The 57201-nt window shown below is 53.4% G+C and carries 52 protein-coding genes (1 of these 52 only partly in view); 22 read left to right on the plus strand and 30 right to left on the minus strand.

What is annotated here, in order from left to right; all coding sequences use genetic code 11:
• Positions 1-235: 235 nt before the first annotated feature.
• From ACR0EO_RS14280 to ACR0EO_RS14290, 3 genes are all read right to left on the minus strand, one after another.
• Complete coding sequence (locus ACR0EO_RS14280; protein WP_480691031.1) at positions 236-1045, minus strand: crotonase/enoyl-CoA hydratase family protein; 810 nt, start codon at positions 1043-1045, stop codon at positions 236-238.
• A gap of 110 nt (positions 1046-1155) precedes the next feature.
• A complete protein-coding gene (locus ACR0EO_RS14285; RefSeq protein ID WP_480691033.1) occupies positions 1156-2811 on the minus strand; it encodes a BCCT family transporter in 1656 nt (551 codons plus the stop codon).
• A 748-nt stretch (positions 2812-3559) separates the two neighbouring features.
• Complete coding sequence (locus ACR0EO_RS14290) at positions 3560-4636, minus strand: LacI family DNA-binding transcriptional regulator (RefSeq protein WP_480691035.1); 1077 nt, start codon at positions 4634-4636, stop codon at positions 3560-3562.
• A 43-nt stretch (positions 4637-4679) separates the two neighbouring features.
• Here ACR0EO_RS14290 and ACR0EO_RS14295 point away from each other — a divergent pair, with 43 nt between their 5' ends.
• The 4 genes from ACR0EO_RS14295 (at position 4680) to ACR0EO_RS14310 (ending at position 10647) form a co-directional block, all read left to right on the plus strand.
• Positions 4680-7001: a DUF1989 domain-containing protein gene (locus tag ACR0EO_RS14295; RefSeq protein ID WP_480691037.1), complete on the plus strand. Its 2322-nt coding sequence runs from the start codon at positions 4680-4682 to the stop codon at positions 6999-7001.
• A gap of 35 nt (positions 7002-7036) precedes the next feature.
• Positions 7037-8005 (plus strand): ABC transporter substrate-binding protein, encoded by a 969-nt coding sequence (locus ACR0EO_RS14300; protein ID WP_480691039.1) that lies wholly within the window; start codon positions 7037-7039, stop codon positions 8003-8005.
• A gap of 64 nt (positions 8006-8069) precedes the next feature.
• Positions 8070-9119 (plus strand): quaternary amine ABC transporter ATP-binding protein, encoded by a 1050-nt coding sequence (locus ACR0EO_RS14305; RefSeq protein WP_480691041.1) that lies wholly within the window; start codon positions 8070-8072, stop codon positions 9117-9119.
• Between the two features lie 10 nt (positions 9120-9129).
• Entirely contained in the window at positions 9130-10647 is a 1518-nt protein-coding gene (locus ACR0EO_RS14310) for an ABC transporter permease (protein WP_480691043.1), read from the plus strand.
• 66 nt (positions 10648-10713) lie between these two features.
• On the opposite strand, the gene ACR0EO_RS14315 is transcribed toward ACR0EO_RS14310, so the two are convergent.
• The 8 genes from ACR0EO_RS14315 to ACR0EO_RS14350 all read right to left on the minus strand — a co-directional run bounded on the left by ACR0EO_RS14315 (position 10714) and on the right by ACR0EO_RS14350 (position 20246).
• Positions 10714-12207 (minus strand): mannitol dehydrogenase family protein, encoded by a 1494-nt coding sequence (locus tag ACR0EO_RS14315; protein ID WP_480691045.1) that lies wholly within the window; start codon positions 12205-12207, stop codon positions 10714-10716.
• Positions 12207-12980, minus strand: a complete 774-nt coding sequence (locus tag ACR0EO_RS14320) for an L-iditol 2-dehydrogenase (RefSeq protein WP_480691047.1) — start codon at positions 12978-12980, stop codon at positions 12207-12209. The genes ACR0EO_RS14315 and ACR0EO_RS14320 overlap by 1 nt, the downstream gene beginning before the upstream one ends.
• Positions 12977-13981: an ABC transporter ATP-binding protein gene (locus ACR0EO_RS14325; RefSeq protein WP_480691049.1), complete on the minus strand. Its 1005-nt coding sequence runs from the start codon at positions 13979-13981 to the stop codon at positions 12977-12979. The genes ACR0EO_RS14320 and ACR0EO_RS14325 overlap by 4 nt, the downstream gene beginning before the upstream one ends.
• Positions 13982-13993: 12 nt before the next feature.
• The gene (locus tag ACR0EO_RS14330; RefSeq protein WP_480691051.1) at positions 13994-14824 is read right to left on the minus strand and encodes a carbohydrate ABC transporter permease; all 831 of its coding nucleotides are present in this window, start codon (positions 14822-14824) and stop codon (positions 13994-13996) included.
• 12 nt (positions 14825-14836) lie between these two features.
• Complete coding sequence (locus ACR0EO_RS14335) at positions 14837-15703, minus strand: carbohydrate ABC transporter permease (RefSeq protein ID WP_480691053.1); 867 nt, start codon at positions 15701-15703, stop codon at positions 14837-14839.
• A 107-nt stretch (positions 15704-15810) separates the two neighbouring features.
• Positions 15811-17115: an ABC transporter substrate-binding protein gene (locus ACR0EO_RS14340; RefSeq protein ID WP_480691055.1), complete on the minus strand. Its 1305-nt coding sequence runs from the start codon at positions 17113-17115 to the stop codon at positions 15811-15813.
• Positions 17116-17210: 95 nt separating this feature from the next.
• Positions 17211-18236, minus strand: coding sequence for a LacI family DNA-binding transcriptional regulator (locus tag ACR0EO_RS14345; RefSeq protein ID WP_480691057.1), 1026 nt, complete (start codon positions 18234-18236; stop codon positions 17211-17213).
• A gap of 414 nt (positions 18237-18650) precedes the next feature.
• Positions 18651-20246: a GMC family oxidoreductase gene (locus ACR0EO_RS14350; RefSeq protein ID WP_480691059.1), complete on the minus strand. Its 1596-nt coding sequence runs from the start codon at positions 20244-20246 to the stop codon at positions 18651-18653.
• A gap of 109 nt (positions 20247-20355) precedes the next feature.
• Between ACR0EO_RS14350 and ACR0EO_RS14355 the strand changes: the two genes are divergently transcribed.
• The 4 genes from ACR0EO_RS14355 (at position 20356) to ACR0EO_RS14370 (ending at position 24475) form a co-directional block, all read left to right on the plus strand.
• Complete coding sequence (locus ACR0EO_RS14355) at positions 20356-21594, plus strand: TRAP transporter substrate-binding protein (RefSeq protein WP_170429646.1); 1239 nt, start codon at positions 20356-20358, stop codon at positions 21592-21594.
• A 66-nt stretch (positions 21595-21660) separates the two neighbouring features.
• Positions 21661-22326: a TRAP transporter small permease gene (locus tag ACR0EO_RS14360; protein ID WP_480691061.1), complete on the plus strand. Its 666-nt coding sequence runs from the start codon at positions 21661-21663 to the stop codon at positions 22324-22326.
• Complete coding sequence (locus ACR0EO_RS14365; protein WP_480691063.1) at positions 22326-23684, plus strand: TRAP transporter large permease; 1359 nt, start codon at positions 22326-22328, stop codon at positions 23682-23684. Before ACR0EO_RS14360 ends, ACR0EO_RS14365 begins: the two co-directional genes overlap by 1 nt.
• 11 nt (positions 23685-23695) lie before the next feature.
• Positions 23696-24475: an IclR family transcriptional regulator gene (locus ACR0EO_RS14370; RefSeq protein WP_480691065.1), complete on the plus strand. Its 780-nt coding sequence runs from the start codon at positions 23696-23698 to the stop codon at positions 24473-24475.
• 186 nt (positions 24476-24661) lie between these two features.
• On the opposite strand, the gene ACR0EO_RS14375 is transcribed toward ACR0EO_RS14370, so the two are convergent.
• Positions 24662-25819, minus strand: a complete 1158-nt coding sequence (locus ACR0EO_RS14375) for a Hint domain-containing protein (RefSeq protein WP_480691067.1) — start codon at positions 25817-25819, stop codon at positions 24662-24664.
• A gap of 148 nt (positions 25820-25967) precedes the next feature.
• Here ACR0EO_RS14375 and ACR0EO_RS14380 point away from each other — a divergent pair, with 148 nt between their 5' ends.
• A complete protein-coding gene (locus ACR0EO_RS14380) occupies positions 25968-26261 on the plus strand; it encodes a hypothetical protein (RefSeq protein WP_480691069.1) in 294 nt (97 codons plus the stop codon).
• Positions 26262-26372: 111 nt separating this feature from the next.
• On the opposite strand, the gene ACR0EO_RS14385 is transcribed toward ACR0EO_RS14380, so the two are convergent.
• Positions 26373-26921, minus strand: a complete 549-nt coding sequence (locus tag ACR0EO_RS14385; protein ID WP_480691071.1) for a helix-turn-helix domain-containing protein — start codon at positions 26919-26921, stop codon at positions 26373-26375.
• A gap of 86 nt (positions 26922-27007) precedes the next feature.
• On the opposite strand from ACR0EO_RS14385, the gene ACR0EO_RS14390 reads away from it, so the two are divergent.
• Both ACR0EO_RS14390 and ACR0EO_RS14395 read left to right on the plus strand, forming a co-directional pair.
• Complete coding sequence (locus tag ACR0EO_RS14390) at positions 27008-27709, plus strand: AzlC family ABC transporter permease (RefSeq protein ID WP_480691073.1); 702 nt, start codon at positions 27008-27010, stop codon at positions 27707-27709.
• Positions 27699-27998: an AzlD family protein gene (locus ACR0EO_RS14395; protein ID WP_480691075.1), complete on the plus strand. Its 300-nt coding sequence runs from the start codon at positions 27699-27701 to the stop codon at positions 27996-27998. The genes ACR0EO_RS14390 and ACR0EO_RS14395 overlap by 11 nt, the downstream gene beginning before the upstream one ends.
• Positions 27999-28233: 235 nt before the next feature.
• Here the strand turns inward: ACR0EO_RS14395 and bfr are convergent, their stop codons facing one another.
• The 7 genes from bfr to ACR0EO_RS14430 all read right to left on the minus strand — a co-directional run bounded on the left by bfr (position 28234) and on the right by ACR0EO_RS14430 (position 36421).
• Positions 28234-28719, minus strand: a complete 486-nt coding sequence (gene bfr, locus ACR0EO_RS14400; protein WP_480691077.1) for a bacterioferritin — start codon at positions 28717-28719, stop codon at positions 28234-28236.
• Positions 28720-29063: 344 nt separating this feature from the next.
• Positions 29064-31244 (minus strand): TonB-dependent receptor, encoded by a 2181-nt coding sequence (locus ACR0EO_RS14405; RefSeq protein WP_480691079.1) that lies wholly within the window; start codon positions 31242-31244, stop codon positions 29064-29066.
• Positions 31245-31272: 28 nt separating this feature from the next.
• Complete coding sequence (locus tag ACR0EO_RS14410) at positions 31273-32565, minus strand: MFS transporter (RefSeq protein WP_480691081.1); 1293 nt, start codon at positions 32563-32565, stop codon at positions 31273-31275.
• Positions 32566-32687: 122 nt separating this feature from the next.
• Positions 32688-33338 carry a TetR/AcrR family transcriptional regulator gene (locus ACR0EO_RS14415; protein ID WP_480691083.1) on the minus strand — a complete coding sequence of 217 codons (651 nt, stop codon included), beginning with the start codon at positions 33336-33338 and terminating at the stop codon, positions 32688-32690.
• Positions 33339-33506: 168 nt separating this feature from the next.
• Complete coding sequence (locus tag ACR0EO_RS14420) at positions 33507-34184, minus strand: hypothetical protein (protein WP_480691085.1); 678 nt, start codon at positions 34182-34184, stop codon at positions 33507-33509.
• A gap of 7 nt (positions 34185-34191) precedes the next feature.
• Positions 34192-35592, minus strand: a complete 1401-nt coding sequence (locus tag ACR0EO_RS14425; protein ID WP_480691087.1) for a selenium-binding protein SBP56-related protein — start codon at positions 35590-35592, stop codon at positions 34192-34194.
• Between the two features lie 70 nt (positions 35593-35662).
• Positions 35663-36421, minus strand: a complete 759-nt coding sequence (locus ACR0EO_RS14430) for an IclR family transcriptional regulator (RefSeq protein ID WP_480691089.1) — start codon at positions 36419-36421, stop codon at positions 35663-35665.
• A 367-nt stretch (positions 36422-36788) separates the two neighbouring features.
• Between ACR0EO_RS14430 and ACR0EO_RS14435 the strand changes: the two genes are divergently transcribed.
• Positions 36789-38234 carry a coniferyl aldehyde dehydrogenase gene (locus tag ACR0EO_RS14435; RefSeq protein WP_480691091.1) on the plus strand — a complete coding sequence of 482 codons (1446 nt, stop codon included), beginning with the start codon at positions 36789-36791 and terminating at the stop codon, positions 38232-38234.
• Positions 38235-38302: 68 nt separating this feature from the next.
• Here ACR0EO_RS14435 and ACR0EO_RS14440 read toward each other — a convergent pair whose 3' ends face one another.
• The 5 genes from ACR0EO_RS14440 to ACR0EO_RS14460 are packed head-to-tail and all read right to left on the minus strand — an operon-like array spanning position 38303 to position 41877.
• Positions 38303-39361 carry a 2Fe-2S iron-sulfur cluster-binding protein gene (locus ACR0EO_RS14440; RefSeq protein ID WP_480691093.1) on the minus strand — a complete coding sequence of 353 codons (1059 nt, stop codon included), beginning with the start codon at positions 39359-39361 and terminating at the stop codon, positions 38303-38305.
• A gap of 11 nt (positions 39362-39372) precedes the next feature.
• Entirely contained in the window at positions 39373-39846 is a 474-nt protein-coding gene (locus ACR0EO_RS14445; RefSeq protein WP_480691095.1) for a hypothetical protein, read from the minus strand.
• Between the two features lie 19 nt (positions 39847-39865).
• Entirely contained in the window at positions 39866-41017 is a 1152-nt protein-coding gene (locus ACR0EO_RS14450) for an aromatic ring-hydroxylating oxygenase subunit alpha (RefSeq protein ID WP_480691097.1), read from the minus strand.
• Positions 41018-41026: 9 nt separating this feature from the next.
• Positions 41027-41290 (minus strand): hypothetical protein, encoded by a 264-nt coding sequence (locus tag ACR0EO_RS14455; protein WP_480691099.1) that lies wholly within the window; start codon positions 41288-41290, stop codon positions 41027-41029.
• Positions 41287-41877 (minus strand): TetR/AcrR family transcriptional regulator, encoded by a 591-nt coding sequence (locus ACR0EO_RS14460; protein WP_480691101.1) that lies wholly within the window; start codon positions 41875-41877, stop codon positions 41287-41289. Before ACR0EO_RS14460 ends, ACR0EO_RS14455 begins: the two co-directional genes overlap by 4 nt.
• Positions 41878-42294: 417 nt before the next feature.
• On the opposite strand from ACR0EO_RS14460, the gene ACR0EO_RS14465 reads away from it, so the two are divergent.
• From ACR0EO_RS14465 to ACR0EO_RS14475, 3 genes are read left to right on the plus strand one after another with little or no spacing between them, the layout of a single operon-like run.
• A complete protein-coding gene (locus ACR0EO_RS14465; protein WP_480691103.1) occupies positions 42295-43470 on the plus strand; it encodes an ATP-binding protein in 1176 nt (391 codons plus the stop codon).
• 3 nt (positions 43471-43473) lie between these two features.
• Positions 43474-44430, plus strand: a complete 957-nt coding sequence (locus tag ACR0EO_RS14470; RefSeq protein ID WP_480691105.1) for a tetratricopeptide repeat protein — start codon at positions 43474-43476, stop codon at positions 44428-44430.
• 10 nt (positions 44431-44440) lie between these two features.
• Positions 44441-45022: a hypothetical protein gene (locus ACR0EO_RS14475; protein ID WP_480691107.1), complete on the plus strand. Its 582-nt coding sequence runs from the start codon at positions 44441-44443 to the stop codon at positions 45020-45022.
• A 1104-nt stretch (positions 45023-46126) separates the two neighbouring features.
• On the opposite strand, the gene ACR0EO_RS14480 is transcribed toward ACR0EO_RS14475, so the two are convergent.
• Positions 46127-47239 (minus strand): zinc ABC transporter substrate-binding protein, encoded by a 1113-nt coding sequence (locus ACR0EO_RS14480; RefSeq protein WP_480691109.1) that lies wholly within the window; start codon positions 47237-47239, stop codon positions 46127-46129.
• A gap of 56 nt (positions 47240-47295) precedes the next feature.
• Here ACR0EO_RS14480 and ACR0EO_RS14485 point away from each other — a divergent pair, with 56 nt between their 5' ends.
• Genes ACR0EO_RS14485 through ACR0EO_RS14495 form a run of 3 tightly spaced genes read left to right on the plus strand, consistent with a single transcriptional unit; the run spans position 47296 to position 49348 of the window.
• Entirely contained in the window at positions 47296-47808 is a 513-nt protein-coding gene (locus tag ACR0EO_RS14485) for a transcriptional repressor (protein ID WP_480691419.1), read from the plus strand.
• 2 nt (positions 47809-47810) lie between these two features.
• Complete coding sequence (locus ACR0EO_RS14490) at positions 47811-48551, plus strand: ATP-binding cassette domain-containing protein (RefSeq protein WP_480691111.1); 741 nt, start codon at positions 47811-47813, stop codon at positions 48549-48551.
• Positions 48551-49348: an iron chelate uptake ABC transporter family permease subunit gene (locus tag ACR0EO_RS14495; RefSeq protein ID WP_480691113.1), complete on the plus strand. Its 798-nt coding sequence runs from the start codon at positions 48551-48553 to the stop codon at positions 49346-49348. Before ACR0EO_RS14490 ends, ACR0EO_RS14495 begins: the two co-directional genes overlap by 1 nt.
• Positions 49349-49493: 145 nt before the next feature.
• On the opposite strand, the gene ACR0EO_RS14500 is transcribed toward ACR0EO_RS14495, so the two are convergent.
• Complete coding sequence (locus tag ACR0EO_RS14500; RefSeq protein WP_480691115.1) at positions 49494-49937, minus strand: Lrp/AsnC family transcriptional regulator; 444 nt, start codon at positions 49935-49937, stop codon at positions 49494-49496.
• A 129-nt stretch (positions 49938-50066) separates the two neighbouring features.
• Between ACR0EO_RS14500 and ACR0EO_RS14505 the strand changes: the two genes are divergently transcribed.
• From ACR0EO_RS14505 to ACR0EO_RS14520, 4 genes are all read left to right on the plus strand, one after another.
• Positions 50067-50699 (plus strand): LysE family translocator, encoded by a 633-nt coding sequence (locus ACR0EO_RS14505; RefSeq protein WP_480691117.1) that lies wholly within the window; start codon positions 50067-50069, stop codon positions 50697-50699.
• Between the two features lie 180 nt (positions 50700-50879).
• A complete protein-coding gene (locus tag ACR0EO_RS14510) occupies positions 50880-51215 on the plus strand; it encodes a hypothetical protein (protein WP_480691119.1) in 336 nt (111 codons plus the stop codon).
• 266 nt (positions 51216-51481) lie between these two features.
• Positions 51482-52318, plus strand: coding sequence for an amino acid ABC transporter substrate-binding protein (locus ACR0EO_RS14515; protein WP_480691121.1), 837 nt, complete (start codon positions 51482-51484; stop codon positions 52316-52318).
• A gap of 1142 nt (positions 52319-53460) precedes the next feature.
• On the plus strand, positions 53461-53997 hold the full coding sequence (locus ACR0EO_RS14520) for a LytTR family DNA-binding domain-containing protein (RefSeq protein WP_480691123.1): 537 nt from the start codon (positions 53461-53463) through the stop codon (positions 53995-53997).
• A 93-nt stretch (positions 53998-54090) separates the two neighbouring features.
• Here ACR0EO_RS14520 and rfbA read toward each other — a convergent pair whose 3' ends face one another.
• The 3 genes from rfbA to ACR0EO_RS14535 form a co-directional block, all read right to left on the minus strand.
• Positions 54091-54969, minus strand: coding sequence for a glucose-1-phosphate thymidylyltransferase RfbA (gene rfbA, locus ACR0EO_RS14525; protein WP_480691125.1), 879 nt, complete (start codon positions 54967-54969; stop codon positions 54091-54093).
• Between the two features lie 203 nt (positions 54970-55172).
• Positions 55173-56213 carry a dTDP-glucose 4,6-dehydratase gene (gene rfbB / locus ACR0EO_RS14530; RefSeq protein WP_480691127.1) on the minus strand — a complete coding sequence of 347 codons (1041 nt, stop codon included), beginning with the start codon at positions 56211-56213 and terminating at the stop codon, positions 55173-55175.
• 615 nt (positions 56214-56828) lie between these two features.
• Positions 56829-57201 carry the 3' portion of a M10 family metallopeptidase C-terminal domain-containing protein gene (locus ACR0EO_RS14535; protein WP_480691129.1) on the minus strand. The gene runs 1061 nt beyond the window's last position, so 373 of the gene's 1434 nt are visible here — the last part of the coding sequence; its start codon lies off the right edge, out of view — the gene reads right to left on this strand; the stop codon is at positions 56829-56831.

Here is a 57201-nt window from a genome sequence, read left to right on the forward strand (position 1 = left end):
TCAAAGCAGTTTCCTCGAACCACCACCCAGAAATCCAATGACTAATGAAACCAACTGTTATAAACAAAATTAATATGAAACCCATCTCTGATGCCAAGCGTACAATTTTCTTTTAAAAACAGAAGTTTTTAGTGGTTTAAGAGCAATCAAAAAGTGGGGATGTGGCCGGACGAGGCCCGCTTTGCCCAAGCACCAAGTATCTTATTTGTCCGGCCAAGTTACCCTAGAGCAGAATTTACTCCGAGTTAGGGCGAATTCGCGCTGCAGTTTTGTTCCCAAATGCCTCAAGCCGTGCTCGTGCATCCGGTTGTGTGTTTACGACACCGGCAACAACTGATTCTGCGTAGGCCGCGTCCAGCGGTGACATGTTCTGCATGTGGCTGATGGCAGAGCAGATCGCGAAATTGGTTAGTGGAAGGTTCTCAGCCGCACGTCGCGCCAGCTCCAGTGCTTTGTCGAAACTGGAACCTTCGACTTTGTATTGTGCAAGACCGATATCGATCGCCTCCTGCCCTTGATAGACGCGGCCAGTCAGCATCATGTCGATCATTAGCGCCTTGCCAATCAAATCCGCCACTCGAATGGTTGCACCACCTCCGGTAAATAGCCCACGCTGGCCTTCAGGCAGCGCGAAATAAGTCGAAGCGTCCGCAACACGGATATGGGCCGCACTGGCCAGTTCAAGCCCGCCACCCACAACGGCTCCGGTAAGGGCGGCGATGATCGGTACACCGCCATATTCCATCTTGTTGAACGCTTCGTGCCACCGCAGGCATACATGCATGAAGTCCGCAGGGCTGCGGTCTTCATTATGGTGTTCAACCAGATCTAGGCCGGCGCAGAAATGGTTTCCTTCGCCGGTCAGGACAATAGCAGAAGCTCCAAGGCGCGGCGCGCTGGTGAATAGCTCCACCAGTTCATCAATCGTGGCAAGATCCAGTGCATTTCGCTTTTGTGGTCGGTTCAGCCGGACGACCCAGACCCCGTCGTCATGGCATTCGACACTCAGGTTTTTCAGAGTTTGTAGTTGGTCTCGTGTCAGCATTGAGGCCTCAAGTCAGAAGATTGTTGGGCCGTGTCGAAAATTGTTTTCGATTTGACGGCCAGAGACAATGATGGCGGACATTGCCCATGCCCGCCATCGTTTTTCTTAGTTTATTCTGCAGGTTCGGCAGTGTGAACGCTGGTGACGCCCATTTTCTCACGTTGCCCGTCGCGTATGATGCCCTTGATCAGCGCAATGCCCATCAACGCCATCACAACGCTGAACGGTAGTGCACCGATTACCATCGCTGTCTGGATTGCACCCAATCCGCCGATGATCAGCAATGCGCCTACCACCAGAGCCAGTGCTGCGCCCCAGAACAGGATGTGTGGGCGACCTTTAGGGCCTTCGTCACCACCTGAGTTGATGGTGTTGACGATAAGAACTGCACTGTCAGCTGTCGTGACTAGGTATGTCAGCAGTAGCACAACTACGATTACGGCCATGATCCATGCAAACCCGCTGGACAGAATGACGTCCAACATGGCGAAAAGCTGCGCTTGCTGGCCCGCACCAGTGATTGCATCACCAGCAGTTCCATCCAGTGTCAGATCGATCGCGGTACCACCGACCAGCGTAAACCAGATAAAGCACATCATTGACGGAACAATGATCGCGCCCAGAACGTACTCCCGTACGGTGCGGCCGCGCGAAACACGGGCAAGAAACACGCCGACGAACGGTGCAAAGGCGATCCACCAAGCCCAGTAGAATACCGACCAACCGCCTTGCCAGCTTGCCAATGCGTCACCTGTTTCGGTGCCGTCAGCACGCCAAACATTGAACAGCATACCTGGAAGCGCGACGATGTAGTCATAAAGGCCAATAAACAACGCCTGAATGCCAAAGACTGCAGAGCCGAAGATCAGGAAGAACGCCAGCAGGAAGAAGCTGAGGCCCATATTGATGTTCGACAGCCATTTAATGCCTTTGCCAACACCGGACAGAGCCGACAGGGTCGATGCGCCCATAATAACCATCAGAGCAACAACAATAGCCGCTGTGGTGGCTTTGCCGTCCTCGTTCAGAAGCCAATCGCCCACGCCAATCCGGTGAATCCCGGCTACAAACTGTTCGACTCCAAATCCAAGCGTTTGTGCGACACCGAGAACAGTCGCCACAACGGCTACGATGTCCACGGCATGACCGAGGCCACCCGAAAGGCGATTGCCGAACAGAGGCGTCAGGCCCGAACGGATCGTCAGCGGCAGGTTGCGGCGGTAGGAAAAATAACCAAGTGACAAGCCCACCAGAGCATAGCAAGCCCAAGCCGAGAAACCCCAGTGCAGGAAAGACCACTTGTAGGCAAAGCGTACGTTTCCAGCGGTTGAGCCTTCGACGATGCCCTGAATGGTCTCGGGGTTTTTGGCAAAGTGGTACATCGGTTCAGCGGTTGCAAAGGTCAGCATGCCGATGCCGATCCCTGCTCCAAACATCATCGAGAACCAGGAAAAGCTGGAGAACTCGGGCTTGTCATCTGGTAAGCCTAACTTCAATCGACCGGTGGAAGGGATCAACGCCAGAACCACACAGACAATTATGAAAAAGGCCACGACCCAAGTGTACCAGGATGCGAAATTCGCCAGCAGGAAGCTGTTCATCGCGCCCAGTACTGTTGAGGCGTTTTCAGGAAACGCGATGGCCCAGAATATCAGTGCGCCAACAAGGATCTTCGAAGCGATCGTGACGTCTTTGCTAAAGCCGTCATAAAATCCGCCTTCCGAAACCTTGATGGGAAGATCCATCATTGGGGGTTCCTTAGACATTTGTTTCTCCTCCAGTCTAAACATGTGTGCTCAGCATTTTGCGCTGAGGTGATAGGGTGCCATCTCAGCGCAGCGCGCCGCGTTTGGTTGTTTGGGGTGTTCTTGAGAAGGTTCCGGCCCTAGGGACGTTGAGTGTTTTTTGCTGAGGGGGCCCGGAGTTCCTTTTGTCGCGGTTTTTCCTCTCCAAGGACGCGTTTCAGTTGCTCTAGGGCCTTTGCTTGTTTTCCAGTCGTCACCGGAAGTCGTGACGCGATGCCTTCGAGAAGTCAGCTGACTACCCGATCCTTCGCGAAGCCATTGGGGCTTCGAAAGGGGAGCTCTTGATCGGCTCCAAGTATTGGTTCTCGGGGAATCCTCAGTAACGTGAAGCGTTCGCAACACATTCAAAAATTTTACAACCTTCGTAGACAAGCAGTTCCTCCCAAACTCCGGTGTCTGGGTTTTGCGTAATAAACGAGTTTTTTGCTATTCAGTATGCGGAAAATTCTGAGATTAGGATTGAAAAATTTTATGCAAATAATCAGCGAATTCGGCTAATTTCAGCAAGCTGGCGCATCAACAGATCTGTTTTGAAACGGGTTCTTGGAAAGGTCGCAATAAGGAAAAACCCGGGAATTTTTTACCCGTTGAAACGGCCTTGCCTTCTAACTTGCCTGAGTGATTTCTTTGGCCAATTCTCGTCACTTCGATCTCCTTATGATCCGAAAATTGAAGCCTAATAGATGCAACACCGCTGACGCAGTTTTGCCTATAGTTTTTTAGTGGAGCTTCTAACGACGAGGTTTGCGTTGAGTTTCTCCGCTGTTGGCACTTTCTGATTTGTCACCCAATCGGCCAGTGCGATTGCTGCACGTTCGCCCATCTGAGTAACTGGCAGATGCACGCTTGTCAGGGGGGGGACTGCGACTGCCGAGCTGGGCAAATCATCTATCCCTATCATCGAAATCTGATCAGGAACGGCGATCTTTTGCGCCTGAAGGCCAAATAGAACTCCTAGGGCAACGACATCAGATAGACAAAGAACAGCGTCCGGCAGTCGGGCTTGGCTGCAAACCTTTCTTGCAGCGTCTGCGCCGCCTCGGTGACTGATTTCCGTTTCGAAGGTGGATAGCTCTCCGTCGAAGGGCGCCGCCTTTAGGCCAGCAAGGCGCGCGCGTGTACGGTCATTGTCTCGGACTGGACCGTGGACGACTGCAATGCGCTGATGGCCCAATTCTATAAGATGTTGCAGGGCCAACTGTGCGGCCGCCGCATTGTCATATCCAATAGTAGGAAGCGGGTTTGCAGGGTCATAAAATGAGGTGATGATCGTAGGTAGCATGGTTCGATCAATCAAATCGTGAAGCGCCGGATTGTGATCTGCGCCAGTAATGATCAGTCCTTCGGCGCCGATATCCACCAAGCTTTTTGCTTTTTCAGCCTCAATACCCGGATCTGATTCAGTTGTAGCCACGATCAGGGATAACTGTTGCTCGGACAGCTTCCGCTCTAATGCGGCAAGGAAACGGGCGAAGATTGCGTTATCCAGAGTTGGGATCAGAGCGCCTACAAATCGAGTGCGCCCGGAATTAATTGCGCGCGCTGCGGCACTAGGGACGAATTTTAGCTCCGCAATTGCGGCCTGAACTTTATCCAACGTGTCCTTTTTCACAACGCCGGGCTCATTCAAAACCCGCGAGACCGTCGCGACTGAGACCCCCGCGGCCTTCGCTACATCTCTGAGATTTGCACGTTTTTTAGGCTCAGGGGCTTTTTGTGTCACCGGCTTTAGCGTCCGTTTTTGCTGTTCTGTTACGAAAGAGTTGACATATGTAACTAGTTTCATCAACCTCTGTAACTAGTTACATTAGAGAGAATCTGACGTCGCCATGCATGGATCATCGGTTTTACATGCGTTCACCAACACCGGGTTTGATAGCCCAGGACGCCGATTTCCGGGCTTCCCAAAGAATACCGGCGTACAAACGCATATACTGTCCGCACGCCAGGCGGCTCAGTTGACCATGTTGCCGGGGGACCTGTTGTCTCTGGAAGGTGCCGCCCTAGGGCAAACAGTGGATTTGGTGGTGTTCAGCGATGATGGGCATGCCGATCCCAAAGCCTTGGGCTTGTCTGCTAACGGGCAGGTCGATTGTGCTGGCTTTGACAGTGGCCGTTTTGAGGGGTGGATCGAAGCTCAGGGCGGAAGCACACCAGTTCCGTGCCATAGGATTGATCGGGTCACTGATCCATTGATTCTGTCTGCTGATCGTAAAGTCACCGTTTGGGCTATTCGACCAGTGGCCATTGAGGGTTTGATCTCGGGTGCGAACAACGCAGATGTAACAGTCCGCCACAAACCAGCTGATTTGGGTAACGTGCATCTGCCCCCTTTATTGGGCGATACGCGGGACGAATTTACCGTGCCGCGGGGCAGCGCAATTGCGTATGAACTTAAGGCAGGGGAATTTGTTCAGATCATTGATGTCGAAGGGCAGCAATGTTCCGATTTCATGGCGCTACGGGCTGATGGGTTGGCCCGTGGGGACGAGTGGATGATTGACTCGACCGCAACCCGGTCAATGGTGCGGCGCGCTTATCCCGGACCCGGATTACTGGACAAATTTTTCGACCGTGAGATGCGGCCACTGCTGAATGTCGTGCAGGACACATGTGGACGGCATGATACGTTTGGGCTGGCCTGCACGGCGCGCGGGTATGAGGACCGGGGCTTTCCAGGTCATCTGAATTGCTCCGACAATATGTCTAACGCTTTGGCTCCTTACGGCGTGGCGCGACGAGCGGCATGGCCTGCAATAAATTTCTTTTGGAATACATGGATCGACCCAGCGACCCATCACATCCTGACCGAAGAATCCCATTCGCGCCCCAGCGACTATGTTGCCATGCGCGCGCTTGAAGACCTGGTCTGCGTTTCGACCGCCTGCCCGGACGACATCGACCCCATAAATGGCTGGAACCCGACAGATGTGCATGTGCGCATCTACCGCCCCGAAACGCCAATCCGCCGCGCGGTTGCCTATCGTGAAAAGGAAGATGCCCCGATGTCTATCAGTCAGGAATCTGCGTTTCATGATCGTATTGCCCCGCTGACCCAGCATTTTGCCCCGGCGAGGGATTTGTGGGCGCCGGTCAGCTATCCGGCGCATGGTACCTTGGGGGAATACTGGGCGTGCAGGCAGGCAGTGACAGTCCAAGACATGAGCGGGCTGCGCAAATTCGATGTCGTTGGTCCGGACGCCGAGGCGTTGCTGCAACTTGCCACCACGCGCAATGTTGCGAAATTACCTGTTTGGCGCGGGTCTTACACTCTCATGTGTGACGAGAGTGGTTCTGTTATTGATGACGGTACTTTGTTCCGATTGGCGCCAGAGATTTTTCGCTGGTGCTGTGGGTCTGAAGAAAGTGGCCGCGTGTTGCAGACTCTGGCTGACGAACGTGGCCTGCAAGTCCGAGTGCATGCTTTGCGTGACGCGATGCCGAACTTGGCCATTCAGGGGCCAAAGTCTCGTGATCTGTTGCGCAAGATTGCTTTTACGCAACCTCATGTGCCTGCACTGGACCACATGAAATGGTTTGGCGTCACCGTTGCGCGGCTTCGCGACCGGGAAGGCACCCCCTTTATGCTGTCGCGTTCAGGGTACACAGGTGAGTTGGGATACGAAGTATTCTGCTCCAAGTCAGATGCCGTCGCGATTTGGGATGCGGTCATGGAGGCGGGCGAAGAGTTCGGGATCACTCCAATGGGCTCGGCGGCACTGGATATTATTAGGATCGAAGCAGGTTTGGCAGCCGCCAACGCCGAATTCGCGCCCGGCGTCGACGCCCTTGAGGCCGGACTTGGCTTTGCCGTTGATCTGACCAAGCCTGATTTCTCGGGAAAGGCGGCCCTTGAGCGTAACGCGCGCGATCCTCGCAGAGTGCTCAAAGGGTTACTCATCGGTTGTGATGACGTGCCAGCCCATGGTGCCCCCGTTTTTTCAGGTGAACGGCAAGTGGGCGTTGTCACCTCTGCCACTCGCTCACCCGTGCTGGAACACGCAGTCGCCATGACGCGTCTGTCTGTCGAAAATGCTGAAAACGGAACGCGGCTGGAGGTCGGTCAACTTGACGGACGGATGAAACGACTGGGGGCCACCGTCTCGGACATTCCATTCATAGACCCGCAACGCAAGCGGGCCCGCGCGTGATCGCGCATGTAACTCAACGCAACGGGAGAATAATAATGAAGAAATTGAGTCTAACAGTAACACTGTCCCTGGCTTTGACTGCAACAACAGCGATGGCGCAGGAAAAGGTCATGGTCGGCGAACCCAGTTGGCCAGGCGCCAAGATCATGAGCCGAGTTATCGGTCAAGTTATCGAAACGCGTTTGGGTGGCGAGGTTGGCTATGCCCCTGGTGCCAACGCAGTCATCTTTGCCGCCATGGATGGCGGACGCGGAGATATCGATGTGCACCCGGATGTCTGGTTGCCGAACCAGTCCTCATTTACCGATGAATATGTGGATCAAAAGGCAACTGTGGCGTTGTCATCCGGGAGCTACGAAGGCCGCGCCGGGATTTGCGTGCCGAACTACATGGTCGAAGATCACAATATCCGTTCCATTTACGACTTGGCCACACCAATGGCGCAGGAACTGTTCGATTCAGACGGCGACGGGATGGGCGAAGTCTGGGTCGGTGCGTCTGGCTGGGCCTCGACCAACACTTTTAAAGTACGGGTGCGTGACTACGGGATTGAAACATTCCTAACTCCGACGACCGAAGATGAGACCGTGTTCTATTCACGCCTAAAGGATCAGATTGATCAAAAGAAAGGGGCGGCTTTCTACTGCTATGCGCCGCACTACGTGCATGCGCTCTATGACGTGACCATTCTGGAAGAGCCTGAGCACGATGCGGCGACGTATAAGATGGTGCAGCCCGATCAGGATGCCGATTGGTTCAACAAGTCCCATGTCAGCACAGGTGAGCCGGTGAAAACTGTCACCGTGGCGCACTCAAAGTCGTTGGAGCAGCGCAACCCTGCGGCAGCATCGTTCCTTGCTAACATCAATATGGACGCAGGTCAGCTGAGCGGCCTGACCTACGAAGTCGTCGTCAAAGGGCGCGATACGGATGAGGTCGTGGCGGAATGGATCGCAGCCAATGGTGAGACGGTCGATGGCTGGCTGGGTCTGACCACCAACTGAAACGGATGCGCCTCCGTAAGTTTCGGGGGCGCTACATAACACGATCAACAGCGGTGGGGCCAGTATGACAGCAGATATCGCAATTGATGCAAAAGGCGTATGGAAAGTGTTCGGCGCGCGCTCGCAGGAAGCGCTCAATGCGATACACAATGAAGGTCTGAGCAAGGCCGAAGTGTTGGACCGGTTCAACTGTGTCGTTGGGGTGGCTGATGCCAGTTTTGAAATCGAGCGGGGTGAATTGTTCTGCGTGATGGGTCTGTCAGGTTCCGGAAAATCGACGCTTGTCCGCCATGTGAACAGACTGCTCGAACCGACCGACGGCCATATCTACTTGGATGGCGATGACGTTATGGGCCTGAACGATGAAGGGCTGCGTGATCTGCGTAACCGCAGGGTCGCGATGGTGTTTCAGAATTTTGGCCTGATGCCGCACAGAACCGTGCGCGACAACGTCGCGATGCCTTTGGAAATCCGTGGAACCGGCAAGGCGCGCCGCTGGGAAGAGGCAGACCGGGTTCTCGAACTGGTTGAACTGAGCGGTTGGGAAGACAAATACGCGCATGAGCTTTCGGGCGGGATGCAACAGCGCGTTGGACTAGCGCGAGCAATCGCTGCCGACCCGGAAATCCTGTTGATGGACGAGCCGTTCTCGGCGTTGGACCCATTGATCCGCAAGCAATTGCAGGATCAGTTTATGGATCTCAGTCACAAGCTGAACAAGACTACGATGTTCATCACGCACGATCTTGATGAAGCCATTCGCATTGGTCACCGGATCGCGATCATGAAAGACGGGCGTATCGTTCAGATTGGCACCCCAGAAGAAATCATCCTGAACCCGGCAGATGACTATGTTGCTGACTTCGTCGCCGGGATTTCCAAGCTCAATATGATCTTTGCACACGCAGTCATGAAACCGGTGGAAGAGTTCGAAGCGCGCCACGGTGAAGTGCCCGAGGATGCAAAGGAAGCGCACCCTGACATGGACCTGTCTGACCTGATGAACCTGTGCGTGGACGGTCACGGGGTCGTTGCCGTTACGCAGGACGGCAAGACAGTTGGGGTGATCAACCGTGCGGGGTTGATCCGCGCCATTCAGGACAGTCAGGCTTAAGGGGGCGGATATGAAACATGTAGACGTTAATCAAATCAAACCCGAAACAGCCGACCGTTTGAATGGTTTGATCGGGGAATTTGTGGGGCAAGGTCAGGACTACTATCAAAAGACCTTTGCTTACATGATGCAGGCGCCCGGCTATCGGTTCACGCTGAACAAGGCGGCGGCGGTTCTGGGGCCAATCTGGTTCGGCGCGCGTGGGCTTTGGGCTTGGTTTCTTGGCTTTCTGGTGCTTGAGACACTGGCCTATATCCAGATTGGGCTGGGCTTGTTTGGTGACCTAGGTCGAGAGTTTCGGGAGCGAGCCGAGCAGATCGAGCAGACGTTGGAGCTGCGGCGGCAACAAATTGCTGCAGCGGAACAATCTGGCGCGGCCTCTCTGGATTCCTTGAAACGAGCAGCAGAGTCGCTGGAAGGCGCTTTGGCTGGTGCTCAAGATGCCGCCAACAGTGCGGATTCCACGGGTCTGACTTATCTGGCAATCGGGGTCGTTCTTTTGCTGGCGGTTAAATTCCTGGCTGCTTCGCTGGCCAACTGGACGTTGGAAGGGCAGTTCGCGCGCTGGCGCTCGGACCAAAGCGTTGCACATGGTTGGTCCATGTCCCGGATGATCGTCGCATCTGCATTGACGGGTGTGGTGGTTGTTCTCTCAATGATCAAATTTGCGCAGCCCGATGCGTTGGCCGTTTTAAAGACATTCCCAACTAATCGCGACTGGCGCTTGAACGTGGGTGACGGTGTTCAAGCCGTGTTTGAATGGACCAAGACTGCAGGGCGTGGTTTCTTCGATGGGCTGACCTATGGGATGCGCACCCTTTTGGATTGGATTGAGGTGGTCCTGGTCGATACCCCCTGGCCGGTGGTTGCGCTTGTGATCATAATGCTGGCCTATTTGTCCGCCGGAGCGCGCGTCGCGATATTCACCGGTGCGGCTTTGGCCTATCTTGGTCTGCTGGATTTCTGGGAAAAGGCAATGACTACGATTGCCTTACTAGGGGCCGCAGCGTTGATTTCGATCACATTGGGTATTCCGTTGGGTATCTATTGTGCCCGTCGTCCACGCGCCTTTGCTATCGTGCGGCCGATACTAGATTTCATGCAATCAATGCCATCGTTTGTCTATTTGATCCCAGTGGTGGCTTTCATCGGTTCGGGTAAGCCAGCGGGCGTGGTTGCGACGATGATCTTTGGTAGCCCGCCGGTTATCCGGTTTACCGTTTTGGGTTTGCAACAAGTACCCGAAACAGTGCGCGAAGCTGCGCTCGCCTTTGGGGCGACACCGCGATACCTGCTGTGGCGTGTAGACTTACCGTTGGCACACAAAACTATCATGGCAGGTGTAAACCAAACCATTCTGATGTCGCTTGCGATGGTTGTCGTTGCCTCGCTGATCGGAGCCAAGGGTTTGGGCGAAGATGTTCTGGAGGCGCTTCAGTACGCGGCTGCAGGGCAGGGGATCTTGGCTGGTCTGGCGATCCTGTTCTGCGCGCTTATTCTGGATCGTATCGTGGCGGGCAAGAAATAGGTGTGAACACATCAGTTTGATCACCCGCAATCGCTTAGAGGCGGGTGATCATTTCTTTCCAACGATTTAGGCTACATAGTCTGAGATGACGGCCCGGCTTCCAAGCTGCCAAAGCTTGTTCAGACATGTTGTGAATGTTTCCGCAAAGCGTGTGTCTTGACCGAGGTCTCCATAGTACTGTTCTTGCTGGATCCAAAGCATGGGATTTGCTTTGGCCGCTAGCGCAGTGGTACGCAACTCTGTCCACTTGGGGTCATTTGCATCAATTTCAGAACCATCCTCACGAAGGCCTGCGCACATCCGGCACCAAAAGGCTTCGGCCAGCGCCAAACCTGTTACCGAGGATCCGTCTGAACAAGCGTCGCGAAGCGAGGGAAGCAAGAAGCCCGGGTGCCGCGAGGATCCGTCAAAGGCGACACGGCGGGTCGTGTCATGAATGGCAGTGTTCGCAAAGCGCGTCTCGACCAGTTTAAGGTAATCTGTCGGGGTCGTTCCTGGTACGGCTGAGACGTAAGGCAGAATTTCTTCTGTTTGAACTTTTCTGAAAAACGCAGAGATATCAGCGTCCTGCATGCAATCAGCAATGGTTGGGATGTTGAGGACTTCTCCAACATTTGCCAGTAGCTGGTGACCGCCGTTCAGAATACGAAGTTTCATCGTTTCATAGCTGTGAACGTCTTGGGTGAGTGTAACTCCGACCTTTTCTAACGGGGGTCGTCCTGAGCAGAAATTGTCTTCAATCACCCATTGGCGAAAATTCTCGTGTGAGACCGGAGCACTGTCTTCGATCCCTAGCGCACGGCTTTGAGAGATCACTTGGTCCGTTGTCGCGGGTACAATGCAGTCTACCATTGAGTTCGGGAACGCACCGTGCAGGTCGATCCAGTCTGCCAGTTCAGGGTCGGCCATCCGCGCCAGACCAACAACGCAGTTGCGAAGGATCGTTCCGTTACCTTGCAGGTTATCGCAACTGAGCGCAGTAAAGGGTTCAAAACCCTCTGTCTTGCGTTTCCCAAGTGCGGCAACAAGGGCGCCAAAGACCGTTTTGGGCTTATCCGGGTTTAGCGCATCGTGGCGGATATCTTCGTGGTCGATGTTGAAGGCACCGGTGTTGGCATCCAGATAATACCCGCCTTCAGTAACCGTCAGCGAAACAATCCGGATGTCTGGGTCTGTCATCTTCTGGATTAGTGCTGTGTTGCCCGGTCCGATCGGCAAGTAATCGATCATTGGGCCGATAACTTCGCCAGATATGCCCGTTGGGTCCAGCTCGATCAGCGTTGTCAGACAGTCCTGCGCCAACAGCCTTTCTCGCATGTCAGCGTCATAGCTTCGCACACCGGCACCGATTATCGCCCAGTCCAACGCCTGACCCTGTTGCATCAGTTGGTGAATGTACCAAGCTTGATGCGCACGGTGAAAGTTGCCAAGCCCGATATGGACGATGCCCGGTTTTAGGTCCGCGAAATTGTAGGTCGGAGTCCTTACGGTTTCTGGCAAGTTGGCAAGGTTGTCGCGCCGTAGCTGCTCCAGTGGGTTTGTGTTCGACAGAGGATTCATCAGCTCATCCAATTCCCGCCGTCTACATTGTAGGTTTGTGCAACGATGTATTGGGCGTCGTCAGATGCCAGAAACACCGCCATTCCGGTCAAGTCCTCGGCCCGGCCCATCCGGCCATATGGGACGGCTGCTGCTACTTCGCGTTTCTTTTGGCCGGGTGCTTTGCCTTCGTGCTTTGCAAAAAAAGCATCGACGCCGTCCCAGTGTTCACCATCTACGACGCCTGGAGCGATCGCGTTCACGTTGATCCCATGCGAAATCAGGTTCAGCCCCGCCGATTGAGTCAACGAAATGATCGCTGCCTTGCTGGCGCAGTAGACTGCAACCAGCGGCTCACCTCTTCGCCCTGCTTGCGAGGCCATATTGATGATCCGGCCCTTGGTGCCGTGTTCAATCATGTGGCGTGCTACGGCTTGCATTGTGAACAACGCGCCCGAAACGTTGATATCAAAGACGCGGTTGAAGTCCGCGCGCTCTATCTCGACGATTGGAGCAGCAGTGAAGATGGCCGCATTGTTGATCAGAATGTCGATGGGTCCAAAGTGTGAGGATGTACGCGTGACGGCATCATCAATGCTCTGTTGATTGGTGACATCCATTTCGACAGCGATGGCACTATCGCCGATCTCAGTCGCAGCGTTCTGCGCCCGCTGTATGTCAATGTCGGCGATGGCGACACGCGCGCCTTCTGCAACATAAGCCTTGGCAAAGGCCAATCCGATGCCCCGCGCGGCCCCAGTGATCAGGGCGGTTTTGCCGGCCAAGCGTGTCATTCGATCCGCAAACCTTTTGCGTCAAACCGATGGATGACATCTGCCCGTGGGGTCAGGTGAATGCGATCCCCGTGGCGAAAGCCAACTTCGCCATCTGCGCGGACGGTGATCGTTTCTGCCAACCCGGTTTCGTGGACGTGAAAAAAAGTGTCCGAGCCAAGGTGTTCAGAGACACTGACGACCCCGGACCATTCACCTTCGGTTTCGGATACGGCGATATGCTCAGGTCGAATGCCGAGGGTCTGAGCGCCATGTTTTGCGGCCTCTTCGCCTTCGATGAAGTTCATTTTCGGTGAGCCAATGAATCCCGCGACAAAAAGATTGCGCGGCGTTCGGTAAAGCTCGAGCGGGCTACCGACCTGCTCGATCACACCAGCCTGTAAAACGACGATCTTGTCGGCCATTGTCATGGCTTCGACCTGATCATGAGTCACGTAGATCATCGTGGTCGCCAAACGTTCGTGCAACTCGCTGATCTCCAAGCGCATGCCCACGCGCAGGGCGGCGTCGAGGTTGGACAGTGGTTCGTCGAACAGAAACGCCGCGGGTTCCCGAACAATAGCGCGCCCGATGGCGACGCGCTGTCGCTGACCGCCAGACAATTGTCCTGGGCGACGATCGAGATAGTCGGACAGGTTCAAGACACTTGCCGCCCCTTCGACACGCTTGTCGATCTCGGCCTGGTCTAGCTTTGCCATACGCAGCGGAAACGCGATGTTCTTGCGCACGGTCATATGCGGGTAGAGCGCGTAAGACTGGAACACCATAGCCAGACCGCGTTTCGCGGGCGGCACATCCGTGGCGTCGGCCCCGTCAATGTCGATGGATCCTGAAGTGATATCCTCGAGCCCAGCAATCAGGCGTAGCAGCGTGGACTTACCGCATCCAGATGGGCCGACGAAGACAGTAAACTCGCCATCCTCGATGGTCAGATCCAGCGGTGGAATGACCTCTACGTCGCCGAAGCTTTTGGTCACTGACTTGAGTTGAATACGTCCCATAAGTCGTCTTCCTTATTTCACAGCGCCGAAGGTCAGGCCGCGGACAAGTTGTTTCTGGCTGAACCAGCCAAGGATCAGGATTGGCGCAATCGCCATGGTTGAAGCCGCGCTGAGCTTTGCAAAGAACAGGCCCTCGGGGCTGGAATAGCTGGCGATGAACGCAGTCAGTGGTGCAGCATCAACTGCCGTCAGGTTGAGCGTCCAAAACGCCTCGTTCCACGCGAGGATGAAGTTCAGCAGTACGGTCGAAGCGATACCCGGGATGGCCATGGGCGTTAGGACATAGAGGATTTCCTCTTTCAGCGTCGCACCGTCCATCCTTGCAGCTTCCAGAATTTCCCCCGGGATTTCACGGAAATAGGTGTAGAGCATCCAGACGATGATCGGCAGGTTGATCAGCATGAGAACGACAACCAGCCCTCCTCGTGTGTCCAGCAGACCTAGCCGGATGAACAGCAGATAGATTGGGTAGAGAACACCAACGGCAGGCAGCATTTTGGTAGACAGCATCCACAGCAGGATGTCTTTGGTCCTCTTGGACGGTACGAAAGCCATCGCCCATGCCGCCGGTACGGCGATTATAACCCCAAGAATGGTTGATCCACCTGCGATGATGACCGAATTCCAAAGGAACCGCATGTAATCTGAGCGTTCCTGCACGATGGCGTAGTTTTCCAACGTCCAGTCAAAGTTCAGGAAAATCGGCGGGCTGGCGATTGCCTGTGCTTCGGTTTTGAAGCTGGTTAGGATGGTCCAAAGGATCGGGAAAAAGATCAGCAGACCTACGGCCCAGGCAAGAGCAGTATTCAGCGATTTACGGCGGGGTGTGACGGCGCGGGCCATGGTCGTTCCTCCTCACGCGTCCAGGTTTTTGCCGACGATGCGCATCAGGAAGATCGCAACAATATTGGCAAGGATGATTGCGTAGACACCTCCGGCTGATCCAAGGCCAACGTTTTGGCTCTCCAGCACGCGCTGGAAGATCAGGTAGGTGAGTGTACGGGTGCCGAATGCGCCGCCGGTGGTGACAAAAATCTCGGCGAATATCGACAGCAAAAAGATCGTCTGGATCAAGATGACGATGGTTATCGCGCGGCTCAGGTGCGGCAGGATGATGTGATAGAAGCGCTTCAGCACTGGGGCGCCGTCCATTTCGGCCGCTTCCAACTGCTCACTGTCCAGTGACTGGATTGCGGTCAGCAGGATCAGCGTCGCAAAGGGCAACCACTGCCAAGACACGATCATGATGATCGAAGTCATCGACGCCTCGGATAACCATGAGATCGGTTCGGCCCCGAAAAAACGCCACAGATGCGCCAGAAGGCCGTTCACCGGATCCATGAACATGTTCTTCCAAACCAGCGCGGATACAGTGGGCATGACAAAGAAGGGCGCAATCACGAGGATGCGGACAATACCTTGCCCCCACATCGGTTGGTCCAGCAGCATCGCCAGTAGGATGCCCAGGACAACCGTGATCACCAGAACTCCGCCAACGATAACCAGCGTCGCCTGAACGGCAGGCCAAAACGAACTGGACGAGACAAATCGGACGTAGTTGTCGAAGCCGACCCAGCCCAGGTCGCCGCCGCGCAATGGTAGGTATTTCTTAAAGGAGAAATACAGTGTCATCGTCAGTGGCACGAGCATCCAGCCAAGCAGCAGGACCACAGCGGGTGCCATCATCAGGCGCGCAACGGATCGGGAATGTTGGGTTGCCATGACGCAAGACCTCTCTGTTCAGGCGATTACCAGCCTGCGAGAAAAACGTGGGTTGTGGAAGTGGGGAGCGGGGGGCAGAAGGCTGCCCGCCCGCCGGGGAGGATGCCTCAGTACCCTGCGGCTTCCATTTCTTCGGCGGTAAATGCCTGGGCTTTTTCCAGCGCTTCTTCTACCGACTGCTGTCCGGCATAAACGGCCGAGAACTCCTGGCTAACTTGCGTAGCTATCCCTGCAAATTCCGGGATCGCGACGAATTGGATGCCGGTGTAGGGCGTTGGCTGAGCACAGCAGTTCTGTGGATCGGCCATAAGGATCGACTCCAACGTCATCTTAGCGAAGGGGACTTCCTTGTAATTGTCGTTCTCGTACAACGAGGTCCGCGCACCCGGAGGCACGTTCGCCCAGCCTTCGTTTTCGGCCACCAACTCGATGTAGTCCTTGGACGTTGCCCATTCGATGAACTGTTTGGCTGCGTCTTCCTGTTGCGTCCCCGCAGGGATGGCCAGTGCCCATGCCCACAACCAGTTTGCACGCTTGTCGACGCCTTCAGAATTGGGCGCCAGTGCGAAGCCTACTTTGTCCGCAACGGTCGAGTCATCGGGGTTAGTCACGAAAGACGCCGCGACAGTGGCGTCGATCCACATTCCGCATTTGCCTTGCTGGAACAGCGACAGGTTTTCATTAAAGCCGTTGGTGGCATAACCCGCCGGTCCGGATTCATTCATCATGTCGACAAAGAACGTAAGAGCTTCTTTCCACTCAGGTTGATCGAACTGAGGTTTCCAGTCCTCATCGAACCAGCGTGCGCCAAACGAGTTTGCCGTAACGGTGATGAAGGCACCGCCTTCGCCCCAACCGGCCTTGCCGCGCAGGCAAATACCGTTGATGTCGTTGTCACGATCCGTCATCGCAGAAGCGGCTTCGCGAATAAACTGCCAAGTCGGTGCTTCCGGCATTTCCAGACCGGCCTTCTCCATCAGATCAGTGCGATACATGATCATCGAGCTTTCGCCGTAGAAAGGCGCCGCATAAAGTGTCCCTTCGTGGCTCAGGCCGCCGGCCATTGCGGGCAGGATGTCGGCAACGTCATATTCTGCTGACATTCCATCCAGCGGCACCAGCCAACCGTTTGCGCCCCAGATGGGCGTCTCATACATGCCGATGGTCATGATATCGAATTGACCGCCCTTGGTCGTGATGTCGGTGGTCACGCGCTGACGCAGAACGTTTTCTTCCAGCGTAACCCATTCGACGTCGATGCCAGTCGCTTCGGTGAATTTGTCGGTGTAGCCCTGCATCCGGATCATGTCGCCGTTGTTTACAGTGGCGATTGTTATGGATTGCGCGTGGGCTGCTGCCGTGGCGGCGAAAGTCAGCGCAGTCGCCGCACGAAGTGCGTGCTTCAGATACATCCCTGTCCTCCCTGAGCTTGGATGTCGTACAGAGAGGGTAAGTCGTAAATTATCGCGCCGTCAATAAAAACTTTACGCGCGTTAAAAAACTTTGGTCATGCAGAGTCCCTTAAAACCAGCCGGGCAGGAAAAAGTGTCTCTGTCCGGTTTTCGAATTTCCCACCGTTTTCAATGAGTTCGAACAAGGTTTCGACACTGCGGCTGGCCACGTTGTCATAGTCATGTGCAGCCGTTGTCAAAGACGGGCACGTAAACTTTGCGAAAGGATGATCGTCATTAGAGGCCACGCGCAGGGTGCAATCGTCTTTACGACCTACCCGAATCCCCTGTTCGTAACAGGCGGCGAGAAAGCCAATCGCCAGTCGGTCATTGCTGCACAATACCGAGTCTGTCCTCAGACCACGTTCTTCCAGAACCTTTAGCGCACCCTTGTGACCGATTTCCTCGAAGGCCCAGCCCTTACCGTCGACTTTGATGATATGGGGTTCAAACCCGAGACGCTCCATGACTTCAACGTAAGCCTTTCTTCGTTTGTTCGCGTTTGGGTTTGCCGGTGTACGCATTTCGAAGAACGAGGGCGGTTCGCCTGTACGGGTCATGTATTCGACGGTTTGCGAAACAAAGCTGAAATTATCCGAGCCGATGAAGGCCGCACCCAAACCATCAAGGTTACTGTCGAATAGAACAGTTGGCACATTGGCACAGAATTTCTCGATCTTGGCTCTGTCCGAGGTGCGGCCCAAAGGAGCGAGAAGCACTCCAGCAGGCTTCATGGATTGCAGGCCGTCCAAAATTTCGTTTTCCAGTTTTGGTTCGCCATGCGAGCTGAACAAAGACGGTCGATACCCGGCCGCAATGCAGCTTTGTTCAAGATAGCGGGCGATTTCGGCGAAGAAGGGGTCGGCCAAATAGGGTACAACAATGCCGATGTTTTTGGTGAGTTTACGGTTCTGGTTCACCGCATAGATATTCGGGCGATAGTCAAACCGCTCGAGCGCTTCTTCAATACGAGCTCGTGTGGTGGGGCGAACACTATCTGGATCCTGAAAGTACTTGGAAACCGTGGGTCGCGAGATCCCGCTCAGGGCCGCGAACTCTTCCATGTTTTTTATTTTGGTCATGCCAGTCTGCCTGCGGATTCTCACCGCCTTGATCTTATCATAGCTTTACATATTCTTTGCGCGCGCCAAAAAAGCAATAGCTAGCCGGATGCTTGTCGCTGATCGAGTGCACCGGCCGGTTCCAGGCCACCATGTATATGCCTTCGCGCATACATTAATTGATCGTAGGTTTCAGAAGGCTGCGATGTTGAACAGCGCGCGGCTAATTGCCTGTGTAGACGGGCAAATTGGATTGTCTTTGGGGGAAGCTGTTGACTTGGCCGCTTCGGTCAGTGGGGATCGTTTGAGATTTTTAGTTCAGTGGTCGAGGTCGTGGTATTTCGCTTTGCGGATGCCGCAAAATGCTTCGGCGGCACAATAGACATTCTGCCTGAACGTTTTCGAAGGCGGTCAGCGCGGTCGACTGAGTGATGGCTAGGTCTTCTCTGAAATCAGGTCGCTTGCCTTTTCACCGATCATGATCGCCGGAGCATTCGTGTTGCCGCTGACGATCTCTGGCATGATCGAGCAATCCGCGACCCTTAGGTTCTCAATTCCGTGAACTTTCAATTTGGAATCTACCACCGATGCGGACGAACTGCCCATCGCGCAAGTACCCGTTGGGTGATAGATAGACGTGGAATTTGACCTAGCCCAGTCCAACGTACCTTGGTAATCGTCGCAATTCAGTTTAGCTGTCGGCCGGAATTCCTCAGAGATTTTGGATGCCAGTGGATTTTGGCGGGCAATCTTGCGAGCAATGTTTACACCGTCAACTATGGTTCGGCAGTCCGTCTCGGTGGACAAGTAATTCGGGACTATTTTGACGTGTTTTGATGGGTCTGGTCCGTCCAGCCTCAATTCACCCCGGCTTTCAGGTCGCAGCTGGCAGACCGACATCGTAAAGGCCGAAAACGGATGGACGCCTTCGCCGGGGCTATCAGCCGACCAAGGTTGAACATGAAACTGAATGTCGGGGGTTTCCACGTCAGGCCGGGTCTTCATGAAGCCGGTTGCAAGGCTCGCCGCCATTGTCATGGGGCCGGCGCGGAACAGTGCATATTTTAGGGCTATTCGCGCCTGGTTGAACAGGCTCCGGACCTCGTCATTCAGCGTCGGTTCGTTGCATTTAAATACAAGGCGGGCCTGCAAATGATCCTGTAATGCTTTGCCGACACCCGGTAGCGAATGTAGCGGTTCGACGCCGTTATCCTTTAGATGATCCGGATCGCCTATCCCCGAAAGCATCAGAATTTGAGGGGAGTTGATCGCGCCACCTGATAGAATAATCTCACGCCGGACTTTCAGGGTTTTTTCGACACCCGAACGATCTCGGTAAGTTAAGCCAGTAGCTTTCTTACCCTCTAGAATCACCCGCGTTACCAAAGCGTTGGTAATGATGTTCAGATTTTGCCGTGAGCGGGCGGGATTAAGGTAAGCTACTGCCGCGCTACACCGACGACCGTTTCGGGTCGTCAACTGGAAGTATCCCACACCCTCTTGTTCGGCCCCGTTGTAATCGGGGTTGAACGGATAGCCCGCAGCTTGTGCCGCTGCGACCCATGCATCGCAAATGGGGCGTTGAATGCGCATATTCGATACAGACAGGGGGCCGCCAACGCCGTGGAATTCATCCTCACCACGCTCCTGATCTTCGCTTCTCTTGAACAGGGGAAGCACGTCTTCCCAGCCCCAGCCGTCGTTGCCCATCTGACGCCAGCGATCATAGTCTTCCTTTTGACCTCGCACGTATAGCAGACCATTCAACGAGGACGAGCCGCCTAGAACCTTTCCGCGTGGCCAGTCGATGGATCGCCCGTTCAATCCCGGATCAGGTTCGGTCCGATAACACCAGTCGACTGATGGATTGTGCATGGTTTTGAAGTACCCGACCGGGATGTGAATCCACGGGTTCGTGTCGCGCCCACCTGCCTCTAGAAGAGCTACAGTTGTGTCTGGGTTGGAGCTCAGACGATTGGCAATGACACAGCCGGAAGACCCCGCGCCAACAACCGCATAATCCACCTCCATAACTGTCTCCTCTCAGCGTTGTTGAAAAAAACCCTATGCAAGTTGATCGAATTATACTAGCCTTTTTTGATACAAAACGTCTCAATAATTGCGATCAGGGAGGTAAGCAATGGAGATCGGTCGGAAACTAAGTGGTATCTCACGGAGGGATTTCTTTCGTGTAGCCGGACGCTATGGCATGAGTTCGACTCTGCTTGCGGCAGGAGGCTTCGGTGGTGCAATGAGCCTCGCGAATCTGGCGCAGGCTGCCGAATCCACCTATGAAAAGCGTTTTTCCAAAGAACCCAAACACACGTTGAAATTCGGTGCCTCGGGCTTCAATACCCGTAACCTGCTGATCGAACGTGCCGGCGCCATCGAGTTTGCGCGTGACCTGGAAGAGCGGACAGACGGAGAGATCCGCATCGAGTTCATCGGAGACAACCAGATTTGCGGGCAGTTGAGTTGTGTCGAGAAAACTCAGCAGGGAATCGTCGACATCTATGCAGCCTCGACACAGAACTCGGCGGGCGGCGCACCGTATCTGAACGTTCTCGACTATGCTTATATGTTCCCCAGCCGCGCGGCCCAGTATCACTTCTTCTACAGCCCGGCGAGCCAGCGCATATTGCGCGATCCACTTGAGAAGCGGCACGGGCTAAAGTTCCTTTTCACACATTGTGAATTGCGTGGCCTACAGATGGGTTCGACCTTTGCTGACAAGCCAACTGTGACCAAACTGGAAGAGCTGTTTGGTACTAAAAACCGCGTGACGGGCACGCAGCTTGGCCGTATCGCAATGCAGTTGCTGAACTTGAATCCTGTTCCGGTGGCTTGGGAAGAAACGCTGGATGCACTGAAAACGGGTTTGATTGACGGGGCTGAAACATGGGCCTCGGCCGTGGCTTACGCCAATATGGCGCCAGTCGTGTCGCAGTCAGTCAACCTGAAGTTCTTCTGCGGTACTGAACACACGTCGATGTCTGCCAAAGTCTTTGATGGGCTAGGTGGTGAGCTGCAGGATGCGGTTATGGAATCCTCCTACTTCACTCAGGCTTTGATACAGGGTGCAAACGAGGCCGCATTGTTGAACACGGTTGGGTTCTCTGAGCCCCAGTTGCCCAACACGATCTTTGCCGAAAATGGTGTGCGCCCGGCCTTCCTGCCGGATGATCAGATCAAGCTGGCCGAAGAGATGTGCGCTCCGAACTACAATCCTGAGCCTTGGGCGCAGTGGCGCGAACGCCTAAACAAGTGGGCGGGTGGCATCGATACCTATCAGGAAATCTATGACATCGCGCGCGAAATTCCGGCGGATACGTTGCCGGAGAATGTTGAGCCTCGCCGTTGGTGGATGGGCCAAGCTTAATAGACTTGCAGAACCGGCCTTACAAAAGGCCGGTTCAACCTAATACCGACTGGGAGGACGGGCTACATGTCGTTTTGGGCAGATACAGGCGCGATATTCAGCGCCTTTCTCAGCCAGGATTCGTTTGAGATCCAATCCGCGTTGGAATCTGACGCAACGTGGGTTTGGGGCGCGATCGTTTCAGCCCTTGGTGGGCTGTTAATCATGATGATCTACCGCGCGGTTCCCTTTGTAGAACGCCACCTGGAGCGGTCGGTAATGGTGTATTCCTACCTTGCAATTGCTCTGATCATTTTCTGGGGAGTGATCGACCGGTTCGTATTTAACGATCAAGAACCATGGTCAACCACTATACCACCCTTGTTGTTCATGGTGATGGCCTGGTTTGGGGCATCCTACAATGTCCGCCTTCGCACTCATCTTAGTTTTACCGAATTCCGCACGGCAATGCCTCGCGGAGGGCAATTAGCATGTCTGATCCTCGACGCGGTTCTTTGGTTTATCTTTGCCGTGATCGTCATCGTAACAACTTCGCGGTTGGTCGCACTGTCGGCATCGAACTTTCAGATTGTTCTGGGAACCGACAACATCATGCAGTGGTGGTTTCTGTTGGCTGCACCGTTGTCATTCTTTCTGATGGTTGGTCGGGTGTTTCAGAACCTTGCTGATGACCTTCGCAATTGGAGAACGGGCCAACCCCTGATCCAGCAAGCCGTGATCGGAGCAGACTGATGACAGACGGTACCATGGTCACACTGATCTCACTTGGGGTCACTTTCCTTTTCATGCTGGGCGTACCAGTGCTGCTTGTTATCGGCTATTGGGTGATTGGCTGCTCGTTCGTGCTCGGCCTCACCCTCGACAATATGGGGGCCGAACTTTTGAACGTCTTCAACAAGGGTTTCGCCTTGTTGGCGATGCCCTTGTTTATCCTGACCGGTGACTTGATCAACAAATCGGGTATTGCGCGACGGCTTAGCGATTTTGCCTATGCCTGTTTGGGGTGGATACGTGGTGGTTTGGCGATGGCATCACTCGGCGCCTGCGGGTTGTTCGCTGCGATTTCTGGGTCGAACTCGGCAACTACGGCGACGATCGGATCGATGTTGCACCCCGAGATGGTCAACGGTGGTTACGACGAGCGGTTCAGTGCGGCCACAGCCGCAGCGGGCGGAACCGTGGGGATTATCATTCCACCGTCCATTATCTTTATCGTTTACGGGTTCCTCATGAACCTTCCGATTTCCGAGCTGTTTGTTGCTGGCATTCTGCCGGGCGCATTGATGGTCATGGGTATGCAATTCGCGTGCTGGATCATTTGCCGCATAAATGGCTGGGGCTACTTAATCCCACTTCAATTGAACCGCGTTCTGAAAACGGCTTTCGGAGCGTGGCTAGGGTTCTTCGCAATCGGACTGGTGCTGTGGGGTATCTACACCGGTAAATTCTCTCCGACCGAAGCTGCCGGTGTGACCGTGGGCTTCTGTGTGATCGCGGGCCTTGTCAGTTATCCTATCAACCGCCTGATGGGGGCTCGAAACGACATTCCTCCGACGGAAAAGAGTTTCGCTGAGATGTTCGTGGTCGAAGGGTTCACAATTCCAGAGATCCCCTCAATTGTTATCCGTTCAGCCCAAATTACCGGTATCCTTGCGCCGCTAATCGCCATTTCTGTCGTGATGCAGCAAATCTTGTCCCTGCTGGGTGCACAACAAACTATCGGAGATTTTGTGACGTCGATGGGCGGCTATCACGCAGTGCTGTTTACCTCGATGGTGATTGTTTTCTTTTCGGGCATGGTGCTGGAAAGCCTGCCGGTTACAATCATTCTGGCCCCAATCCTTGCTCCGATTGCAGCTTCGGTTGGGATCGATCCGATCCACTTTTCGGTAATATTCCTCGTTGGGGCTTCCATTGGGTTCATTACGCCGCCGTATGGGTTGAACCTCTATGTGGCTTCTGGTGTAACCGGCGTGCCTTACTTCCGGCTGCTACGCTATACGGTGCCCTATCTGGTGGCGCTCCTGTCGGTCTGGATATTGGTGTCACTGGTGCCTGATCTTGCCTTGATCCTGCTGCCAAATAACTAGAATGTTGCGGGATGGCAGAGACAGACACACAAGAAAGAGAGACACAGATCCCAACAAATCTGCGCTTGCTACTGATCCTTGAAGAGGTGGCAAAGCGCGGTGTGGCTGTCAAACCGTCAGACCTGATTGATGCGTTGGGTCTGGCCAAGCCGACCGTCCATCGACTTTTGCAAACTGCCGAGGCTGAAGGCTTTTTGCAGCGTGATTTGGATGGTCGGTCTTACGGTCCGGGTCGGCGTTTGCGGTTGTTGTCGGTTAATACAATGTCTGCCGAGCATTTGCGGACCGCGCGCTTGGCAATCCTGCGCAGCGTGGCCGAAGAGGTGGGTGAGACCTGCAATCTTGCCATTCCGGACCGCGAAGGGATGATCTATCTCGACCGCGTCGAAACCAAATGGCCCCTACGGATTCAGCTACCGATCGGTACACAAGTGCCGTTTCACTGTACCGCCAGCGGTAAGATGTATCTGTCCACCCTGCGTCAAAAAACGTTGGATGGGTTTTTGGCTGCAGGGAATTTGAATCAACAGACCGACCGTTCTCTGACGGATCCAACATCGCTGCAGGCGGAAGTGCGGAGAATTTCCGAGAGGGGTTATTCCACCGACGATGAAGAGTTCATGACTGGCATGACCGCTATCGCAGTACCGGTTGAGGACGGGCAGGGGCGATTGGTTGGTACTTTGTCCTTGCACGCTCCGACCCAGCGTCATGACATCAAGAGTCTTCTGTCGTTTCTGGAAACACTTCGACAAGGCGCCGACAAACTCTCGGGGCTATTAGCCGAGTGAATGTGATACGGCATTAAGCTCGTTGCTCGACTTACTTCCCAACAACTGCGTGTTATATCCGAACCGGCAAAAACCAACCTGCGAATTTCCCTATCGCATTGGTTCCCTGGGCCTAACACAAGATTTAACTAAGTTCCGCCTTTACGAGTGTTCCGGCGAATGAAAGTAGATTTGAGGGTCGGTTGGTTAGTTCAGCCGAGTAGAAAACGCCTCAAGAACCAATCTGCCATTCTTCAAATGACGCTCCACAAGCTTCTTCTGCAATTTTCCAGCGGGTACAGGCAAGGCTGTTTCCGGCTCATAATTCAGGTTTTCCACTTCGGGGAAAATTGAGAGGATTTCCTCTCTTGCTTCATCAGAAATCGCTCTGATCGCTTCGGGCCCAGTGTAGAGGCTTTCCGACGGTGCTCCTTCCGCGAAGACAATTTCATGTTTGTCGAAAAGAACGTGGAAATACTCGACGTGGTCAACTTCGTTGTCGACAAAAATGCCAGGAAGTTCGGTTAGCTTTACCGCAGCGACCAGTACTTCGGAGTTGCCAAACATCCTTTCAGAGATCTTTGATGAGACCAGCATGCGGTGTTGTTTGGACACCAACAGATCTCTGGTCGGCAAGCCTTGCCCAAGTGCACCGGCTGAGATGCGGATCGGGCGAAGCTTTTCGCCGGAACCTTCCAGGGACTTCAGTGGGAGTTTTCTCGATCCGATCCATCGCACACGCTGATGGCCGTTGTCTTTGGTCGACACCAGATCGCCAACCGACAACTCTTCGACAAGAACCTCTCCTTGTTCAGTCAGGATGTGGGTGCCGCGTGCGAAACAGACAATGTCCCCAGAAATGTCGCCGAATCCGATTACGCCTGTATTCGCACCGGACGAGAAACCGCCTTCGAAGATAACCTGGATCGTCGCGACGGGGCCTCCGAATGAAACAGTCAGCGAATCCTCTGCGCCTGGACCTTCAACAGCAGTTGAATCCGCGCCATCAGCCTCAACCGTGTTTCCTGTCTGGACATGGAAGGGGCTCAGGTTCGAGAAAATTACGGGTACCGGATCCCCGTTTATGTCGAATGCAAGTACTGTGACCCGATCGTCAAACGACACTTCGTTACTGTCGAGATCGATAATTTCAAAGGTCGCGTTTTTGACCGGCGTCGAAAATGTAACTTCGGTCGCAGCTGGGCCGGGTGTTCCAGAGAAAACAAACAGGTTCCCGCCAAAGCCTCCGTTATAGAAAACATCGGGGTCCGACGTCGCCGTTAATGTCGAGGTCTTCGTTCCGTCAGTCAGCCCGGTTGAACCGTTCGCGCTGCTCAATGTCGCCCAATCGAAAAGGAACGGCATGGCTACATCTCCAAAACACTAGAAATCGCTATGTACTCAGTTATTCCACTTAAGACCTATGAAAGCGGCAATAAATTGACAAGATGTTAAAGAATATCTCTTTGTACCTGTAGCAAAGGTCCAAAAGCTCAATTACCGGGGATAAATCATGGCAATTGTCACTATGCCGGCTCAGACGGCCCAAAGACTAGAAGATGAAATTCGTCTGCTTTCGCAGTCTGTTGAGATCAAGATGTTCTTTGCGAAAGAGTTTGTGCAGATGCTGAGCTTTACGGATGAGGAGATTGCAGCCTTTGGAGGGGAAACCGGCGAAGCCGTCATTCTGGCAGTTCGCAATTTGGATGTGCTGGAGAAAGCGATCCCCAGGGCCTCGGGCGGTAGGTTGAACTACATTCCGATAATCAACGACAAAGCCAAAGCTAAACTTGATCCTTTCTTATAGGGAAAATTTCTTCGGTAGAGGGCTACTTTAGGTGTTGGCAACCGGTGATCGGGAACAAGGCCAACACCTGTTTATCCAGCAATTTTCGGTAACAAAGGCCTTTCAGCCCAACTAGTCTCGCGTTTCCATCACCACGATCATTTGAGTGCCGGATTCGAGCGCTTCGTAAACATGGGGCCTGTCAGCCGGGTAGCGGTAATAGTCCCCGGCTTTTAGCACTTCTTCTGAACCCAAAGGTCCGACACGGGCCAGACCAGCGCAAAGAACAGTGTGTTCGATGGTGCCAACGGGGTGCGGGGTTGACCGGCGTGCGCTGCCGGGTTCGAGATCCACGCGGTAGATGTCCCGCCTCGTGCCTGGAGGACAATTCGCTAATAAAGTTGTCTGATAGGATGCGTGGTCTGAACCCAGCCTGTCGCCATCGCCAGCACGTATCAGACTAACCTCTGGTTGGCTGATTTCGAACAGTGTTGAAAACGTAACCTCCAATGCGGCTGCAATGGCCCATAGGGTTTCAATGCTTGGGTTTCCCTTGCCGGATTCAAGTTGGGATAATGTCGATTTTGCTAACCCAGCTTTGGAGGCAAGCGCGGATAAGCTAAGACCTTTACGGTTGCGTTCCCGCTGAATTGCACTGGCGATCAGGTCGTTTGGAGTCATTTCGGCCCTATAAAGAACGATTGTATTTTTTAACGAACGTTCATATGTTCGCCACAATGAACGATGTTCGCCATAAAAGGTCAATCATGAACGTTGCATATGTGCCCAGAATTTCTGAACTCGCGCTAGGAGCACGGGATATGTTGCCTATGGCGCTTGCGGCCGCGACTTACGGAGTGGCTTTTGGCCTATTGGCGACTAAAACCGGATTTTCGCTTGCGCAATCACTTGGAATGAGCGCTCTGGTGTTTGGCGGATCCGCGCAGTTGATCGCGCTTGATCAGTTGACTGCAGGGGCGGGGGCTGTGGCGGCGATTTTGGCTGGTGCAGCGCTCAACATGCGTATTCTGCTGATCACCGCCAGCATGCGGGAGGCCTTGATTCATCGCCCTTGGTGGCAGATCGCGATCGGGGTTCATCTGGCCACAGATGCCTCCGTTGCTTTGATGCAAACCGCAAAAGCAAGGGGTGCGCTTGCGAGCTATTGGTACCTCTTTGGAGGCGGTGCTTTCTTGTTGACGGTCTGGATCTTGGCCACTGGCATTGGCGCGTTGCTCTCTCAGGGTATTCCCTCGCCGGAACGCTTCGGTTTGGACTTTGCCATCGTTGCAGTTTTCATCGCATTGCTGCCCGGGCTGTGGCGCGGGCGTCGTGATCTTATGCCGTGGGGCGTGGCGGCTGGGACGGTCGTGATCCTGGCGGCTTTGTTCCCTTCGCAGGCTGGGTGGGCCCTTATCTTAGGCGCGATTTTTGGCGCTGTAGCGGCGGGGTTGATCCATGACGACTGAAATCTGGTTGACCGTCTTGGGTCTGGGATTGGCCAGCTATGCCATTCGTATGGGCGGTTTTTTGTTGGCGCTGCGCCTACCACAATCGGGGGGCTGGGCCCGAGGTATGGAGGCGCTCCCCGGTTGTTTGATCGTCGCTTTAGTGGCGTTGATGATGCTCAAGGGTGGAACGATCGAATGGGTGGCGGGGGCAGCGGTGTACTTGGTTGCTGCAAAAACCCGTAACTTGCCGATCTCTATGGTGATTGGCTTGGCAGTTGTCGCGGGTCTAAGGTTGCTGACTCAATAAGAAGTATCCTTGCAAACTAGGTAAGTCTGCTGGTGCCTTCTCGTAAGTATCCAATTCCATGCAAGCGAAGTTCAGTCGGGTTTGTCTTTTTAGCCCAACTGGCTTCGCACAATAGACCTGCGATAGGCCCTGAAAGTTGAATCTATAGAACTCGGCCCTTCTGCCATAGAAATTAAACAAAGGTAGATACGATAACCCTGTTAATTCGCCTCTCACCAACCCGATTAAGGGTCGTCTAGTCAGCGTCTTCCATCTTGGTCGCATTTAATTGAGCAAACAGTTCGGGCCCGACGCGATCATAGAGGTCCAACTGAGTTTCAAGAAAATCAATATGTCCTTCTTCGTCGGACATGAGGTTTTCAAACAGGCTCATGGAAACGTAGTCACCGGCGGCTTTGCACACATCTCGTGCTTCTTTGTAGAGAGCCCTAGCGCTGTGCTCGGCAGCCAAGTCGCATTCAAGAGTTTCGCGCGGGTTTTCCCCGATTCTGAGCGGATCCAGTTTCTGCAAGTTGGGATGGCCTTCCAGAAAGATGATCCGTTCGATCAGTTTGTCGGCGTGTTCCATTTCTTCGATGGATTCTTCACGGCTTTTTTTGGCCATGCTCCCAAGACCCCAATCGTCCTGAAGGCGGTAGTGCAACCAGTATTGGCTGACTGCTGTAAGTTCATGTCGAAGTGCTTTGTTCAGATATTCGATTACCTTCTTGTCACCCTTCATAACTGACCTCCCGGGTTTCAGGTTTGTTCGCTTGGAAAGGAGTTTCGTAGGTTGATACTAACACTTATTAGAAGCGCTCCAAAATCAGCGAAAAGACTCAATTAATCATATCGGTAGTAGAGTTTCTGATGATTCTGGTTGGACTTAGCTCTGAAAGACTTGCGCTCTAACCAACACAATTGCGTTCAACTGAGACAACGTTGAGGCGATCCAGCGGACTCAGTTGAACCACGATCAGCAGTGGCCCGCCTAAGTCCCGCAAAGGACACCCGGCTCTCAGTCATCTGCCAGACAGATGCCGGACCATCGCGCAACACAACGGTCCGATTTCGCTCGGCGTTTAATCAGAAGGTCACTGAGTATCCCGCCCAAAAGCGGCGCCCTTCGGCGGCGACCGGGATGTCTTCTCCGGTTAGCGGATTGGTTCGAACTGAGCTTGCCGTCGGGTTCAGTTGATTGGTGTTGAAAAGGTTGTCGATGGCAAAGCTAAACTCGCCCAGACCGATCTGTTTGGCCATGCGCGCATTGACCGTGGTGGTGTCTTCGACCACCGCATAGCCCTTGTTGTCACGCTTGCTGGTGTAGACCACTTCGCCAGCAACGCGCAGACCGTTTTTGAACACGTAGTCCGTGTACAGCGTCACCTTGACCGGGGCTGCGATGCGGTTGTTGGGCAGCCAGCTATCGACTTTGTCGTCATTATCGCTGTCGAACCGGCCCTCAGTGAATGAAGCAGATAGACCCACATTGAAATCCGGGTTCACCTGATAGTCTGCAATGATCTCACCGCCCCAGGTTTCTTCTTTCTGCTGAGTGATTGTGTTGGTGGCAGAGTCGAAAACCGTGCCCTCATCGGACGTTGCAAAAAAGCCAGATGCTTCGATGCTGAACGCACCGTTTCTGTGTCGGGCTCCGACTTCGTAGGTATCGACGATCTGCGCGTCAGGCCCGATCGAAGCATATGAGACGCTTTGACCGGGAAGGAATGGGTTGGCCGGCATCGCTCGGCGTGTGAACGCGCCCACATCCGGCAGCGAAAACCCTTGAGAAAAGCCAGCGAATATCTCGGTGCTGGCTGTCAGGTGATAAACGCCGCCGAAATTGAATACCGTTGCATCATAGTCAAAGCTCCCGCCTGTCACATTCACCGCGGGCAACGGCAAAGCGCCAACTGGTGTAAGCTGAATAGCGTCAGGACGAACGAAATCGTTTACAGTCAGGTCGAAGCGTTCGTAACGGACACCACCTGACAGATCGAATTTCTCACCAATCGGAACATCGAACTGAGCGAAGGCAGCCATGCTGCGTTGATCCATTGGTGCGATGACGTCTGTACCATCCAACAATGCCTGGCTGACGTCATCCTTACCGATGTCGATCCCCCAGGTCAGTTTAGCCCCGGCTGCGATCTGGCTCAGATCACTGCGTACGGTCGTGCGGATTCCGTATGTTGTGGTGTCTAGTCGCGTCTGCGCTTCGGGGTTTTGACGTGGATCAGTAAGGCTAATCGGATAGTAAAGGGGGTTCGCGACGCCTGCGGGCACAAAGGCCGCGGTACGTTCGTTGTTGGTGTAATAACCCTGAACTTCCAACTCGCCGATCGTCAGATCCGAGTTCACATAGCGTAGAGTGAGAGCTTGCGTTTCATCCTCGACTGGCTGACCAGTATAGGGCTGAGTGGGATCAACACTGACTGGGTCGGTCAGGTAGTTGGTGAAGAAATCGGGGTCCTGTTTGAACCGATTGGCGTCAAAACGTAGATCGAACCGGTGTGAGCCTTCTTCGTAGTCGGCCGCCAAGCCTAGCGAGTAAATTTTGCTGTTGTCACCACCGCCTTGACCAACCAGCGGGTCAGAGGGCAGCTGACGTCCATCGCCGTCATAACGATCGCCAATGCTCTCGGCGCTCAACTCCAAACGTAGGCCAAAGTTTTCGACCCGGCGGTCATGCGAAGCGAAAATCTCGTAACCCAGCGAATCCGATACGCTTTCGCCTTGGGCTGACAGGCGTGTGAAAACGTTTGATTGCGTGGTATCCGCCGCCCGCTTGGTGACGATGTTAATCGTACCTCCGGTTGCGCCGTTGCCGTATTGCGCGTTCGAGCCTTTCACGATCTCGACCCGTTCAACCGAGTTTACGTCGATCAGCGCCAGTTCCCTGTCGAAACCGCGCAACTCACTTGTGCGGGCGACACCATTGACGAGAATCTGGATGTTGCGCCCGCGCAAGGTTTGACTGGCACCTGACACGGTGCCGTTCGAAACACTCAGGCCGGGCACAAAATCCGATAGGATCCTCTCCAGCGCTTCACCTTGCAGGATGCGCTGCTCCATATCGGCAGAGGTTATCACCTGAACTGTGCCGGGAATGGTCGAGGTATCCGCGTTGCTGCGATAAGCGGTCACGATGATTGGCTCTAGCGTAAAAACGTCTTCTTCGCTTGCAGTGTCTTGCGCCGCGGCGAGGTTGGCACCAAGCAATGCGATAAGGGCGGTGCTGGCCAGCAGCACACGTTTCTGTCCCATCGGGGTCGTCCTTTTTTAGGTATTTGGTTTAGTTGAGTAGGGGCACCTGGGCGGTTTGATCTTGGGTGGGTGCGGCCTGCCCGATCTTTGATTTTGCAAGAAGGATGAGGGCAATCGCCCCCGTGATGAGCGACAGCCCACAAGCGAGCCAGAAAACAGCGGCGTAGCCAAATGCCTGAGCGGCAACACCCGCAGCCATGGACCCGATCATATAGACCAGCAGGTTGGCGCTTGAGAGGATCGTGAAATCCGTCCCTGCCTGGGATAGCGACGATACGCGCATGAAAGCGGTGAACAACCCGACTATTTCCATGTAACGGATGAAGGTGTTCAGCATGGAAAGGCCGATCAACACCTCATACGGCAAACCTTGGACCGCGGCAATTCCGTAGAGGGCGAAGATAGCCGTGCGCCCTACGACCAGGGTCACAAAGAACCGCGCTAATCCAAGGCGTCCGATCACCATCATGGCAAGATACGCGCCCAATATCCCGACCGCGGCAGCTGAACCGCCTGAAATCACCCCAATCAGGGACAACGAAAACCCGGCATCAACCAGAAAGGACTGCTCCAATGCCTTGATCAATCCTTCGGGTACCCGGAATATCAGCGCAAACGCGAAAATTGCCACAGCACCTGGGCGCGTGAAAAAGTGGCGCAAGCTGGGCTTCTGACTGTCTTCTTCTACTACGCGTTTGCCCAATGTTTCCGGCACGGCCAAAAAGATTGACACAGCCGCAAAAGACAACGCACCGGTTGTCAGAACCGCAGCTTGCCAGCCGATCAAGTCATACAAGAAAAGGGTTCCTGATCCGCCGATCAAAACACCTGCGGCGACTGCTCCGCTCTGGATGGCGTTTCCACCCGCTTGGTACTGAGGCGGCAAGTGTTCAACCGCATAGCCGTCGGTCGCTATGTCCTGTGTCGCCGAAGCGAAGGCGGTCGTGAGCAACAGCGGGAAAAACAGTCCAATATCGGCTACTGGGTCCAACTGCGATAAGCATATAATCGTAAACAGGACGATTGCCTGTGTACAAACGATTACACCCTTGCGTCCGACGTTTCGATGCTGCGACAGGCGGTCAATAAATGGTGCCCAAAGCGGTTTAATCACCCAGGGCAGCATCAGAATCCCCAAGCCTCCGATCAGGGAAAGATCGACACCGCGAGATCTCAGAATGGGCGGCAAAGCAGCGGCGACCAGATAGATCGGAATGGCCTGAGCCACGTATAGGCCCACAAGAGTAGTCCAGATCCGCGTATCAAGCCTGTGCGACGGGACTGCACCTGAGTTTGCGTAAATCTTGTTGAACCTGGACATCCCGGAGCGCACGCCTTGCTTGCACGTGAAAAACGTGGCGAAACTAGACAGATTTACTCAGGTTTACAAGAAAAATGAGTATAAGCTCATATTAACGGTTAAATAATTGATAAAAAACAATATTACGTGCTAAACTCGTCTAGCTGAGGGAAATCGAAGGCCAGCATCAGAACCTTTTTGCACCATCCCTGAATTCTCTGACGATTTGGCGAGTCGTCGGTCATTGCCAGCACTTGCAAGCAAGCAATGGTGACCTGGTTCTGCAGCAATGCCAGTTCTCGCCCAAACTCAGGGGGTGTCTCGCCGCTGATTTTCTCATGCAGTGCAACAATGCGTTGCAGAATCTGTTGCAGGTGTTGTGCCTCTAGCTCTGCCAACTCGCGTGAGCTTCCCATGGCCCGACGCAGTTGCCAGTGTCCGCGGGAGTTTATCTCGGGGTGCCCTGCCAAGGCCTCGAGTATTGCATCGATGCACTCTTCTTTGGATTGGCCGTTCTGAAAGGCTTGTCCTGCTTCATCCAGAGCGTTCAGTGTCTGATCAAGCCAACGCTTAAACAGTTCATAAAAGATGGCCTCTTTGTTGGGGAAAAACTGATAGAGGCTGCCGATGCTGATCTGCGCACGTGATGCGATTGCGTTGGTTGTAACCCGATCCGCCGGACCTTCGGTCAGAAGGGTCAGGGTGGTTTCCAGAATTTTCTCGACCTTTATTTTCGACCGCAATTGCCGAGCCGTTTTACGCGGAACTACGGTGGATGTCTGAGAAGAAGGCATGATTTCAACTGAAAGCGTTATTGTTCAATCTCTTGTATCAGGTTGCAGGCTCGTCGAAAACTTATGATCGCTTGAATTGGGGCATGCTTCGAACGCAGGCGGCATCGGTAGGTTCAAAAAATTCCTGATCAGAGGTTATTATTTGTAGGCCTTTAACAGACCAATTTTTCAATGCCCTATATAGGCCGACCAAACTCCGAATGCGCCAACAATGATCAGACTGATTGCCCAAGCAACGTCGAGGTTGAACCAGCTTTTCGAAATGAACTTCAAACCCAACCAGTGATAGACAATGATGGCGAGGATCGAACCCGCCGTTGTCATTGCCAGCGTGTGCACAATGGCGACACTAAATGCTGTGAAGATGTTGTTGGTCATCAACGTTTGCGCAGCGGCGTGACCAGTTGATGCGACGGTGCCTGGTTCAAGAAGGCCGCAAATCCCCAAGTAAATCGGGACCAGCATCAGCCCGGCACCATGGGCCAAAGCAGCTAAAAACGACCAAAGAACCAATCGCGCGGGGTGCACGCGGGCAAGTATCTTGGGATGTTTGCGGTTAATCAGGAGATAAACGCCCATACCGATCACGACTAAGCCAGCGCCAAGCCTGATTTCCGTTTCGCGTTCGACCAGCACTATCATCAGTGAAAACGGCAGTAGAATGCCAATCATCGCCAAAAAGTGCCCAAGCGCGAGCATTGCCAGGGCTTTGACCATTGCCGCCGGCTTACGTTCCATCAACGCGGCTGAAACGGCCAAAGGCCAACCCATGCCAGGGTTAATACCGTGATATAAGCCTGAAAAAATGACGGCCCACCACAGGGCCGCCAAGGACAGTTCTTCCATTTAGAACCTACACTGAGGGATAGCAGAAACTGTCAGTCGAACAATCGCCCCCCTCCAGACGTATCTGGTGGGCGCGTGTGCCTTCGGGGAAGTCAATGTAGAAGTCCGGATCTAGCGCAAAGCTTCCGTCCTCACCCACGTTGGCCATGACCATTTGTCCCCCTTCGTGGTGGGGGTAGAACTGATTATCCCAAGTGGAATATAGCGAGTTGGTCCAGTAGACACGTTTTCCGTCGCGGCTGATTTCAACCATCTGTGGTCCGTAGACAAACTCTTTGCCGTTCGGATGCTTAGTCTCACGCGCAATACCGCCTAGTTCAACCTTGCCGTTCAGGACCGGGTTGAGCGGGTCAGACACGTCATATTGGTGCATTTCACCCAAACCCCAACAGGCGACATAAAGGTATTTGTCGTCGAGGCTAAGGTCGATATCGGTGACCAGAGGTGGAACCGCGCTGAACCCTTTCAGCAACTCGGGCAGGTTCTCAGGGTCTTCTGGCCGGGGATCGATGGTGATGACTTTTTTCGATTGCCATTTGCCGTCGTCATCTCGCCACCACGTAAAGATCGCTCCTTGGAGATTAGTGGTATCGACCACCACACCGCAGAAACCGTATGACTTGGTAGGATCATGTGCGGGACGGATTTCCAAAGCCATCTGGTAGTTCTCGCCAAAGTCCATCGTCTGGATGTTCTTGCGGGCGCGCAGATCCCAGAAGTGGATGGAATGGCCATATTTGTTGCTAAGCAAATCTTCGGGGACAACACCGTTTTCAAACTGTGGAGGCAGGCCCCATTCTGAACTGACCATGTAATCCTGCGGTAGGTTCCACCAAAAGTCGTAGTGTTTGTCCTGTTTGCCGCGATCCATTTCATACCGGCCAATGATCTCAAAGCTCTCGCAGTCCATGATGAAGATACCCGGAGGTCCATCCGTGCCGTCCGGCCCTGCACCGCCAAGGGTAGAGACATAGATTCCTTCGGGACCGCAATGGATTGTGTGAGGGCGTGAGTATCCGGTTTTGGCGAACACTTCTTCGGGCTCAATGATCTTGTGTATCTTGGCTTCAAGCGGCTCTTTGACGTCAAAGATGTAGATGCGACTTGATCGGATACCCGGAACAATCAGATAGCGTCGCTCTAAAAACGCGTGGCCCGATAAGGGGGACAGGGACGACGAACAAGCGTTCCACCCAAAATGGTGAAACTCATCACCAGTCGTCGGGGTCATCACAGTGTGAACGATTTCACCGTAGGTGTCGGAACCGGATCGCAGATCGATCACGGCTAGCCCGTCGTGATGATCGGCATCTTTCCCAAGCATGATGGTGAAGGCAAAATTCTCGACCGGCGCTTCCATGGCCAGTTTCGGCGACGCGTGAAACGTCGGGTCTGGTCGTAAATTCATTTTAGTCCTCCCTGTTGTGTTTACCCCACCTCCTTGGGGCACGCCTGCAAGCGTTGCTTTGGTGACTTCGTTAAACCTCGCTAACGTTGCAGAGTTGTATGGCGCCACTGATTTTGGTCGCCAGTTCCTTCAACTGAATTCCTATCTCCTGTCTGTAGTCATACCCGAACCGCCGGACTGGGCCGACAGCTCCGACACTGAATGTAACGCCGATTTTTCCGACGGCGACGGGGGCCGCCACGCTGGAAATTCCGATGTCAATTTCCTGATCGCAGTCGGCATATCCTTGCTTTTGGATCAGGTCGAACTCTGCCACCAGGTCATCTCGAGTGGCTTTGGTGTGATCTGTGAACGCTTTGAGCGTACCATTCAGGATCGTTTCCTGAAAGCCAGGCTCGGCGAAAGCGGCGATAGCTTTTGAGCACGAACACGCATGCATAGGGCGTTCACCGATACCGGGATGAATGAAAGCGCGGCCCGGGTCTTCGGGCGTTTCCACGTGAATGATCTCGATCTTGCTGTCCCGGAAACGGGCCAGGAAAACCGTTTCGTTAAACGTGTTGGCCGCTGATCTAAGCAGAGGAGCCGAGACGCGGCGCACATCGATGTCCGATTTTCCCAGTAGGGCGATCCGGATCAGTCGGTCCCCAATAACATATCGTCCGTCGTTGTTGGGCTCTTCGATCAAACCTTGTTCCAGCAGCGTTTGAAACAGCCTGTAACACGTTGGTTTAGGGATACCGCTAGCGGCCTGCACCTCACCAGCCGTCACCGGGCGTCCGACCACGGCCGTGATTTCAAGCAGGTTTATCAGGCGTTCAAGGTGCATTTCGATGCTGTGCCGCCAAATTTTGAGACAGAATCTCATTTAACGAGAACTGACCTGTTAAGATCAAGTCTTATTTGGTGGGATGCCAATCCACTCTAAAACAACAGTTGTCACTACTTGGGTTGCTATCAATCGGAACGAGGTCCACGCAATTGTAGCGCCTGAAATTCCGTCGATGATGGCAAAGGGTATTGCCCAAAATCTTCTCGGGAGGTGAGATCAATTTGGCGCCACTTTCTCTTCGCGTACTTCCCAGGAAGTGCTCAACGTTTTCAAAAGGCTCAACTGACGCGAAACAACGTAACGTTGAAGTTGAGATTTTGCTTGGCCTTCGAACAAATAGTGGAAGGGCAAGCAGGAGAGTTCGATGAAAAATGCGGCTTTGGATGTGTCGACGGTAAACCCTTTGGATAACTCGGCTTTGAGGCAAGCGTTGGATTTGCAGCGCAGCGCGTTTTCCAAAGATATCTATCCCGATTTGAATGTGTGCAAAGACAGGCTCACTCGTCTCGAGCTTGCGCTAGAGGCGAACTTTGATCGATTGATTGATGCTCTGAAATCTGACTTCTCAAACCGTAGCGCGCTGGAGTGCAAAGCTGTTGACCTTATCCCAGCGCTCGGTTCGATCCGCTTCGCGCGTAAGAACCTCAAAAGATGGATGCGCCCGCGCAAGGTTTTGGTACCCCTACATCTGCAACCTGCCCGAGGCAAAATCGTACCTCAGCCATTGGGCGTGGTTGGCATCATTTCTCCTTGGAACTTTCCGGTCTTTCTATCGATCGCACCTATGGCCGCAGCGATTGCGGCTGGAAATCGCGTCATGTTGAAGCCGTCAGAGCTTTCGCACCACACGTCAGTAGTGTTGCGCCAGATGGTTGCTGACAGCTTTGACCCCTCTGAAATCAGTGTTCAAACAGGTGGGCCTGAAGTGGGAACCGAATTCAGCGCTTTGCCCTTTGACCATCTGTTGTTCACCGGTTCGACCCAAGTGGGACGCAAGGTGGCGGCTGCGGCGGCCATGAACCTGACGCCGGTTACATTGGAGCTGGGAGGGAAATCCCCGGCGATTGTGACGCCTAACGCCGATTTGAAACGCGCGGCAAAACGCATTGCATGGGGAAAAACGGTTAACGCGGGGCAGATCTGTGTTGCACCGGATTATGCATTAGTTCCAGCCGCTGAATTGGACACATTTGCTGATATGGTGATGCAAGAGTTTTCGGTCCTATATCCTGACGGCGTGGCCAGTGCGGATTATGGTGGAATCATCTCAGACAACCATCTGAGCAGGTTGAGTAAATTGGTCTATGAAGCGGAGCAAGCAGGCGCAAAAGTGATGCGTTTGCAGAAAACTTTTGTGCCAGAGGGAAAGCGCGCGCTATCCCCGACAATCGTCATTTCGCCTGATGCCAATCTAGGCATAATGCAGGAAGAAATATTCGGCCCTGTGCTACCAATCCTAGCTTATGAGAATGTCGACGACGCGGTCGCCTTTGTGCAAGGCCGAGATCGCCCTTTGGCCTTGTACGTGTTTTCTGAATCCAAAGAAGACCACGACTTCTGGGCTAAGCACTCGATCTCAGGCGGTATGGGGGTGAACGAAGTTCTGCTTCACGTGGCCTGCGACACACTTCCGTTCGGCGGAGTCGGGCCGTCCGGCATGGGCGCCTATCACGGTGACCGTGGGTTTGAAACGTTCAGTCATTTAAAGTCTGTCTTTACCCAATCCAAGCTAAACGGAGCTGGATTGTTGGCGCCGCCATACAACAGGGTGTCTGAGCGTGTCGTCGCATTAATGAAGAAGTTTGCTTGATGCCACCCTCTAAGTTGAGCAAGCATTTAACTGTTGGTGGCCGGTGTTGTGATTTCGTTGTTCACCAATCAAGTATCAAACCGCACGAAAAGCTCTTTGTCTGTCGCTACGCTTTGGCAGCACAGGATTAGGCCATTTGAGATGTCGTTGTCGTCCAGGGCCATCCGGTTTCGCATGTGCACGGACCCTTTGGTCAGGCGGGCTGTGCAGGCGCCACAAACGCCGGACTGACAACTGTATGGAGGGTCTAGGTTAGCAACTTGTGCGGCCTCTAAAAGCGTCTGACCAGCAGCTACCGAAACTCGGGATGTTTTTCCGTTCAATTCGATCTGAACTGTAGCGGCAATCCCTGTGACAGACATATCGCTTTCATTGGCACCGCCAAAACTCTCCGAGTGGATCCGCGCGTCGGGTACATCCAGATTATGCAGCACCGTGCGGATATCAGAGTTCATACTGCCTGGGCCGCAGATCCAGAACTGAGTATCCTGCGCCACCGGAGGCGTTTCGGCAATCGCGGCTTGGATGGCAGCCGCATCCAAGCGACCCGTACGCCACGGCGTGAACCAACTGAATAAGGACGGTTGCGAAAGGATGTGTCTGACGGTCATCCGCTCGGGAAACTGTGCCTGCATTTCCTCAAGCTCATCCCTAAAAATAATGCTTTTCGCATTAGAATTCGCGTAGACCAAGTGAACGGATGAATGCGGTTCTTTTTCCAGAACGGTGCTGATCATCGAATACAGCGGGGTGATGCCGCTGCCCGCGCCGAAAAAGTAGTGGGTACGACGTTCCAATGATCCGGGTTGCACGGTGAAGTTCCCAAATGGGGGCATCACCTCAACCTCATCTCCTGCAGAGAGGGTGTCGCCGATGTGATTGGAGACGACGCCGTTCTTCACACGCTTGACCGTGATGCGCAAGGATGAACCAGGGGGGTTGGAGATCGTGTAGCTGCGTCTGTGTTCCACACCATCAATGAAAAACCTGATCGTCAGGTGCTGGCCCGCCTGCCATTGGAAGATTTCGGCCTGTTCCGTAGGCAAGTCGAACGTCACACTGGTTGCTGCCCCGTCAATTTCCTTGCGGATGTCCGAAACCGTCAACCTTTGAAAGTCGCTTAGCATGGTATGTCTCGTTATCGGTAGTCGTAAGTGGTTGTCAGCGAGCGGATCACTGAGCCGCCGGCGAAAGGCGCAAAGACAAACTCATCTGTCTGAACCATCCTGCCTTTGTAACTCTGCCAATCATAGTCCACACGCGTCACGGCTGTGACGTGGGACATGCCGTCCGTTACCTTAGTTGCGATATCAGGAGCAGAGCGCCCGCTTTCCACGTATCCTTCCATAGCCTTTTCGATTTCGTCCCCTCCGGCCGCGGAGGCATCTGCAACCTTGTAGGAGAAAACGTCGTCGTTTTGTCCCATACCGTATTTGATTGTGATCCGATGTACGGCTTCGGGATGCCAATCGTCCCAAGTTGCAATGAGGCTATTTTCGTCCTGAGCCTGCACGACCCGGGCCGCAATTTCCTGGGGGGTATCCGCGCTGGCGGTTAGCACCATAACCGATGCAACTGCGACGCCGATCAAAGTAGCAGACAGTGGTCTCATGGTCTCTCCTCCGGGTTTCTCATTTGTCCTGCATGAATGACAGCACCGTCTTTTGATGCTGCGTAACCGGGCTCTCACCAATTGACGCGGGGCCTACTTCGAACATGGGGCTTTTCAGGGACTTTTGCTGTTGTTCGCAGGCGTAGATATCTTCTGCCGTGAAGTCCCCGGATGCCATTGGATCGTTCTCTCCGCTGGCGTCACCACCCAGGTACTTGGCGCCGCCGAATTCTTTCCAGAACCCCCAGCTTTTCCATTGCTGTCTCTGAAAGGCCCAATCCGAGGCATTGGCTAGCTTTGTTCGGTTCTCAACCCGCGTAAGATCGGGTGCCAGCGGGGTAATGATGAATAGGTTCCAGCTGTCTTCTCCAGCGCCGATGCCGATGCCGGGGAAAAGCATCGGTACCCAGGCCCCCACTTGCGGCTCAGGTATAACGCGCGGTGTTGGCAGGTTAGCTTCGAGGTTTTGCGCATATTCCGTCGATGGGGGCTCCCAAAAATGGTAATGCGGCCCTTTCCACCCGTATTCAGCCTTCGCGTGGTCGTACATGTACAGTGTGTTCGAATGCAGATGGCTCAGGTGGTAGACGTCGATGTAGTTTTCGACGACAATTTTCCAGTTAGACTTTATTTCGTATGTGTTTCTCGCATCGGGATACTCTACCAGCTCTTCTGGTTTATGTGGGCCGAGAAACGCGTCAACTTCTCCGAACCATTCTGCCAACGAGGGCGCATCTGGGTCTGGATGAACGAACATCATTCCACGCCAAACGTCCACACTGGCTGGTTTTAGGCCAAGGCAGGATTTGTCGACGCCGCCCGGGTATTCTGAGGCCTCGTCTGGGACTGAGATCAGATTGCCCTCTAGGTCATATGTCCAGTCGTGATACGGGCAGGTCAGTGCCTTTTGGGTTTTGCCTACCGCCCTGATCAGTTGGGTTCCGCGGTGGCGGCAAATATTGTGAAAGGCACGCAGTCGATGGTCACGCCCCATAACAATGAATATGTTGTTCAACCCTGCCTGCACGGAGAGGTAGTGTCCGGGCTCGGGAATATCTTCGACAAGACCTGCAAAGCGCCAAGTGCGGGAAAAGATAAGGCTTTGTTCCCGGTCAAACCAATCTTGCGATGTGTAAGCCTCAACCGGCAGGTGGTGGTACATTCTGGTCATCACGACACCTCAGGAAAGTAAGTGGGCGTATTGAGGGAAAAAACTGGCGGAGATCATCATCAAGCCGAGCCCGGCCCAAAGCGCCACGATAGTCCAGTAAAGAAACGGATCTTCTTCGCGGTTGATCTCGAACATCAGAAACGCCTGCCCGTTCATAATGGTTGGTACGATCCACCAGATGAATAGCAGCCCCCAGACCCAATAAAGGCTGAGCGAAGTTGCAGCTAACAAGACGGGCAGAGCGATGTAGTTTGCGGTTCTAGACGGGCTCATTGTTTTGTCTCCAGCACTGAGGCCAGTAACAAGGCTGCCTGCCTCAGCTCCTCGCGCCAAATAGCGGGCGGGTCCAAGGGCAACAGCGCATCCATACTTACAAAGATTGCTGAAATTCCTTGGGTTACTGCGCGGATATCTGCAGCAGAAGCGGAGGGAGCGGCGCGGCGAAGGATAACCTCGATCACGTCGAAGAAATCGGTCAGGCTGTCCATCAGACTTTGTCGAAGATAAGGCCGGTCTGGAACCGCTGTCACCAGTGCCTGGTATGCCAGCATCAGTCGCGGATCAGTTCCGCTGTCGTCTGCGAACAAAGCGTCCACAAGTTCAACAGGCGCCGCGTTTTCGGGCAAGTTTTGGCGCAGGGCGTCCAATGAAAGCGTAAAACAATCAACGACATACCCGGCCAGCGCTGTGATCATTTCATCCTTATTTCCAAGGTAATGGCGCAGCAGGGGACGTTTGACTCCGGCTTCTTCTGCAATCCGAGCTTGTGTCGCTCCCTCAAGCCCGAAGCGCGCGACGCAAGTCAGGTACGCGTCAAGAATCTCATCGGATCTTTGGTCTTTGAGTGAAGGTCTTGGCATGTCTCTCTCGTTTATTGTCACGAATGACAAATAAACATGAGGTAAAAATTGTCAATAGTGACAACTTATAAATTGAGAAACAGACTTGGCTTGTGTGAAACAGCGCTCACCGGTCAGTATTTAACGTTGGGCCTAGAGTGCTTTGGGGTGCATTTTTGCTCGGGCGATTTTGCCATGGTCCTGATTTCATTTGAGCGAACACAGATAAAGAACAGCAGGGCCATTTTTTCTGGTGAACGCCTTGAATTCCGACGTTTTGGTTAAGCCTCAAAAAAGTGATGCGTTTTTGCCAATCAGATCAGCCTAGGGTTTAACCGAGCTTGACCGTAAACCTCTTTAAGTTAGCAAGGCAGAGATATTACCGGAAATTTTTAGATCGTCTGGCAGTTTCGCCGAGACGCAATAGGGCAGCACATAATGACGCAAAGGTTGGAAGCACAATACCAAGACCTGATTGATCTTGTGGTTGCAGGTCACGCGCGCGAAGCAAGTTTCCGCGCCTTGTTAGTACTTCTCAAAGATGCGCCAGACAGCAGCGTTATTCTGGGCGCGCTGGCGCAAACCGAACCTTCTTTGATCGAAACAGAAGCCCTAAAAACCGAAGCTGCGGACTTGTTGACCTTGGCGGGTGAACATAAGCGGGCCGACATGTGGCGGCCCGTGCAAGAAACATCGGACAACGTCATTCAGATGCCCTCGGTTGATGGCCCACTGCGTATGGTCGAGGGCGGCGAAATCACCTTTGACGACATTGGTGGGCTTGAGGAGGTCAAAAAACAGGTGCGCCGCCGCATAATAAATCCGTTCACCGGCAAGCGCGACCTGTTTAAGCGGTTCAAACGCAAGGCTGGTGGGGGCGTTCTGATGTATGGACCTCCGGGATGTGGCAAGACGATGCTCGCTAAGGCTTTGGCCACGGAATGCAATGCGGGATTCTACAACATCCGCGCCGCCGATGTGCTTGATAAGTACGTGGGCATTGCAGAAAAAACGATCAGAGAGATTTTTGCCACCGCCCGAACTCGGCGGCCTGTCGTTCTGTTTTTTGATGAAGTCGAGGCATTGGCACAGCGCCGGCAAATGGACAGCTCTGCGAAAATAAATACGACCGTTTCGGCGCTTTTGACTGAGATGGACGGGTTTTCCGAGGATAACGACGGCATTCTTTTTCTGGGTGCCACCAATGTGCCGTGGTCGCTGGATAGCGCATTCCGCCGTCCCGGTCGTTTTGACCGTTCGATCTTTGTGCCACCTCCAGATAAAGTGGCTCGTTCCTTTATCCTAAAACGCCTGTTGCAAGACCGCCCCACCAGCTCGGGCCTGGACGTCCAATTGATCGTTGAAAAAACATCGGGTTTCTCGGGTGCGGATCTGGCTGCGTTGGTCGATACAGCGATTGACATCGCGATCGAAGAAAGCGCCTCAGTCTCGGAGTTGGAACCTCTGAACAACGCACATTTTAAGGAAGCCCTGCGCGAGGTGAAGTCCTCGGTCGGTGAATGGCTGGGGCAGGCGCGCAGCTTTGCAGACTATGCCAACCAGGACGGGATGTACGACGACCTGGCTGCCTTTTTAAAGAAATACGCGAGATAACGCATGTCAGAAGCACAAGTCGAAGGGTTGGGCACAGCTCGGGCCCTTTTTGATGCCGGGAACACCGAAGGCGCGAAACGCATTCTGGGCGGAATGCTCGAAAAAAACCCAGACAATTTGGGTGCCGCCGATTTAATGGTGGACATTCTGATGAAGGAGAACAGCGCCAAGAAGGCAATTGAGTATTGCGACAATTGGCTATCGCGCCACCCGAATGCCGTCAGGATGCACGTCAACAGATTCAATGCGCTGGCAAAGCTGGATCGCAAAAGAGAAATGGCGTCTAGCTTGCAGCGCTTCCGGCAGAATTTCCCGGAGCATCACGATGCCATCAATGTGATGGAAATGCTGCTAGATGCTAAAAAGGGCAAAACGAACAGGTTCCGGAAGAAACTGGAAGAAGAGTTTGGTCACGATCAGTCGCCCGAAATGACAAAGATCAAAGGTCTTGCCCTGCACAACTTGGATGACGTGTTCGAGGCAGACCACTATCTGAGCGAAGCTCTTGAGTACTTCCCGAACGATCCGGAATTGCTGGAGGCAATGGCCACAAACCGCTTCCAACTCGGTCGTTTAGCCAGTGCGCGGGCGTTTGCGTCTCGGGCTTTGACTGTTGATCCAACAAAACGACGCATGGCTTACCTCAGCAGGCTGACATGGCTGTTTTACTACCCGGGATTCTACCTTCTACTTCTGATTATGACGACCGGTCAGATCATGTGGATGAGATTCAATAAGATAGTCGCCTTGGTTGGCTACGTGATCCTGTTCCGGATAATGAGCGGCGCGTTCAACTTTTTCGTCTACCCCTTTGCCATCCTCGCCGGAGTAAGTTCGTCCCATCGTGCGATAATGGTGGTCTATGTGATTGTGATCGGGTCCTACCTCATTGCCATTGTCGATCGGTATTACAACAAGCTCTTCGGCCGGAAGAAAGCCGTTAAGTTGCGGAAGTATTGAGGAAAAACCCATGACTGATCAAACGATGCCATGGTGGAAAAACCGTACGATCAAAGGGTTGACCCCTTGGGTGGCTCTATTCGCCGCACTATTGCTGCTTCATAAGACATTTGACTATCGCATCGTGAACAAGGGGCGCGACCTTGCGGGTTTAGAAGACAACACGCTCTATCTGAACCAAATAACGCCGCAACTTTGCACCAATCAGGCCGTATACGCCAAGCTGGGCAAGCGGCGTTTTCTTGTGCCGATTGGCGCTGTCGCAGGCCAGTCTGTTTTTGAGCAGGAAGGAAAGCTTCACTTAGGCGACAGCGTTGTCGATCTTGGCGAAGCGTGGAAGCAGAAAGCTCAGTCTGAAATTTCCGACTCCGGAGTGTCGACGGTCCCTCAGGGCCATGTTCTGATTTTGAACACAGGCTTTCAGGAAGGGCACGAAACCAAAGGTTGGGGCATTGCGGTCGTACCCGAAACGGCTGTTGGGCGATCGCTATCGCACGTGCTGTTTTCCAGAGATTTGAGCCGTATCGGACAACCTGCCAAAGAGCTGGGAACTTGCGTAACACGGGCAAGCGAGCAATCCGAAACGTCCTAAGGCAAGGCCCGAGCGCGTTCGGCGCGTTTTTACAGTTTCGCAAATGGTCGACAAAATCGAACCCCGTGTGATCCGTGTCACTGACCGGCTACGAAAAAACTGACAGACTGGGATAATTCAAAGGTTGGTGCTCGGCTTGCGTTTGGAGCACTGTTTTTTTATTATCCTCCCCATGACTGGGGCGCGCTGGAGTCAGCGCGCCTCTTTTTTTTGTGTTTGGAGAACAGATTTGGATACCAGCAAAGACTAAAGCTGAAAAATAATGGCGTAGCGTAAATTACCTTGCGATTTGCGTGCGGTAGCGGCGCAGATGTGCGGCGTAAAACATTTTTTGATCGATCGGTCAAAAACGGTGTAATTTCAGCAATTCTTCCCCGTTTCCGGTTTGATTTTTTTTAATATGTACAGCCCACCGCTGCGGGTGATCACTCATTTGTAAATGGTCTTTGGGCCTTCCTCCCCCTCGGGCTTGGACCAGCCCGCAGCGGCAAATATTTTGAAGAAGACTGATTAATGCAAGGTGCTCGCAATGTTCTTGAAATCGATTCTGAGGCGCGTTTTTAGGGCAAAGGCTGTAGTGGTCTCAGTGCCAGAAGAGTCAGTTCAGAAAGCCGCAAGCACAAATCGAGCTTCTATAAGTAAACCGGAACTTACGTTGCTGTTTGGTGATTTGTTGAATGAAAATAAGAGCTTGAATGGTAAAGGCCAGCGGCCGAAGGGTTAGCCTGAATAAGCCTCGGGAAATCGATGGAATTCCCAAGATAGTGTGCTGCCTGATGAGTGAAGGAACTGCTGCTGTCAACGGTGCGTTTCCAAAATAATGGTGGACACACTTTCGACACAATGTCATCTTGGGTGCGAGGGCGGCACGTCATTATTTTAGTACGTACTGGTTTTCTAACTGGTCATTCGAGGGGGTATGAGTGCGATGTGTCGCCCCACGAAATCTTCGCAAAAATATGGCAGGAATTGACGGACGTGTCGTCGTAGGATCGAAGCGGATACTAGCCGTTTGCTAGGCTCTGACGCGCTATTGAACTGGCTGTCTTTTCATGCTCGCGTTAAGGAGCCAGGCCAAAGTGCTACCTTTGGCCTGGCTGATGTTCAGAGGCACTCGGCCAATGTATCGGCCATTTTTCGAATGACTTCGGGATAGAGCGTTGTTCCGGGTTCCAGGTCAGAGCCCAATGGGTCGATTACACCTGTTTTCGCTGACGTTCCCTCTAGAACAGTTTTCACGATTCCAGGATTGAACTGGGGTTCGGCCAGAACGCAATCGACACCTTCTTCACGAATTCGACCCTGAATTTCGGCGATACGAGCCGGGCTTGGGTCAGTGGCGTCGCCAATGGAAATCGCACCCGAGGCAGGGAAGTCAAATGCATCTTCGAAATACTGATAGGCGTCGTGGAATACGATGAAGCTGCGGCCGCGGACACTTTCCAGTTTTTCGGAAACCTCTGCAGATAACGCAGCCATTTCTTCTCGCGCGGCTGCTGCGTTTGCAAAGTAAGCGCCAGCATTGTCTGGATCAGCTGCTGAAAGCTGTGCTGCGATCACGTTAAGCCACGTTTCAGCGTTTGCAGGGGAAAGCCAAGCGTGCGGATCATGTTCGCCGTGTGCGTGACCCTCGTGGTCGTGTTCGTCGTGGTCAGCATGTTCATCGTGATCATGATCGTCATGCTCTTTGTGATCTGCGTGATCCTCGTGCTTGTCATGATCGTGATCATCATGGCCATGATCTTCGTGTTCATGCTCTTTATCTTCGGCATGCTCACCCTCATGGCCGTAGTCATCGTGGTCATCGTGGCCAGCATGTTCGTCATGGTCATCGTGCTCGTCGTGATCATGCGCCTCGAACAGGGCATTTTCCCGGAAATCAAGAAGAACCGTTCCGTCAGATTCCAGCAGAGTTGTGACGGTTGCGCCGTCCGCAAGTGTTTCCACTGCACCTTCCATCCAAGGTGTCAGGTCTTCTCCGATCCAGAATACCAGATCAGCCTCTTGCAGGGCGGCTGCCTCGGATGGGCGCAAGTTGTATTCATGGGGTGAAGCACCTGGCTGAACAATGAGGTTAGGTGTTCCAACCCCTTCCATAACCCGAGCTACCAGTGAGTGTACTGGCGCGATGTCGACCGCCACATTTGGAACATCCGCCATTGCTGTTCCCCCCATGAGTACAGCCGTGATCGAATATGGTAGAAGCTTTCTGGACATCAGACCCTCTATGTGATTTTATAACGTTGCGAGCGGCATACATGATATGGAATAACATGACAAGTGATCCACGCCCTGTTCCGGCTGATGAAACGGCTCCGGTAGGGTTCCAGAAACACAATCACGACTCCTGCGTCGAAACCGCCCTAGCCACAGCTGAGGCGCGGTGCAAAGAGCAAGGCCTGCGCCTTACTCCTGTTCGGCGCAAAGTTCTGGAGATGTTGCTTCAGGAGCATAGGGCGCTTGGTGCCTATGCCATTCTTGATTACCTGCGCGATGAGGGTTTTGGGTCTCAGCCCCCAGTGGCTTATCGAGCGCTCGACTTCCTTGTCGAAAATGGCTTCGTGCACAAGATTGAGCGTTTGAACGCGTTTGTTGCCTGCTCTCATCCCGGCGCCACGCATTCCCCAGCTTTCATGATTTGCAGAAAATGCGACGCAGTCGCTGAGGCTCAATCCGCGCCGACCAAGGGAGTCCTTGGTGCAGCTGCGCGCGCAGCCGGTTTCGAGATTGAGCGAACGGTAGTAGAAGCCGAGGGAATCTGTCCGGCCTGCACCGAAAAGGCGTAGAAATGACCCTTATCACCGCCGAGAATCTTAGTGTGCGCTACGGTGCAAATACCGTGCTGCGTCATGTGGACATGGCCATCGAACCCGGTGAGATCGTCACCATTGTCGGCCCAAACGGTTCGGGCAAGACCAGCTTGTTGCGAGCGATCATCGGTGCGACCAAACCCACAGAAGGTAGGGTTTCGCTGAAGCCGGGCCTGAGAATTGGCTATGTCCCGCAAAAACTCCATATCGATCCGACGCTGCCGATCTCAGTTGAAAGGTTTATGCGCCTTACAATTAATGTTTCGCGCAAAGACTGTGTGGCGGCGCTTGAGTCTGCTGGCGTTCCAGACCTTCTAAAGCGACAGATGTCGCAATTGTCTGGTGGGCAGTTCCAAAGAGTTTTGTTGGCGCGGGCTTTGATTAATCGCCCCGACGTCCTGCTCTTGGACGAGGCGACCCAAGGCCTCGATCAACCGGGATCAGCAGCGTTTTATCGGCAGATTGAAGATGTGCGTCGTGAAACCGGCTGTGCCATTTTGATGATCAGCCACGAGCTGCATGTCGTCATGAGCGCCTCTGACAGAGTGATCTGCCTCAATGGTCACGTGTGTTGCGAAGGGTCTCCGGCTGTTGTGGCCTCAGCCCCTGAATACCGAGCGCTGTTCGGAACCGGCACTGGCGGTGCGTTGGCCCTTTACCGACATGACCATGACCACGATCACGACCATTGTGAACACACTCAGGAAGCTGCTGAATAATGCTAGATGATTTCATGACACGCGCAACGTTGGCGGGTGTTGGCGTTGCCTTTGCTGCAGCCCCCCTAGGCTGTTTCGTTGTTTGGCGCAGGATGGCGTACTTTGGTGATGCAACAGCCCACGCAGCCATCCTGGGCGTTGCGCTGTCGCTTACCTTCCAAATGTCGGTATTCACAGGAGCACTGGCCGTTGCATTGATTATGGCGCTTACGGTCACGCTGTTGGCTGGTCGGGGCTATGCAATGGACACGCTTCTGGGGGTTCTGGCGCATTCGGCGTTGGCGTTTGGTCTTGTCGCGGTTTCGTTTCTCTCTGGCGTGCGCATCGACCTAATGGCTTATCTATTTGGCGATATCCTAGCGGTCTCGCGGTCTGATTTGATTGTGATTTGGGGCGGTGCTCTGCTTGTTGTGGCTTTGATCACGTGGCGCTGGTCTCAACTGCTTACCGCGACTTTGAACGAAGAGCTGGCCTATGCTAGTGGGTTTGACCCCAAGCGTGAGCAGTTGATCCTGACGTTGTCTCTGGCCGTTACCGTAGCAGTCGCAATTAAGGTCGTCGGTGTTTTGTTGATTGCAGCGATGCTTATCATTCCAGCTGCGGCCGCGCGTAGCCTTGCCCGCTCGCCTGAAACAATGGCGTTAATAGCAGCGGCAATTGGCGCGTTTTCGGCTGTCGCGGGGTTGAGAGCGGCCTACGTGTTCGACACGCCAGCAGGCCCGTCGATAGTCTGTGTTGCGGCAATCCTGTTCGGCTGCTTGAGCCTTGTCGGCTGGCAAACTCGGCGTGGTGCTTAGATCATCTGCCTGGGCTTAGAGTGATCTGAGCCAGGTCCTGGCCTTTCTGGTCGAGTGCAACTCGTCCATTGGTCAAGATCCTAAAGCGGGTAGTCGATTTGCTGCTGAAACCCGCAGCGCTCAGTGTTTTTGTAAGCCTATGGCATCAAAATGGTGGTGGTCGCATTCTGACGGGGCTTGATTTCACGATGGAGGTATTCGTGGTCGCAATGCGGCCGAAAGACTCAAGCAAAGGGTCCAACTCACCAATATCCTTCAACAACAAACGCGCGACGAAGCCGTCCTCGCCCGTAACCTTGTCGCACTGAACGATCCTATCGGTTTCCTGAATCTGTCTCTCTAACATGTGTCGCTTACCGGGCAGGGGTCGAAACCGCACAATCGCTTCGAGAGAGTAATCAAGAGCGTTCGGCGATATCTCAACCGAAAAACCCTGAATAATCCCTCTGTCTTGTAGGCGCCTGACACGATCCCGGATGGTTGGGGACGATACCCCAGTGTCAGTCGCCAGATCTTTCCAGCTAATACGCGCGTCCCGGACCAAAGCATTCAGAATAGAGCGGTCGATATCATCTAAGAGGTTCCTCATATAAGCAACATAAGAAAAAAGCCTTTGGATTACACGGCAAAAACAACAAAACGCTTCTCTTCCGAAAAGTACCTATAGCGGATGGTTCCTTATTGTTCGGCTTCACAACGATCGTCGGTAGGAGAGAGCATGAATTGGGTAATTTGGGCGTCCTTTGCGGCCGTATCTGCAGTGAACATCGTCACGCCCGGACCGGCAAATCTGAACACGGTTCGCCGAACTGTACAGTTCGGCGGAAAGCGGGTTGTCCCAACCATAATGGGAAATGCACTGGGGCTCGCGGCTGGTGGGGTCGTATGTGCACTGGGCGTCACCAACTTCGTGATGGCGTCAGGCCTTCTTTGGTCACTCTTCCAATGGCTAGGCATCGCATATCTGGGGTGGCTTGGTTTAAAGCTGCTGATTGGCGGCGATACTCCTTCATTGACTGCTGAAACACAACCTTCGGTGTCTGCCCGGGCATTGTTCTCAGAAGCTTTCCTTTTGGCGGCTACTAATCCCAAGGCGCTCCTGTTCTATGTGGCGCTGTTCCCTCAGGTGTTGCGCCCAGAGAGCGGACTGCCCTTGCAGGCGAGTATTTTGATACTGACCTATTGCGGCCTGTCTGTTTTGTCTCTTAGCGCCTATTCCGCACTGGCGCATGCGTTGAGAACCCATTTCATGACCCAAAAGCGATATGAGAGATTCCGGCGTGCCTCGGGCATTATCCTACTTGGATTTGCCTTCAAGCTTTTCATGGGCCTGGGGGATCAGAGGTCTTAGTGAGGGCTGGGGCGAGTTTGCCTCGTGTTTTGTTCTGGTGAGGCGGGGAAAATCCCAGGCTTTAACATCATATTTGACGCTTATTTCTGCTTGGCGCATAGCGACCGGATTTTTAACAAAATTTTGACAGAAACCACCCATAGCGGCGTCATCGCAATACATAATATGCTAGGTAAAAAAATGAAAAGAACCGCTATTCTCCTTTCGTTCCTGCCCGCAATGGCGTTTGCAGAAGAACGAGTGTTTGAATGCGAAGCGCCTGATGCGGATCATCCCGAGATGGCGGCCAAACTGATCAAATATGAAGGTCAGGACAAAGGCCATATCACCATAGGCGATATAGACAAAGACGTGGCTGTGTATCCAGGTTTGGACACTTTGACTTACCTCTATGTCGGGGAGGACTACACGCTGAACTACAATGTGCACCCAGAGAAAGGCACTTTCGATTTTTCCGCTTCGGGCAGTAAATCTGGCTGGGGTAAGGGGACCTGCAAAGAAACCACCGGGCAATAATCAGCGTATAAGGCTTGGATGATCAGATTGTCCTCCGGTGGCACCGATCTTTGAATGGAGGTCGGTCGATCCAGCGCCTTTCAGTGTTGGGATCGACCGTCTCAAGAACCTATTGACATGGCTTGGCTACAGCAAAGCAGAACGTACAGCTGATGCTGTTGATCGCTGTCTGTGGCTGGTCAGGTGCCCGTTCAGCAAGCTATGGTTCATTCCAACTTAGGCTTTGTACTTTTTGCGAGAGTGTTGACCAAACCAAAGGAAATTTTATGCGCATACTTTCTCTGTTTCTGACTGCGATCTTGCTTGCCTCAGGTTCGACTGCTCAAACACTTGACCGGATCAAGGAAAATAACGAAATTCGATTTGGATTTCGTACAGACGCAGCACCTCTGTCCTACATCAACGATGAGGGTCGTCCTTTCGGTTTGTCTCCCTTGATTTGCGATCAGATTGCACTGGGGATCGCAAGACAGTTCGGGCTAGAGGACCTGAACGTACAATTCATTCCGGTGAATTCGAATGATCGGTTCGATAAGGTGGCGTCCGGTGAGGTGGATGTTCTTTGCGGAGCCGCTACGATCACTCTGTCACGGCGTGAGCTCGTTGATTTTTCCATACCAACTTATGTCGACGGAACATCTCTTCTGTTGCCCATCGAAACCGAAGGTACGATGCAGGCGCTGGCTGGCAAGAAGGTTGGAATGAGAAGCGACACGACGACCGAAGAGGCCGTGCTTAGGTCTTTCGAGTCTGCAGGGATTGATGCTGAGATGGTGCGGTTTGCCTCGCATCCAGATGGAATAAAGGCGCTAAGGGATGGAGAAGTCGATGCGTATTTCGCAGATCAATCCATTCTTTTGGTCAACTTCCTAGCGGCTGGTTTGAGCGGAAAGTTCAAATTGTCTCAGGATATTCTCACGATTGAAAAACAGGGGCTGGCGATTTCGAGAGGCGATGACGAATTCCGTTTGGTGATCGATACGCTCTTGTCTGAAATGTACCTTCAGGGGCGCATGGAAGAGATCTTTCGTACAGCGTTACCAGGAATAGAGCCTAGCGAAGCATTGAAAGCCTTGTACGTAATTGCGCCCACTATTCCCTAAACAACGCGACTTACTGATCTGGGAAATTAACAGTTTAGATTGGGTGGCAGGAGCCGGCGGGGGAAACCCCGCTTTACAGGCTTTGACACTGGTCTCGCTGAATGTAAGTTACACCAAACTCGCTTATGTTTTTGGCTTCATTTGAGAAAAAACGGCGATCTCAGAGGTGTGGTGTTTGCGAGTAACGCCGACCTTGGGTGGGCGCTCTAATCGGCTCAACTACCTGAAATCTGCCGGAATACCCTGCTTCTGAGCTTTTATGGTCCAGTTGCGGGGCTTGCGGGTTTTCCAGTGCCATTTCGCATTTTGGTTTAGGAGCAAGTGGTTTCGGTGGGCGATACAAGCTTCACGGCTCGTTTCATCGTCCCCAATCACAACACCACAGCAGGCGCAATCCTCCAGCAATGGATAGAGGCCATCATGCCCCCAAACAGGTATATGATATTCCAGACCACATACACGACAGAGGTGTACTGGTTTGTTGGCGATCGGGAGTAAGTGAAGCATTGCCCAAACACCGGGACGGATGCGGTCCGTTCTACATAGAGGCGCAATTGCAGGGTTCTAAATTCATTCAGCCCTGCCGGTACAACGGGGAAAATCAGAGTTTTATCACCATGAATTCTGATGCCTCTATCAGATAGGCTATCGGTCCACCGAGAGACCTTGCAACCGCGTCATACGGAGAAAGAACCTTGGACCGAAGCGCAATCTTTTCGGGCGGAAGTTTTGTATACTATCGGCCCCTAAAAGCGCAGAGAGGGTGCAGAGCGAGCACTCCTTCTCATCCATCCCTAATGCGTTCATTTAAACCGTTTTGTGCCCATTCCAGAGCAGTGTTCCGCTTTCCGATGTCCCTTAAGCAAAATGACACCGAAATACATTTAAAGCTAATCAGTGGGCACATTGTGCAGTTCACACAACGTGAATTGCAGGGGTTTTTGCGCAATCGAAATGTGATTATTTTTTTGATCTTGGCCATTTTGATTGTGACCGCCGGTAATCCTGTCCTTTTCCAGACGTTGCCCAACTTTAAAAGTCGTCTGTTTTATTGGACCCTCAGCGTCGTTCTCTATGTGCTAGTGATCCCTTACTATGCCCAGGCGGCGTATTCGCTTTGGCATAGGGTTAGTGCCCGGCCAATGCCGCACTTTCCGACTTCCGTTCCGCTTATTCTTGCGTTGAGCTGGCTTGCAGAGCATTTACCGATTTTCCCAGATTTGCTTTCCTTGCCGCGCGTCGCTCGTGAAGGCAGTTTTGGCTATCTGGTGAACACGGTTATCGGTGTGACCCTTGAAACCTTGGCGCTCCTTTGGCTTTGGCCTTTGTTCAACAAAGCGCGTGAACACAACCCTGAGCCAGACAAAGAATTTGTAGTTTTCAGCGGCAAATCCATTCCCTTGTCGATCTTGCGATTGGTTCACAGCTCGGAACATTTTTTGATCGTGACAACGGATATCGGTGTCTCAAGATATCGGACCCGAATGAAGGATTTTCTAGAGCAAGTGGATGCTCGGCATGGCATTCAGCCTCACCGCTCGTATTGGGTTGCTAAGGACGAAGCAGTAGAGCTTTCCGGTCGATCAATAAAGACACGGGGTGGAGGGAACATCCCTGTGTCTCGGGGCAGGGTATCAGAGGTGCGTGCGTGGTTCTACAATCAAAGCAAACCGCACTGAACCGATGCTGAGATGAATGCCGGTTTCTTCTGACAGGCTCGGTTGCTTAGCCGCAAGAAAGGCTCTTTAACTTCACGCTGGTCGTTTGCAGTCCTAGGCTTTTTTCAGCAACCTGGACAGATAATCTCCGTACCCATTCTTGGCGAATGCTTCTGCTTGTGCTGCCACGTCATCGGCGCTGATCCAGCCGCGCTGATACGCAATCTCCTCCGGGCATCCAGTTTGCAGACCTTGCCGTTCTTCCAGAGTGCGCACAAAGTTGCCAGCATCCAGCAACGAACCGTGGGTGCCAGTATCTAACCATGCGTATCCGCGCCCCATGGTTTTGACCTGTAATGAGCCTTCTTCCAGGTAAGATTGAAGCACATCGGTTATCTCTAGCTCGCCGCGCGCAGAGGGTGTTACTTTCCTAGCGCGCTGTGGGGCGGTGCCATCTAAAAAGTACAACCCCGTAACCACATAGTTGGACGGTGCGTGACGGGGTTTTTCGACAATTTGGCACGCGCGGCCGTCGCTATCGAATTGCACTACGCCATAGCGCTCTGGATCTGCCACGTGGTAGCCAAACACAGTGCCACCAGACAGTTTTGTGTCTGCCGTGGCCATAAGCTTGGGTAACTCATGCCCAAAAAAGATATTGTCCCCCAACACCATGGCGGAGCAAGCGCCGTCCAGGAAATCTTCGGCCAAGATGTACGCCTGAGCTAACCCATCGGGGCTGGGTTGCGCGCGATAACTTAGCCTGACGCCCCATTGCGCGCCGTCACCAAGAGTGTTCTGAAATTGGCTTTGATCCTGAGGCGTTGTGATAACGCAAATTTCGCGTATTCCAGCCAACATCAGTACACTAAGCGGGTAATAAATCATTGGTTTATTGTAAATTGGCAGTAGTTGCTTCGATAAGCCCATGGTGATTGGATAAAGCCGCGTGCCGCTACCGCCAGCGAGGATAATGCCCTTGCGCCCAGTCATGAAACTCCTCCCAAGTTCCTCCAAATATCTGTCTGGCCCTACCGCAGGTCGGACCCGTGATTGCCAAAGTCAGTTTTGTTCGCGACGCGATCTAATCGGCGTTTCGTGCGAAACGGGTCGCATACTTCGGCTCTGTCAGTTGGGTGAACCCGCCATGCGGGTCAGCCCCCAAGTCGACGGGATGATCCTGTAAAAACCAAGGATCATACGTTTACCCCCAACCGCTCGCCTACCCCGCTCCTGCTTTGTAGCGCGCGCCACCAGTTTTCGTTGTCCAGGTACCATTGAACTGTTCGCTCGAGCCCTTGTTCGAGCGTGACGGAAGGGGTCCAGCCCAATTCGTTTCGGATGCGGCTAGGGTCGATGGAGTAACGGGCATCATGACCTGGCCTATCAGCTACAAAGGTTATGAGGTCGGCATGAGGCGCCTGAGTCGGGCGTTTTTGATCGAGAATAGTGCAGATCATTCTGACCAGATCGATATTGCGTACCTCACTCTCGCCGCCAATGTTGTAAGACCTTCCAATCGCGCCCTTCGACGCAACCAAAAGCAATGCCTCGGCATGATCCTCGACATAAAGCCAATCGCGGACGTTTTCTCCTTGCCCGTAGATTGGGATTGGCTTGCCCGCCAACGCATTCAGGATCACGACGGGGATCAGTTTCTCGGGAAAATGATAAGCCCCATAGTTGTTCGAGCAATTGGTTAAGACAATTGGAAGCCCGTATGTTTCGTGCCACGCGCGTACCAAATGGTCGCTGGATGCCTTAGACGCCGAATACGGCGAACGCGGATCATAAGGCGTGTTTTCTGTAAACTGCCCAGTCACACCCAGTGAGCCAAAAACTTCGTCTGTAGAAACATGATGAAACCGGAAATCCTTGGGTTCACCATGCTCTTGCCAATAGGCTCTAGCGGCCTCGAGGATTGTGTAGGTTCCGCAGATGTTAGTGTTAATAAATGCGCCAGGGCCATCAATCGAGCGATCCACATGAGACTCTGCAGCCAGATGCATTATCGCGTCGGGCTTTTTCTCTGCCAGAACTCGGTCCAAGGTCGGACGGTCACAGATATCGGCGTGAACAAAACTATAGTTTGGATGGTCAGCCACGCTTGTCACGTTGTCGAGGCAGGCGGCATAAGTGAGCGCGTCCAAATTGACGACCTGATGGCCCTCTCTGATGGCGCGGCGCACCACAGCTGAGCCGATAAAGCCCGCACCGCCTGTTACAAGGAGCTTCACTCCACGCCCTCCTGGACAAGGGGGATGCCTTATTAGGTAGGTGTCAGGCTGACAAAAAATTCGCCCGACGATGCCGGAGATCTATGGTTCCGGCCTTAAATGACAGGTCCCCATTCATAGCTGCAGCGCTTCGGGGTAAAAAATCAGACACCTTATAAACGTGTCGTGTTTATACACATAGAACCCTGAAACCACTTAACTTTACATAATACCAATAGCAATTTTGAGCCGCTTTGTCACCGTCGGATTCCGAGCGCAATGGCATGTTTCATTTTGTTCGAAACTCACCGCACCAGACGATGGCCACAGCAACAGATCGATACAGTTTTTTGTGTGAGATCGGAGGGTGTTAGATGGCTTCGGATGCAACAGCCAGCTTGGATTTCCGGGTTCAAAGAAGTGGGTCCAAACCCTTTCGGATGCGAATGGAGTTACTTTTGACGCTCTCACGGCAGAGCGGCGTTTAAGTTTCGACCATCTTATTGGATTGGCATCAGATCGGGCGGCTGCTTTTTGGTCCGCTTGGCCTGTTGCCTAACGACTGCCATGGCACCGCGCTGTCTGAACAGCGCAGTACCATGAGTCGAGAAGGGCGCAGCCCTTTGTCAGCAGCACTTAGACGATCAGGAAGTCGTTGTGATCGATATCCAGGCGCGCGTCCAACTGTGCGATTTTTACTTGCTGACCGGAACCATTCCCGTCCGCGTCATAGAAAACCTCACCGGTCCGCCACTTGTACATGACGTAATCGTTCAGGTCGTCAGCACGTTTCGCTACCTCAAAGAACTGCTCTTCGAGAACGTCAACGTTGTTGCCGCTGTTTGTTGCGAGGCTGGTGAAAACCGAGCTGTCGAGAACGATCTTGTCATAGTCAGGTTTGAAGTCTGTAATGACATCAACGTTCGACGAAGAGTTGGGTTTTGTGTTGAAGACAAAGAAGTCCCGACCACCACCTCCGGTCAATGTGTCGTTGCCGGTACCGCCATAC

It is taken from the genome of Ruegeria sp. BE9, assembly GCF_056538765.1.

Coding starts and splice junctions, on each gene's coding strand:
- ACR0EO_RS14280 (WP_480691031.1), bottom strand. CDS start 1,045: ATGCTGACACGAGACCAACTACAAACTCTGAAAAACCTGAGTGTCGAA.
- ACR0EO_RS14285 (WP_480691033.1), bottom strand. CDS start 2,811: ATGTCTAAGGAACCCCCAATGATGGATCTTCCCATCAAGGTTTCGGAA.
- ACR0EO_RS14290 (WP_480691035.1), bottom strand. CDS start 4,636: ATGAAACTAGTTACATATGTCAACTCTTTCGTAACAGAACAGCAAAAA.
- ACR0EO_RS14295 (WP_480691037.1), top strand. CDS start 4,680: ATGCATGGATCATCGGTTTTACATGCGTTCACCAACACCGGGTTTGAT.
- ACR0EO_RS14300 (WP_480691039.1), top strand. CDS start 7,037: ATGAAGAAATTGAGTCTAACAGTAACACTGTCCCTGGCTTTGACTGCA.
- ACR0EO_RS14305 (WP_480691041.1), top strand. CDS start 8,070: ATGACAGCAGATATCGCAATTGATGCAAAAGGCGTATGGAAAGTGTTC.
- ACR0EO_RS14310 (WP_480691043.1), top strand. CDS start 9,130: ATGAAACATGTAGACGTTAATCAAATCAAACCCGAAACAGCCGACCGT.
- ACR0EO_RS14315 (WP_480691045.1), bottom strand. CDS start 12,207: ATGAATCCTCTGTCGAACACAAACCCACTGGAGCAGCTACGGCGCGAC.
- ACR0EO_RS14320 (WP_480691047.1), bottom strand. CDS start 12,980: ATGACACGCTTGGCCGGCAAAACCGCCCTGATCACTGGGGCCGCGCGG.
- ACR0EO_RS14325 (WP_480691049.1), bottom strand. CDS start 13,981: ATGGGACGTATTCAACTCAAGTCAGTGACCAAAAGCTTCGGCGACGTA.
- ACR0EO_RS14330 (WP_480691051.1), bottom strand. CDS start 14,824: ATGGCCCGCGCCGTCACACCCCGCCGTAAATCGCTGAATACTGCTCTT.
- ACR0EO_RS14335 (WP_480691053.1), bottom strand. CDS start 15,703: ATGGCAACCCAACATTCCCGATCCGTTGCGCGCCTGATGATGGCACCC.
- ACR0EO_RS14340 (WP_480691055.1), bottom strand. CDS start 17,115: ATGTATCTGAAGCACGCACTTCGTGCGGCGACTGCGCTGACTTTCGCC.
- ACR0EO_RS14345 (WP_480691057.1), bottom strand. CDS start 18,236: ATGACCAAAATAAAAAACATGGAAGAGTTCGCGGCCCTGAGCGGGATC.
- ACR0EO_RS14350 (WP_480691059.1), bottom strand. CDS start 20,246: ATGGAGGTGGATTATGCGGTTGTTGGCGCGGGGTCTTCCGGCTGTGTC.
- ACR0EO_RS14355 (WP_170429646.1), top strand. CDS start 20,356: ATGGAGATCGGTCGGAAACTAAGTGGTATCTCACGGAGGGATTTCTTT.
- ACR0EO_RS14360 (WP_480691061.1), top strand. CDS start 21,661: ATGTCGTTTTGGGCAGATACAGGCGCGATATTCAGCGCCTTTCTCAGC.
- ACR0EO_RS14365 (WP_480691063.1), top strand. CDS start 22,326: ATGACAGACGGTACCATGGTCACACTGATCTCACTTGGGGTCACTTTC.
- ACR0EO_RS14370 (WP_480691065.1), top strand. CDS start 23,696: ATGGCAGAGACAGACACACAAGAAAGAGAGACACAGATCCCAACAAAT.
- ACR0EO_RS14375 (WP_480691067.1), bottom strand. CDS start 25,819: ATGCCGTTCCTTTTCGATTGGGCGACATTGAGCAGCGCGAACGGTTCA.
- ACR0EO_RS14380 (WP_480691069.1), top strand. CDS start 25,968: ATGGCAATTGTCACTATGCCGGCTCAGACGGCCCAAAGACTAGAAGAT.
- ACR0EO_RS14385 (WP_480691071.1), bottom strand. CDS start 26,921: ATGACTCCAAACGACCTGATCGCCAGTGCAATTCAGCGGGAACGCAAC.
- ACR0EO_RS14390 (WP_480691073.1), top strand. CDS start 27,008: ATGAACGTTGCATATGTGCCCAGAATTTCTGAACTCGCGCTAGGAGCA.
- ACR0EO_RS14395 (WP_480691075.1), top strand. CDS start 27,699: ATGACGACTGAAATCTGGTTGACCGTCTTGGGTCTGGGATTGGCCAGC.
- bfr (WP_480691077.1), bottom strand. CDS start 28,719: ATGAAGGGTGACAAGAAGGTAATCGAATATCTGAACAAAGCACTTCGA.
- ACR0EO_RS14405 (WP_480691079.1), bottom strand. CDS start 31,244: ATGGGACAGAAACGTGTGCTGCTGGCCAGCACCGCCCTTATCGCATTG.
- ACR0EO_RS14410 (WP_480691081.1), bottom strand. CDS start 32,565: ATGTCCAGGTTCAACAAGATTTACGCAAACTCAGGTGCAGTCCCGTCG.
- ACR0EO_RS14415 (WP_480691083.1), bottom strand. CDS start 33,338: ATGCCTTCTTCTCAGACATCCACCGTAGTTCCGCGTAAAACGGCTCGG.
- ACR0EO_RS14420 (WP_480691085.1), bottom strand. CDS start 34,184: ATGGAAGAACTGTCCTTGGCGGCCCTGTGGTGGGCCGTCATTTTTTCA.
- ACR0EO_RS14425 (WP_480691087.1), bottom strand. CDS start 35,592: ATGAATTTACGACCAGACCCGACGTTTCACGCGTCGCCGAAACTGGCC.
- ACR0EO_RS14430 (WP_480691089.1), bottom strand. CDS start 36,421: ATGCACCTTGAACGCCTGATAAACCTGCTTGAAATCACGGCCGTGGTC.
- ACR0EO_RS14435 (WP_480691091.1), top strand. CDS start 36,789: ATGAAAAATGCGGCTTTGGATGTGTCGACGGTAAACCCTTTGGATAAC.
- ACR0EO_RS14440 (WP_480691093.1), bottom strand. CDS start 39,361: ATGCTAAGCGACTTTCAAAGGTTGACGGTTTCGGACATCCGCAAGGAA.
- ACR0EO_RS14445 (WP_480691095.1), bottom strand. CDS start 39,846: ATGAGACCACTGTCTGCTACTTTGATCGGCGTCGCAGTTGCATCGGTT.
- ACR0EO_RS14450 (WP_480691097.1), bottom strand. CDS start 41,017: ATGACCAGAATGTACCACCACCTGCCGGTTGAGGCTTACACATCGCAA.
- ACR0EO_RS14455 (WP_480691099.1), bottom strand. CDS start 41,290: ATGAGCCCGTCTAGAACCGCAAACTACATCGCTCTGCCCGTCTTGTTA.
- ACR0EO_RS14460 (WP_480691101.1), bottom strand. CDS start 41,877: ATGCCAAGACCTTCACTCAAAGACCAAAGATCCGATGAGATTCTTGAC.
- ACR0EO_RS14465 (WP_480691103.1), top strand. CDS start 42,295: ATGACGCAAAGGTTGGAAGCACAATACCAAGACCTGATTGATCTTGTG.
- ACR0EO_RS14470 (WP_480691105.1), top strand. CDS start 43,474: ATGTCAGAAGCACAAGTCGAAGGGTTGGGCACAGCTCGGGCCCTTTTT.
- ACR0EO_RS14475 (WP_480691107.1), top strand. CDS start 44,441: ATGACTGATCAAACGATGCCATGGTGGAAAAACCGTACGATCAAAGGG.
- ACR0EO_RS14480 (WP_480691109.1), bottom strand. CDS start 47,239: ATGTCCAGAAAGCTTCTACCATATTCGATCACGGCTGTACTCATGGGG.
- ACR0EO_RS14485 (WP_480691419.1), top strand. CDS start 47,296: ATGACAAGTGATCCACGCCCTGTTCCGGCTGATGAAACGGCTCCGGTA.
- ACR0EO_RS14490 (WP_480691111.1), top strand. CDS start 47,811: ATGACCCTTATCACCGCCGAGAATCTTAGTGTGCGCTACGGTGCAAAT.
- ACR0EO_RS14495 (WP_480691113.1), top strand. CDS start 48,551: ATGCTAGATGATTTCATGACACGCGCAACGTTGGCGGGTGTTGGCGTT.
- ACR0EO_RS14500 (WP_480691115.1), bottom strand. CDS start 49,937: ATGAGGAACCTCTTAGATGATATCGACCGCTCTATTCTGAATGCTTTG.
- ACR0EO_RS14505 (WP_480691117.1), top strand. CDS start 50,067: ATGAATTGGGTAATTTGGGCGTCCTTTGCGGCCGTATCTGCAGTGAAC.
- ACR0EO_RS14510 (WP_480691119.1), top strand. CDS start 50,880: ATGAAAAGAACCGCTATTCTCCTTTCGTTCCTGCCCGCAATGGCGTTT.
- ACR0EO_RS14515 (WP_480691121.1), top strand. CDS start 51,482: ATGCGCATACTTTCTCTGTTTCTGACTGCGATCTTGCTTGCCTCAGGT.
- ACR0EO_RS14520 (WP_480691123.1), top strand. CDS start 53,461: ATGCCGCACTTTCCGACTTCCGTTCCGCTTATTCTTGCGTTGAGCTGG.
- rfbA (WP_480691125.1), bottom strand. CDS start 54,969: ATGACTGGGCGCAAGGGCATTATCCTCGCTGGCGGTAGCGGCACGCGG.